Annotated in this window: 38 protein-coding genes; 22 read left to right on the forward strand and 16 right to left on the reverse strand. The window is 71.9% G+C overall.

The features are described 5' to 3' along the window. On the forward strand, positions 1 to 471 hold a 471-nt coding region (locus CCS38_RS22710; protein ID WP_223735159.1), incomplete at its 5' end, for a hypothetical protein. Positions 472 to 493: 22 nt separating this feature from the next. Here CCS38_RS22710 and CCS38_RS22715 read toward each other — a convergent pair. Then, entirely contained in the window at positions 494 to 1,414 is a 921-nt protein-coding gene (locus CCS38_RS22715; protein ID WP_223735160.1) for a dihydrodipicolinate synthase family protein, read from the reverse strand. A 166-nt stretch (positions 1,415 to 1,580) separates the two neighbouring features. Here CCS38_RS22715 and CCS38_RS22720 point away from each other — a divergent pair, with 166 nt between their 5' ends. The 3 genes from CCS38_RS22720 to CCS38_RS22730 all read left to right on the forward strand — a co-directional run bounded on the left by CCS38_RS22720 (position 1,581) and on the right by CCS38_RS22730 (position 5,379). Then, a complete protein-coding gene (locus CCS38_RS22720; RefSeq protein ID WP_223735161.1) occupies positions 1,581 to 3,122 on the forward strand; it encodes a UxaA family hydrolase in 1,542 nt (513 codons plus the stop codon). A 155-nt stretch (positions 3,123 to 3,277) separates the two neighbouring features. Further along, positions 3,278 to 4,774: an amino acid permease gene (locus CCS38_RS22725; RefSeq protein WP_223735162.1), complete on the forward strand. Its 1,497-nt coding sequence runs from the start codon at positions 3,278 to 3,280 to the stop codon at positions 4,772 to 4,774. 104 nt (positions 4,775 to 4,878) lie between these two features. Continuing rightward, positions 4,879 to 5,379 (forward strand): DinB family protein, encoded by a 501-nt coding sequence (locus CCS38_RS22730; protein WP_223735192.1) that lies wholly within the window; start codon positions 4,879 to 4,881, stop codon positions 5,377 to 5,379. 7 nt (positions 5,380 to 5,386) lie between these two features. Here the strand turns inward: CCS38_RS22730 and CCS38_RS22735 are convergent, their stop codons facing one another. The 4 genes from CCS38_RS22735 to CCS38_RS22750 form a co-directional block, all read right to left on the reverse strand. Further along, positions 5,387 to 6,445, reverse strand: coding sequence for an LLM class flavin-dependent oxidoreductase (locus CCS38_RS22735; RefSeq protein WP_223735163.1), 1,059 nt, complete (start codon positions 6,443 to 6,445; stop codon positions 5,387 to 5,389). Then, the gene (locus CCS38_RS22740) at positions 6,445 to 6,984 is read right to left on the reverse strand and encodes an SRPBCC family protein (protein WP_223735164.1); all 540 of its coding nucleotides are present in this window, start codon (positions 6,982 to 6,984) and stop codon (positions 6,445 to 6,447) included. Before CCS38_RS22740 ends, CCS38_RS22735 begins: the two co-directional genes overlap by 1 nt. A 107-nt stretch (positions 6,985 to 7,091) precedes the next feature. Next, entirely contained in the window at positions 7,092 to 7,589 is a 498-nt protein-coding gene (locus tag CCS38_RS22745; protein ID WP_223735165.1) for a winged helix-turn-helix transcriptional regulator, read from the reverse strand. A 51-nt stretch (positions 7,590 to 7,640) separates the two neighbouring features. Continuing rightward, a complete protein-coding gene (locus CCS38_RS22750) occupies positions 7,641 to 9,191 on the reverse strand; it encodes a long-chain-fatty-acid--CoA ligase (protein WP_223735166.1) in 1,551 nt (516 codons plus the stop codon). Positions 9,192 to 9,375: 184 nt separating this feature from the next. Here CCS38_RS22750 and CCS38_RS22755 point away from each other — a divergent pair, with 184 nt between their 5' ends. Next, a complete protein-coding gene (locus tag CCS38_RS22755) occupies positions 9,376 to 10,038 on the forward strand; it encodes a TetR/AcrR family transcriptional regulator (protein ID WP_223735167.1) in 663 nt (220 codons plus the stop codon). Positions 10,039 to 10,053: 15 nt separating this feature from the next. Then, a complete protein-coding gene (locus tag CCS38_RS22760; protein WP_223735168.1) occupies positions 10,054 to 10,788 on the forward strand; it encodes a Mut7-C RNAse domain-containing protein in 735 nt (244 codons plus the stop codon). Positions 10,789 to 10,839: 51 nt separating this feature from the next. Here the strand turns inward: CCS38_RS22760 and xylB are convergent, their stop codons facing one another. Continuing rightward, positions 10,840 to 12,318: a xylulokinase gene (gene xylB / locus CCS38_RS22765; protein WP_223735169.1), complete on the reverse strand. Its 1,479-nt coding sequence runs from the start codon at positions 12,316 to 12,318 to the stop codon at positions 10,840 to 10,842. A gap of 116 nt (positions 12,319 to 12,434) precedes the next feature. On the opposite strand from xylB, the gene xylA reads away from it, so the two are divergent. Continuing rightward, on the forward strand, positions 12,435 to 13,598 hold the full coding sequence (xylA, locus tag CCS38_RS22770) for a xylose isomerase (RefSeq protein WP_223735170.1): 1,164 nt from the start codon (positions 12,435 to 12,437) through the stop codon (positions 13,596 to 13,598). Between the two features lie 9 nt (positions 13,599 to 13,607). On the opposite strand, the gene CCS38_RS22775 is transcribed toward xylA, so the two are convergent. After that, positions 13,608 to 14,849: an ROK family transcriptional regulator gene (locus CCS38_RS22775; RefSeq protein WP_223735171.1), complete on the reverse strand. Its 1,242-nt coding sequence runs from the start codon at positions 14,847 to 14,849 to the stop codon at positions 13,608 to 13,610. An 81-nt stretch (positions 14,850 to 14,930) separates the two neighbouring features. On the opposite strand from CCS38_RS22775, the gene CCS38_RS22780 reads away from it, so the two are divergent. From CCS38_RS22780 to CCS38_RS22795, 4 genes are all read left to right on the forward strand, one after another. After that, entirely contained in the window at positions 14,931 to 15,434 is a 504-nt protein-coding gene (locus tag CCS38_RS22780; RefSeq protein WP_223735193.1) for a metallophosphoesterase family protein, read from the forward strand. A 63-nt stretch (positions 15,435 to 15,497) separates the two neighbouring features. Further along, positions 15,498 to 16,217 (forward strand): 2OG-Fe dioxygenase family protein, encoded by a 720-nt coding sequence (locus CCS38_RS22785; RefSeq protein WP_223735172.1) that lies wholly within the window; start codon positions 15,498 to 15,500, stop codon positions 16,215 to 16,217. Positions 16,218 to 16,289: 72 nt separating this feature from the next. Next, positions 16,290 to 16,484: a DUF2795 domain-containing protein gene (locus CCS38_RS22790; protein WP_223735173.1), complete on the forward strand. Its 195-nt coding sequence runs from the start codon at positions 16,290 to 16,292 to the stop codon at positions 16,482 to 16,484. A gap of 236 nt (positions 16,485 to 16,720) precedes the next feature. Next, entirely contained in the window at positions 16,721 to 18,487 is a 1,767-nt protein-coding gene (locus CCS38_RS22795; RefSeq protein ID WP_223735174.1) for a pectate lyase-like domain-containing protein, read from the forward strand. Positions 18,488 to 18,518: 31 nt separating this feature from the next. Here the strand turns inward: CCS38_RS22795 and CCS38_RS22800 are convergent, their stop codons facing one another. From CCS38_RS22800 to CCS38_RS22815, 4 genes are all read right to left on the reverse strand, one after another. After that, positions 18,519 to 18,746, reverse strand: a complete 228-nt coding sequence (locus CCS38_RS22800; protein ID WP_030251401.1) for a DUF6480 family protein — start codon at positions 18,744 to 18,746, stop codon at positions 18,519 to 18,521. Positions 18,747 to 18,826: 80 nt separating this feature from the next. Then, positions 18,827 to 19,054, reverse strand: coding sequence for a DUF5133 domain-containing protein (locus CCS38_RS22805; protein WP_223735175.1), 228 nt, complete (start codon positions 19,052 to 19,054; stop codon positions 18,827 to 18,829). Positions 19,055 to 19,207: 153 nt separating this feature from the next. Further along, a complete protein-coding gene (locus tag CCS38_RS22810; RefSeq protein ID WP_223735176.1) occupies positions 19,208 to 20,686 on the reverse strand; it encodes an FGGY-family carbohydrate kinase in 1,479 nt (492 codons plus the stop codon). Positions 20,687 to 20,733: 47 nt separating this feature from the next. Next, positions 20,734 to 22,242, reverse strand: coding sequence for an MFS transporter (locus CCS38_RS22815; protein ID WP_223735177.1), 1,509 nt, complete (start codon positions 22,240 to 22,242; stop codon positions 20,734 to 20,736). A gap of 355 nt (positions 22,243 to 22,597) precedes the next feature. Here CCS38_RS22815 and CCS38_RS22820 point away from each other — a divergent pair, with 355 nt between their 5' ends. Then, the gene (locus tag CCS38_RS22820; protein WP_223735194.1) at positions 22,598 to 23,359 is read left to right on the forward strand and encodes a GntR family transcriptional regulator; all 762 of its coding nucleotides are present in this window, start codon (positions 22,598 to 22,600) and stop codon (positions 23,357 to 23,359) included. Positions 23,360 to 23,477: 118 nt separating this feature from the next. Then, positions 23,478 to 24,653 carry an adenosine deaminase gene (locus CCS38_RS22825; RefSeq protein ID WP_223735178.1) on the forward strand — a complete coding sequence of 392 codons (1,176 nt, stop codon included), beginning with the start codon at positions 23,478 to 23,480 and terminating at the stop codon, positions 24,651 to 24,653. A gap of 135 nt (positions 24,654 to 24,788) precedes the next feature. Here CCS38_RS22825 and CCS38_RS22830 read toward each other — a convergent pair whose 3' ends face one another. Next, a complete protein-coding gene (locus CCS38_RS22830; protein WP_223735179.1) occupies positions 24,789 to 25,682 on the reverse strand; it encodes a D-alanyl-D-alanine carboxypeptidase family protein in 894 nt (297 codons plus the stop codon). A 230-nt stretch (positions 25,683 to 25,912) separates the two neighbouring features. Between CCS38_RS22830 and CCS38_RS22835 the strand changes: the two genes are divergently transcribed. From CCS38_RS22835 to CCS38_RS22845, 3 genes are all read left to right on the forward strand, one after another. After that, positions 25,913 to 26,131 (forward strand): hypothetical protein, encoded by a 219-nt coding sequence (locus CCS38_RS22835; RefSeq protein WP_223735180.1) that lies wholly within the window; start codon positions 25,913 to 25,915, stop codon positions 26,129 to 26,131. A gap of 109 nt (positions 26,132 to 26,240) precedes the next feature. After that, positions 26,241 to 26,597, forward strand: coding sequence for an effector-associated constant component EACC1 (locus CCS38_RS22840; RefSeq protein WP_223735181.1), 357 nt, complete (start codon positions 26,241 to 26,243; stop codon positions 26,595 to 26,597). Further along, a complete protein-coding gene (locus CCS38_RS22845; RefSeq protein WP_223735182.1) occupies positions 26,594 to 31,639 on the forward strand; it encodes a caspase family protein in 5,046 nt (1,681 codons plus the stop codon). The genes CCS38_RS22840 and CCS38_RS22845 overlap by 4 nt, the downstream gene beginning before the upstream one ends. 18 nt (positions 31,640 to 31,657) lie before the next feature. Here CCS38_RS22845 and CCS38_RS22850 read toward each other — a convergent pair whose 3' ends face one another. Then, positions 31,658 to 32,578 carry a LysR family transcriptional regulator gene (locus CCS38_RS22850; RefSeq protein ID WP_223735183.1) on the reverse strand — a complete coding sequence of 307 codons (921 nt, stop codon included), beginning with the start codon at positions 32,576 to 32,578 and terminating at the stop codon, positions 31,658 to 31,660. Between CCS38_RS22850 and CCS38_RS22855 the strand changes: the two genes are divergently transcribed. Then, positions 32,565 to 33,860, forward strand: coding sequence for an MFS transporter (locus CCS38_RS22855; RefSeq protein WP_223735184.1), 1,296 nt, complete (start codon positions 32,565 to 32,567; stop codon positions 33,858 to 33,860). The two genes, CCS38_RS22850 and CCS38_RS22855, sit on opposite strands and share 14 nt — an antisense overlap. Before the next feature lie 65 nt (positions 33,861 to 33,925). After that, a complete protein-coding gene (locus CCS38_RS22860; protein ID WP_223735185.1) occupies positions 33,926 to 35,350 on the forward strand; it encodes an MFS transporter in 1,425 nt (474 codons plus the stop codon). Positions 35,351 to 35,365: 15 nt separating this feature from the next. Here the strand turns inward: CCS38_RS22860 and CCS38_RS22865 are convergent, their stop codons facing one another. Continuing rightward, positions 35,366 to 36,688 carry a DUF2254 domain-containing protein gene (locus CCS38_RS22865; RefSeq protein ID WP_223735186.1) on the reverse strand — a complete coding sequence of 441 codons (1,323 nt, stop codon included), beginning with the start codon at positions 36,686 to 36,688 and terminating at the stop codon, positions 35,366 to 35,368. Between the two features lie 264 nt (positions 36,689 to 36,952). Between CCS38_RS22865 and CCS38_RS22870 the strand changes: the two genes are divergently transcribed. The 3 genes from CCS38_RS22870 to CCS38_RS22880 all read left to right on the forward strand — a co-directional run bounded on the left by CCS38_RS22870 (position 36,953) and on the right by CCS38_RS22880 (position 40,636). After that, on the forward strand, positions 36,953 to 38,872 hold the full coding sequence (locus CCS38_RS22870) for an alkyl/aryl-sulfatase (RefSeq protein ID WP_223735187.1): 1,920 nt from the start codon (positions 36,953 to 36,955) through the stop codon (positions 38,870 to 38,872). Positions 38,873 to 38,894: 22 nt separating this feature from the next. After that, complete coding sequence (locus tag CCS38_RS22875; RefSeq protein ID WP_223735188.1) at positions 38,895 to 40,100, forward strand: cation:proton antiporter; 1,206 nt, start codon at positions 38,895 to 38,897, stop codon at positions 40,098 to 40,100. 116 nt (positions 40,101 to 40,216) lie between these two features. Then, complete coding sequence (locus CCS38_RS22880) at positions 40,217 to 40,636, forward strand: DUF7144 family membrane protein (RefSeq protein WP_372457132.1); 420 nt, start codon at positions 40,217 to 40,219, stop codon at positions 40,634 to 40,636. 8 nt (positions 40,637 to 40,644) lie between these two features. Here CCS38_RS22880 and CCS38_RS22885 read toward each other — a convergent pair whose 3' ends face one another. Continuing rightward, entirely contained in the window at positions 40,645 to 41,058 is a 414-nt protein-coding gene (locus CCS38_RS22885; protein WP_223735189.1) for a hypothetical protein, read from the reverse strand. Between the two features lie 183 nt (positions 41,059 to 41,241). Here CCS38_RS22885 and CCS38_RS22890 point away from each other — a divergent pair, with 183 nt between their 5' ends. Next, the gene (locus CCS38_RS22890) at positions 41,242 to 41,502 is read left to right on the forward strand and encodes a hypothetical protein (RefSeq protein WP_223735190.1); all 261 of its coding nucleotides are present in this window, start codon (positions 41,242 to 41,244) and stop codon (positions 41,500 to 41,502) included. A gap of 205 nt (positions 41,503 to 41,707) precedes the next feature. On the opposite strand, the gene CCS38_RS22895 is transcribed toward CCS38_RS22890, so the two are convergent. Further along, positions 41,708 to 42,972, reverse strand: a 1,265-nt coding sequence (locus CCS38_RS22895) for a C39 family peptidase (RefSeq protein WP_223735191.1), incomplete at its 5' end; no start/stop codon positions are given.

A 42,972-nucleotide genomic window follows, 5' to 3' on the forward strand; every position in this document is an offset into this window, starting at 1 on the left:
CCCGCGTCCCGGCCCCGCCCCCGGCGCACGCGCCGGTTCGCCGTCCTGGCGGCCGCCGCCGCGCTGGCCGTCCTCGCGGTCCTGGTACCGGTGGCCGTGCACGACCGGGACAGCGGCCCGGCGGACGTCGTCACGGTGGCCCGCGAAGGGCTGATGATCCCGCACCCGTGGGGCACCGAGGTACCGGTGTCCCTGTCCGGGCTCACGCCCGGCCGGACGTACCGGATGATGACGGCCGATGCCGACGGGAACCGGGTGCCCGCCGGCAGCCTCACCGCGCCGGGTCCCGGCGCCCGTACCCGCATGATGACCGCGATGGCCCGGGACGCCATCAAGTCGCTGCTGGTGGAGGACCAGGACGGCCGGCTGGTCGCCGACCTCCCGGTACGGCCGCTGCGGTCCCCCGGTCCCAAGCCGGACGGGACCGCGCCCGACGACGGGACCGCGCCCGACGGGACCGCGTCCGGCTGAGTACGGGCTCCCGCGCGGACGCTCACCGCGCCCAGCGCAGCACCAACGGGTCCTGCCGGCGGGCCAGTTCGAGCAGCCCGTCGCGGGTCGCGGGCGGTACCGGGCCGAACGGGGCACGCGTGCGGTCCGAGGCGATGATGCCGCCCTCGGCCAGCAGGATCTTCTGCGCGCGCAGCCCGCACTGCCGGTTCTCGTAGTGGATCAGCGGCAGCAGCTCCTCCCAGTCCGCGACCGCGCCGGCCCGGTCCCCCGCGCGGTACTGCCGCACGATCCGGCCGAGCCGGTCGGGCACGGTCGAGCTGGACATCGTGCCGACCGCGCCGGCGTCCAGGTCCGGAATGAGCGTGACGGCCTCCTCGCCGTCGAACGGGCCCTCCAGCCGGTCGCCGACCGCGGCGATGAGCGTACGCAGCTTGTCGGCGGCGCCCGGCGTCTCGATCTTGGCGTACCGCAGCTGCGGCACCTCCTTGATCAGGTGGACGAGGACGCCGACGGGCAGCGGCGTGGTGGACATGGGGGCGTCCTGGACCATCAGCGGGAGGTCGGTGGCGGCGGCCACGGTGGTGAAGTAATCGGTCAGTGCCGCCTCGGGGACCGCCATCGTGGCGCCGAAGAACGGCGGCATCAGCATGATCATGTCGGCGCCCATCGCCTGCGCCTCGCGGCTGCGGCGGGCGGCGACGCGGGCGCTGTAGTGGCTGGTCGTCACGACCGTCGGGACGCGCCCCGCGGCGCGTTCGAGGACGGTACGGCACACCTGGTCGCGTTCCTCGTCCGTCAGCGAGAACTGCTCGGAGTAGTTGGCGAGGACGCACAACGCGTCGGCGCCGCCGTCGATGAGGTAGTCGACGACCCGGGCCAGCCCGGCGAGGTCCAGCTCCTCCTCGTCGTCGAAGACCGTCGGGACGACGGGGATCACACCGCTCAGGGGCGTCGTCAGCATGGGAGCCTCTCTGATCGCGTTCGAAATACCGAACGTTGTCCGACCTGCTGAGCGGGAGCGTAAAGCCGCCTTCTGAGCGGCGTCAATGAGCGGGTGGCCGGGCATACGTGAGAGCGCGTCAGAACAGTCGACCCTCCGGCCGCTCCCACCACGTATCGAGGTGCTCATGGTCCCGCCCGCAGCCGCCCGTGCCCTCCGCCTCCAGCCCCAGGACGACGTCGCGGTCGCGGCGGCCGACATCCCGGCGGGCACCGCCGTCGACGCGGGCGGCGAGACCGTACTGCTGCGGGACGGCGTGGCGCGCGGGCACAAGATCGCGCTGCGGGCCGTCCGCCGGGGCGCGCCCGTGCTGCGGTACGGCCAGATCATCGGCTTCGCGGCGGCGGACATCGCGCCCGGTGACCATGTCCACCTGCACAACCTGGAGTACCGGGAGTTCGAGCGCGCCTATGAGTTCTCCGTGGACGCCCGGCCGGTGAAGCTGCTCCCCGATTCCGAGCGCGCCACCTTCCAGGGGTACGTGCGCGCCGACGGCTCGGTCGGCACCCGGAACTATCTGGCCGTCCTCACCAGCGTCAACTGCTCGGCCACCGCCGCGAAACAAATCGCCGCGCGGCTGCGGTACTCCGGCGTCCTGGACGACTACGACCACATCGACGGCGTCGTGGCACTCACCCACGGCCAGGGCTGCGGGCTCGCCGCGGACGGCGAGGGCATCGAGGTACTGCGGCGCGTCATGCGCGGCTACCTGACGCATCCGAACTTCGCCGGCTTCCTGCTCCTCGGGCTGGGCTGCGAGGACAACCAGATCGCGGCGCTGACCGACGGGCTGCCGCTCCGCGCGGACCTGTCGGTCTCCGCGAGCACGATCCAGGAGCTCGGCGGTACGAAGAAGACCGTGGCGGCCGGCGTCGAGCGGCTGACCGCCATGCTGCCGGCCGCCGACCGGGCCCGCCGGACGACCGTGCCGGCGAGCGAGCTGACCCTGGGCACGAACTGCGGCGGCTCCGACTCGTATTCCGGCATCACCGCCAACCCCGCGCTCGGCAACGCGGTCGACCGGCTGGTCCGGCACGGCGGTACCGGCGTCGTCGGCGAGACCCCGGAGATCTACGGCACGGAGCATCTGCTCGTGCGCCGCGCCGCCACCAAGGAGGCCGGCGAGAAGCTGCTGGAGCGGATCGCGTGGTGGCGCGAGTACACCGCGAAGAACGGCGGGTCGATGGACAACAACCCCTCCCCCGGCAACAAGGCGGGCGGCCTCACCACCATCCTGGAGAAATCGCTCGGTGCGGTCGCCAAGGGCGGCACGACGGCCCTCGCCGATGTCGTCGACTACGCGGCGCCGGTCACGTCCAAGGGCTTTGTCTTCATGGACACCCCCGGCTACGACCCGGTCTCGGTGACCGGCATCGTCGCGGGCGGCGCGAACATGGTGTGCTTCACCACCGGACGCGGCTCGGCCTTCGGCTGCGCCCCCGTACCGAGCCTGAAACTCGCCACGAATACCCCGCTGTACGCGCACATGGCCGACGACATGGACATCAACACCGGCGGCATCATCGACGGCACCACCACCGTCGAGGAAACGGGGCAGGCAATTTTCGAACGCGTCCTCGCGGTCGCCTCGGGCGAGCCCACGAAGAGCGAATCGATGGAATACGGCGAGGAGGAATTCGTGCCGTGGCATATCGGCACGGTGATGTGAGTGCGGTGACCGGGGAAATACCGGCACGGACGAGATGTATCACGATGTGAGACACCGGAGCGTCGCGTTGCGGGGAGCTGCGCGGCTGTCCGACACTCCCTGGTCGGGAACACCACCCTTTGTTCCCGATCACCCTGAGAGTTCGGATAAAAACCGTGAGTCTGCTACGAAAGAAGCCCCTGGAACGCGCGCTGAAGGAGGCTCGTGGAGAAGGCGAACAACGCCTTCGCCGTGACCTTTCCGCGCTGGATCTCACGATCCTCGGGGTAGGTGTCATTCTCGGCACCGGAATCTTCGTACTGACCGGCACGGTGGCGCGGAACATGGCCGGCCCCGCCGTGGCGCTCTCCTTCGTCGTCGCCGCCGCGGTCTGCGCCTGCGCCGCCCTGTGTTACGCGGAATTCGCGTCCTCGGTGCCGGTCGCCGGGTCCGCGTACTCCTACTCCTACACCTCGCTCGGCGAGCTGCCCGCCTGGATCATCGGCTGGGCGCTGAGCCTGGAACTGACGCTGGCCACCTCGGTGGTCGCGGTCGGCTGGTCCGGCTATCTGAACTCGATGCTCAACGGGATCGGCGTGCATCTGCCGGCCGCGCTGAGCGGCGGTGACGGCTCGGTGATGAACCTGCCCGCCGCGCTGCTCATCCTCGTACTGACCGGCGTACTGATCGCGGGCGGCAAGCTGTCCAAGGGCGTCACGAACGTGCTCGTCGCGGTCAAGCTCGCCATCGTGCTGCTGGTGATCATCGCGGGCGCGTTCCTCATCGACACCGCGAACTACCAGCCCTTCGTGCCCGACGCCGAGCCCACCGGCAAGGTCGCCGGGCTCCAGGCCCCGCTGCTCCAGGTGCTCACCGGCATCACCCCGACCGCGTTCGGCGTGGCCGGCATCCTGAGCGCCGCCGCCATGGTCTTCTTCGCGTACATCGGCTTCGACATGGTCGCGACGACCGCCGAGGAGACCCGCAAGCCGCAGCGCGACCTGCCGATCGGCATCATCGCCTCGCTGATCATCGTCACCGTGCTGTACGTCGCGGTGTGCCTGGTGGTCACCGGCATGCAGCACTACTCGGAGCTGTCGGTGCAGGCGCCGCTCGCGGACGCCTTCACGGCCAAGGGGTACCCGGTCTTCGCCACGGTCATCAGCGTGGGCGCGGTGGTCGGCCTGACCGCCGTGAGCCTGATCTGCTTCCGCTCGCAGAGCCGGGTCGTCTTCGCGATGGCCCGCGACGGGCTGCTGCCGAAGGCGCTGTGCAAGGTCGACCCGAAGCACGGCACGCCGAAGATCAACCTGTGGGTGCTGGGCGTCATCATGGCGGGCCTGGCCGCGTTCCTGAAGTTCGACCTGCTCGCCGAGATGGTCAACATCGGCACGCTGTTCGCGTTCGCCGCGGTCTCCGCGAGCGTGCTGATCCTCCGGCGCACGGCCCCCGACCTGCCCCGCGCGTTCCGTACGCCCTGGGTGCCCGTCATCCCGCTGGTCTCGCTGCTCTGCTGCCTCTACCTGATGCTCAACCTCCAGGTCTTCACCTGGATCGGCTTCCTGGTCTGGCTCGCGGCCGGCCTCGCGCTGTACTTCGGTTACGGCCGGCGGCACAGCGTCCTGGGCAAGCGAGCCGAGGAAACCCCGGCGGTGAAGACCGAAGCGGGCTAACCTCGCCCCCCGGGCCGCCGGACGATCGCGGCCCGGGGAGGAGACCGCCAGTGACCAGCGAACAGTCGGCGACCGCCGAGCAGCCGGCAACCACCGAACCGATCATGGCCGACCGGGAGATGCCGCCGCTGCGGGGCGGGGAGCGGGAGACGCTCCGCGGCTTCCTCGACTTCCACCGCGCCACGTTCGCGAGGAAGTGCGCGGACCTGACCGACGAGGAGCTGCACCGCCGCTCCATGCCGCCGTCCACGCTGACCCTGCTCGGCCTGGTGCGGCACATGGCGGAGGTGGAGCGCACCTGGTTCCGCCGGATCATCAACGCCGAGGACGTGCCCTTCCTCTGGTCGCCCGAGCGGGACGTCCAGGCCGCGTTCGACGCGAGCGGCGCCACCCCGTCCGAGGCGTTCGCGGCCTGGGAGGCGGAGACCGGGCACGCCCGGCGCATCGAAGCGGCGGCGCCCTCGCTCGAGGTGACCGGCCACTCCCCGCTCTGGGGCGAGGTCTCGCTCCGCTTCGTCATGCTGCACGTCATCCACGAGTACGCCCGTCACAACGGCCACGCCGACTTCCTGCGCGAGGGCATCGACGGGTCGGTGGGCTTCTGACCGGGGGTCACCCGGCCTCGTCCGTCACCTCCCGTACGAGGTCCAGGGCGCGGCCGAGGGTGGCCAGCCGGGCGTCGAGGGTGTCGCCCGCGGGGTACAGCCGTACGGTGTCGACGCCCGCGGCCTGCCAGACCCGCAGCCGGGCGCGGACCATGTCCACCGTCCCGATGAGCGTCGTGGCGAGCACCATCTCGTCGGTGACCAGCCCGGCCGCGCCCTCCCGGTCGCCGGCCTGCCAGCGCTCCCGCACCTCGGCGGCGGCCTCGGCCCAGCCCTGGCGGCTGTAGGCGCGATGGTAGAAGTTCGTGCTCGCCGAGCCCATGCCGCCGAGGCTGAAGGCCAGCTCCTTCTTCCGCCCGGCCACCATCGTGCGCAGCGCGTCCTCGTCCTCGGCGAACGCCACCTCGGCGCCCTGGCAGATGTCGAACCCGGCGCGGGTGCGGCCCGCAGCGGCCAGCCCCGCGTCCAGATGGTCGAAGTACGCCTCCTTGGCCCCCTCGGGCACGAAGGACGTGCCCAGCCAGCCGTCCGCGATCTCGCCGGTCAGCCGGAGCATCTTCGGCGAGAGGGTGGCCAGGTATACGGGGATGTCGTGCTCGGCGCGCATCGAGAGCCGCATCGGCTTGCCCTCGCCGCCCGGCAGCGGGATCGTGAACTCCCGCCCGGAGTAAGCGATCTTCTCGCCCGACGTGGCCTGCCGCACGATCTCGACGGTCTCCCGCATGCGGGAGAGCGGCCGGGCGAACGGCACGCCGTGCAGCCCCTCGATCACCTGCGGCCCGGACGGGCCGAGCCCGAGCAGGAAGCGGCCCTCGGAAATCCGCGCCAGAGTGATCGCCGCACGGGCGATGGCCATCGGCGTCCGCGTGCCGAGCTGGATGATGCCCGAGCCGAGCAGCATGCGCTCGGTGCGCGCGGCGAGGTACCCCAGCGGGGACGGCGCCTCCGCGCCCCACGCCTCGGCCACCCAGCAGATGTCCAGGCCCAGCTTCTCGGCCTCGGTGACGTAATCCACCAGCTCCGGCCAGGGGCCGCCGGACGCCTCGATCGTCGTCGCGGTACGCATCAGGCGCCCGCCTTGCGGGGGTCGGGGTGTCCGGCCCGCTCGGCCCGTTCCTTGAGCGCGCCGAGCGTGGTGGTGATGTTCCGCTCGAACTCCCGCAGCCGTACGTGGACGATCTTCTGCTCCTTCTCCGGCATCCGCTCGATGGCGTACGAGAGCCCGGACCGGCCGGGGCCCAGCCGGACCCACTGCCGCAGCCGGGTGCCGCCGTCCTCGGGGGCGAGGGTGAACCGCCAGGTGGCGGAGGGGTGTTGGGGGTCCGCCACGGCCCAGGCGAAGGCGCGCGGCGGGTCGCATTCCACAACGTACGAGGTGGTCCGCCACTCTCCCAGTGCCTCATGGGCGCTGTGGCCCACGAAGCGGGCGCCGAGAGCCGGCCCCGACGCGCCGTCCACCCACTGTGCCGACCGCAGTTCGGCGCTCAGCTCCGGCATCAGCTCGACGTCGGACACCAGCTCCCACACACGTTCCGGCGGCGCGGCGATCAAGATGTCCACCTCGACCGTCGGCCCGTCCGCGTACCGCGCGCCCGTCCACTCCATGGCTGGCAAGCCTCCTCAGCTCTCCCCTTTGTCAGGGCTCTGACCTTCAAAGTTGCGTAGATAGACTCACCTGTCAAGAGGCAGCGCCGCCGATGCGGCGTGGTGGCTCAGTGCCCGAACCGCTCCCGTACGTCCGGCCGTTCGGCCAGCTTCGGCGGATAGCCGGGTCCCAGCCGGGCGTGGGTGTTCTCCGCCGTCATCGGCTCGCCGCAGTCGGCACAGACCACCTCGGCGTGACTCTCGTGCCCGCACACGTCGTGCCGGAAGACGATCGGCGGCCCCTGCTCACCGGCCAGCCAGCGGTCGCCCCACCGGTTCATGGCCAGCAGCACGGTGTAGAAGTCGCGCCCCTTCTCGGTGAGGACGTAGTCGTACCGCACGGGCTCGGTCTGGTACGGCCGCTTCTCCAGCAGACCCTCGTCCACCAGCCGGCGCAGCCGGTCCGTCAGGGTGTTGCGGGCGATCCCCAGCGACTCCTGGAACGCGTCGAACCGCCGGATCCCGTAGAACGCCTCGCGCAGCACGAGCGGCGTCCACCAGTCGCCCAGCAGGTCCATCGTGCGCGCGATCGAGCAGGGCCAGTGGGCAAAGGATGTCCGCCTCATGCGGCCAGGATACGGACGGTCCCGTAGACGGACCCAGCAGGCCGGCGCCGCTCAGACCGGCCGGTCCGTGAACCGCTTGCGCAGTTCGCGCTTGAGGACCTTGTGGCTGGGGCCGAGCGGGTAGGCGTCGACGAACTCGACGCGGCGCGGGTACTTGTACTTGGCCAGCCGCTCCTTGGACCAGTCGATGATCTCCTCGGCGGTGGGCGCCGCGTCCGTGTGCTTGTCGCGGATGAGCACGGCGCAGACCTCCTCGCCGTGGGTCGGGTGCGGCAGGCCGATGACCGCGGCCTCGGCGATGCCGGGGTGGTGCAGCAGCGCCTCCTCGACCTCGCGGGGGTAGACGTTGAAGCCGCCCCGGATGATCAGGTCCTTCTTGCGGTCGACGATGCGGAGGAACCCCTCGGCGTCCTTCGTACCGAGGTCGCCGGTGCGGAACCAGCCCTCCACCAGGGCCGCTTCGGTCTCCTCGGGGCGGCCGAGGTAGCCCGCGAAGACGTTGTGGCCGCGCACCACGACCTCGCCCAGCTCACCGGCGGGCAGCAGGTCGATGCGGTCGGCGGGCTCGGGCGCGGCGATCTCCACGTCCACGCCCCAGATCGCGTGGCCGACCGTGCCCGCGCGGGTGCCGAAGACCGGCTGGTTGACGGCCGCGGTCGGCGAGGTCTCGGAGAGCCCGTACCCCTCGTACACCTCGGTGGCGAAGACCTCGGTGAACTTCTCCAGCACCGGTACCGGGAGCGAGGCGCCGCCCGAGACGCACCGCCGCAGCGTGGGCAGTTCGGCGGCCGTGCCCGCGGCCTCCAGGAGCCGTACATACATCGTCGGGACGCCCTGGAAGGTGGTGACGCCCTCACGCACCATCAGGTCCAGCGCGGCAGCGGCGTCGAAGCGCGGCTGCAGGACGAGCGTCGCGCCGCGCCGCCAGGAGGAGTTCATGCTCGCCGTCTGCCCGAAGGTGTGGTACAGCGGCAGCGCGCCCAGGGTGATGTCGTCCGGCCGCACCTCGTGGGAGTCGAAGGCGTTGGTGGTGGCGTTCATGACCAGGCTGAGGTGGGTGAGCACGGCGCCCTTGGGGACGCCCGTGGTGCCGCTGGTGTAGAAGACCACGGCCGGGTCCTCGGCCTCGCGGGTGACGTACGTGGGCAGCGGCTCGACGGTCTCGGCGAGGTCCTCCAGGCGGCCGTCCGCGCCCGGCACCCGGACCTCGGGGCCGATGGTGACCATCCGGGCGTCCGTGGCGGCCGCGGCCTCGCCGCCGGTGGCCGCCTGGTCCGCGTGGCAGAGCAGCAGCTTCGCGCCGCTGTCCCGCAGCACGTGTGCCACCTCGCCCGCGGAGAGCAGCAGATGTACGGGGACCACGACGGCGCCCGCGGCGAGGATCGCGTAGTAGGCGCGCGGGAATTCGGCGGTGTTCGGCGCCATCAGGGCGACCTTGTCGCCGGGCCGTACGCCGAGCGCGCCCAGCGCCGCCGCCTGGGTCCTGGCCTGGTGCCACAGCTCCGCGAAGGTGATCCGCCGCTCGCCCTCGACGAGCGCGAGGTGGTCGGGGCGGCGCCGGGCGGCCTCGGCGAGGACGGTGGCCAGGGACAGGGTGGTCATGTGCGGATGCTCCTGTTCGCCGTGTACGACGCTGTGTACGACGCGCCCGCTACCCGAAAACTAGCGGTGCAAGTTTTTCGCACCTTACTCCGCTGTCATGCCGCTGAAAAGAGGTGCTCCGCGACCGTCCGGGCACCCGGCCGTGTAAGGTCCACGTCCCGCCGACCTGCCGAGGAGATGCGCCGTGGCCCGCCCGCGCCAACCACTGCTCAGCCGCGACCGCATCATGGAAGCGGCCCTGCGGCTCGTCGACGACGAGGGGCTCCAGGCCCTGTCCACCCGGCGGCTCGCGGCCGTCCTCGGCGTCACGGGCCCCTCGCTCTACAACCACTTCCGGACCATGGACGAGCTGGTCGACGCGCTCGTGGACCAGGTCGTCGGCCAGGTCGACCTGTCGATGTTCGGCCGCCTGGACTGGCGTACGGCGCTGCGCGACTGGGCCCGCTCCTACCGCGCGGCCCTCGCCGGCCACCCGAACCTCGTCCCGGCCCTGATGCGCCCCTCCGCCCACCGCCCGAACTCCCTGCGGCTGGCCGACGCGGTCTTCGGCGGCCTGGTCGCGGCCGGCTGGCCGCGCGCGCACGCCACGCACATCGGCGCCTCGATGCGGTACTTCATCACCGGCTCGGCCCTCGGCTCGTTCGCCGCCGGCTTCCCCACCGACGCGGAGCTCTACGCCGGTACGTACCCCCACCTCGACCAGGCCCATCTGCTGGCCCAGCACCAGCGGTCGGTCGACGAGGGCGCCTTCGAGACCGGCCTGCAGGCGCTGCTGGAGGGCCTGGAAGCCCAGTACGCGCGCGTCGTCGGCACGGCGGAAAACCCCCGGTCCGACGCCGCTCCGTAATGGCATGCTGTGGGGGTGAACGGTCCGGAGATCACCATCAGTTTCGCCCCCGAGCTGCGGGTTCTCGCCGCTGCCGGCCGGCGCGGCGGCCCCACCGCCTTCCGCACCGACGGGGCGTCCACGCTCGGCCACATCGTCGAATCGCTCGGCGTGCCGCTCACCGAGGTGGGCGCACTGCTGGTCGACGGCCGCGCGCAGCCGGTCTCGCACGTGCCCCGGAAGCCGGAGAGCGTCGAGGTGCGGCCGGTCGAGCGGCCGCAGCGGGTGCCGGGCGCGCCGCTGCGCTTCCTGCTCGACGTCCACCTCGGCACGCTCGCGCGGCGGCTGCGGCTGCTGGGCGTGGACGCGGCGTACGAGAGCGAGGACATCGGCGACCCGGAGCTGGCCTCCCGCTCCGCCGCGCAGCGCCGCGTGCTGCTCTCCCGGGACCGCGGACTGCTGCGCCGCCGTGAGCTGTGGGCCGGCGGCTTCGTCTACAGCGACCGGCCGGAGGAACAACTCCGGGACGTACTGGGCCGGTTCGCGCCCCGGCTGGCCCCGTGGACGCGCTGCACGGCATGCAACGGTGAGCTGAAGGACGCGGACAAGGAGTCGGTGCGTGAGCAGTTGGAGCACGGCACGCGGCGCACGTACGACGTGTTCGCGCAGTGCACCGCCTGCGGCCGGGTGTACTGGCGCGGGGCACACCACGCCCAGCTGCAGACGATCGTCGACGAGGCGGTACGGGAGTTCGGGGACGCGGTGGCCTGACGGGCCGGCGACGCCTTCAGGCCCGCCGGCCCGTGGCCGTGCCCGTCCGCCTCAGCTCAGCAGCGACGGCGTCGCCCGGTCCAGTACGGCTTCGATGCGGTCCCACGCCGCCCGGTCGCGCGGCAGGGCCGGCAGCGGTTCGCCCTCTCCCGTGCCCCAGCCGGCCGCGAGGCCCACGGGGTCGGCGCCGGTCGCCGCGCCCGCGGCCAGCGCGGCGGCGCCGAGCGCGACCAGTTCGGTGTGGTGCGGCACGATCACCGGGCGGCCGGAGAGCCGCCGTACGGTGTCCCGCCAGACCCGGCCCTGCGCGCCGCCGCCGGTCAGCCGCAGCGGACGGCTCCGTACCTCGGGTGCCGCGGGGTCCAGTCCGCAGGCGCGCAGCAGTTCGTCCAGGGCGCGCAGCACGGTGAAGGCGGCGCCTTCGTAGGCCGCGCCGAGGAGCCGGCGCGGGGTGGTGTCGTGCCGGATGCCGGTGAGCAGTCCGGAGGCGTGCGGCAGGTCGGGGGTGCGTTCGCCGTCGAGGTACGGGAGGAGGACCGCCGCGCCGCCCGGCTCGGCGTCCTCGCGGTCCAGCCCGAGCAGCGCGGCGACCTTGTCGACGGCGAGCGTGCAGTTCAGGGTGCAGCCGAGCGGGAGGTAGGTGCCGTCGGCCGCCGCGAACCCGGCGATACCGGGGGCGGCGGGCCGGGTGCGGCTGGCGGCGAAGACGGTGCCGGAGGTGCCGAGACTGACCACGGGGTGGTCGAGCAGGCCCGCGCCGCCGAGGCCGAGGCCGACCGCGGCGGCCATGTTGTCGCCGGTGCCCGCGGCGACGGCAATGCCGGCGGGCAGCCCGAGCGCGTCGGCGGCCGCCGGGGTCAGCGTCCCGACGCGGGTGGCGCCGGTCGGCGCGACCTCGGGCAGCAGCTTCGCGTCCATGCCGACGAGATCGAGGAGTTCCGGGTCGTAGGCGCCGGTCGCGGTGGCGTACCAGAGCGTGCCCGAGGCGTCGCCGGGGTCGGTCGCGGCCGTACCGGCGAGGCGCTCGGTGAGGAAGTCGTGCGGCAGCCGGACGGCGGCAGCGGCCTCGGCGGTGGCCGGTTCGTGCTCCCGCAGCCACTGCCACTTGGTGGCGGTCATGGAGGCGACCGGCTCCGACCCGGTACGGGCCAGCCAGGCGTCCGGGCCGCCGAGCGCGGCGGTCAGGGCCGCGGCCTGCGGCGCCGAGCGGGTGTCGTTCCACAGCAGCGCGGACCGCAGCGGCCGCCCTGCCGTGTCCAGGACGACGAGCCCGTGCTGCTGGCCCGCGACGGCAATGCCGGCCACGGCGGACGGCTCGGCGCCGGACTCCTTCAGCCCGGCGGCGACGGCCGCGCCGAGCGCGCTCCACCACGCCTCCGGGTCGCTCTCCCGGGCCCCGTCGCTCCCGGTCACGATGTGCGGGGCGCGCCCCTGCCCTTGTATGCGGCCGGTCTCGACGTCGACGACGACGGCCTTGGTGGCCTGGGTCGAGCTGTCCACCCCGATGACCAAGCGCTGCTGTCCGCGCACGCTTCCTCCCTCACACGATTTCCGGTCGGTCCGCCGTGGGGGCTTCCCCGCGACTGCGCCGCATACTAATTTGTTTTCTGCCTTTACTAATAGGTGCGACGCAAGAGAGGTGCCCCATGAGCTACACCCCCACCCCCGAGGACCGGTTCACCTTCGGCCTGTGGACCGTCGGCTGGACCGGCATCGACCCGTTCGGTGTGGCCACCCGGCCCGCGCTGGACCCGGTGGAGTCCGTCGAGCGGCTGGCGGAGCTCGGCGCGTACGGCATCACGTTCCACGACGACGACCTGATCCCCTTCGGGTCCACGGACGGCGAGCGCGACGCGATCATCAAGCGGTTCCGCGCCGCGCTGGACGCCACCGGCATGAAGGTCCCGATGGCGACCACCAACCTGTTCACCCAGCCGGTCTTCAAGGACGGCGGCTTCACCGCCAACGACCGCGACGTGCGCCGCTACGCGCTGCGCAAGACCATGCGCAACATCGACCTCGCGGCCGAGCTGGGCGCCGAGACGTACGTGGCGTGGGGCGGCCGGGAGGGCGCGGAGTCCGGCGGCGCCAAGGACGTCCGGCACGCGCTTGACCGCATGAAGGAAGCCTTCGACCTGCTCGCCGAGTACGTCACCGAGCAGGGTTACGGGCTGCGCTTCGCCATCGAGCCGAAGCCGAACGAGCCGCGCGGCGACATCCTGCTGCCCACCGTCGGCCACGCGCTGGCCTTCATCGAGCGGCTGGAGAAGCCGGAGCTGTTCGGCGTGAACCCGGAGGTCGGCCACGAGCAGATGGCCGGGCTGAACTTCCCGCACGGCATCGCGCAGGCCCTGTGGGCGGGCAAGCTCTTCCACCTCGACCTCAACGGCCAGAACGGCATCAAGTACGACCAGGACCTGCGCTTCGGCGCGGGCGACCTGCGGCAGGCGTTCTGGCTGGTGGACCTGCTGGAGACCGCCGGGTACGCCGGCCCGCGCCACTTCGACTTCAAGCCCGTGCGCACCGACGGCTACGACGGCGTGTGGGAGTCCGCGAAGAACTGCATGCGCAACTACCTGATCCTGCGCGAGCGGGCCGCCGCCTTCCGCGCCGACCCCGAGGTCCAGCAGGCGCTGCGCGACTCCCGCCTGGACGAGCTCGCGCAGCCCACCGCCGCCGACGGCCTCGCCGCGCTGCGGGCGGACCGCACCGCGTACGAGGAGTTCGACGTGAGCGCCGCCGCCGGCCGCTCGATGGCCTTCGAGCGCCTCGACCAGCTCGCGATGGAGCACCTGCTCGCGGTGCGCTGACGAGGCTCCTCAGCCCGGCCGGTCCTCCGTGTACGCCAGCGGGTCCGCCAGGACCTCCCGTACGACCTGGGCGGCGGCGCCCCGCGCGGCGTCGCCCGAGGAGGACGAGGCGCGCAGCCGCCCGCCGTCCGCGCTCCACAGGCCCGACACCACCCGCCGGGCCAGCTCCGCGTGGGCGGCGGGCGCCAGCCACGGCATCAGCAGCCGGTAACTGCCACCCAGCACCACGGCGTCCGGGTCGAAGAGGTTCACCGCGCCGGAGAGCACCAGCCCCAGCTGCCGCCCGGCCTGCTCGATCGCCGCCAGCGCGCGCGGCTCACCCTGCCGGGCCCGCCGCTCCAGTTCCGTCACGGCGGGCGCCCCGCCCTGCCCCGGCTCCAGCCCGGCGTTGCGCAGCAGGGCTGCCTGGCCCGCGTACTGCTCCAGGCAGCCGCGCGCCCCGCAGCGGCACTCGGGCCCGTCCGGGTCCACCACCACATGCCCGATCTCGCCCGCGAAGCCGTGCGCCCCGCGCAGCAGTTCGCCGTCCAGTACGAGCGCGCCGCCGACACCGGTCTCGCCCGTCAGGTACAGGAAGCTGCGCACCCGGTCCAGGCCGCCGAACCACAGCTCGGCGAGGGCCGCGCTGTTCGCCTCGTTGTCCGAGCCGACCGGCAGCGGGTGCCCGGCGGGCCGCAGCCGGGACAGCGCCCGGCCGAACATCTCCTCCACCGCCACGCCGTGCCAGCCGAGGTTCGGGGCCTGGCGGACGGTGCCGCCGGAGAGCAGGCCCGGCACCGCGAGCCGGACCCCCGCCGGGCGCAGCTCCTGCTCGGTGGCCGACTCCAGCGTGCGTGCGGCGATCCGGGCCGCCCGGTCCAGTACCTCCTCGGGGGAGGCGCCGCGGTTGTCGAGGTGGGTGGTCAGCCGGACCCGGTCGGTGCCCGCGAGGTCGACGACGCACACCGAGACGTAGTCGATGTTGATCTCCACGCCGAGTCCGGCCGGGCCCGTGCCCGAGACCTTCAGCACGGTGCCGGGACGGCCCGCCTGGCCGCTGAACGTCTTGCCCGACTCGACCAGGAACCCGCCCGCCAGCAACTGCTCGACCAGCGAGGACACCGCCGCCCTGGTCAGCCCCACCCGCGCGGCCACCGCGGCGCGGGTCACCTCGCCCTCGTCGTGCACCACCCGCAGCACCAGGCTGAGGTTGTGCCGCCGCACGGTCGACCTGTCCGCCTTGGCCACCGGCGGCACCTGAGTGTTCTTCATCGCCCGGTGAGCCTATGCGACCGTGCCCCGGAGGGGACCAGGTGTACCGTGACGAGCCCGTCCGCCCAGGGAGGCCGCCCGGTGCGTCTGCTGCTGACCGCCGACACCCATCTGCCCAAGCGCGCCAAGGTCCTGCCGGATCCGCTCCTCGCGGAGATCGAGCGCGCCGACGCCGTGCTGCACGCGGGCGACTGGGTGGACGCGGCCACGCTGGATCTGCTGGAGGCGCGGGCCCGCCGGGTGATCGGCGTGTACGGGAACAACGACGGGCCGGAGCTGCGGGCCCGGCTGCCGGAGGTGGCGCGCGCCGAGCTGGGCGGACTGCGCTTCGGCGTCGTGCACGAGACCGGCGCGGCGCAGGGCCGCGAGCGCCGGTGCGCCGAGCGCTACCCCGACCTCGACGTGCTGGTCTTCGGGCACAGCCACATCCCCTGGGACAGGGTCGCACCGGGCGGCCTGCGGCTGCTCAACCCCGGCTCCCCGACGGACCGCCGCCGCCAGCCGTACTGCACGTACATGACGGCGACGGCGGCGGACGGGCAGCTGAGCGAGGTACGGCTGCACCGGCTGCCTCCGCGCCGCTGAACGTCGGCTCCCTGCACGGGGCATCGACGTGCAGCCGCCGGAAGAGCCGCCCATCATGGCGGCATGGACCGTATGGACCACATCGAGGCCGCCCGTACCGCACTGACCGCCACCGGCGCCCACCTCATGCCCCCCGCCGCCGTACAGGCCGCGCTGCCGGGCGGGGCCGACGGCTGGGCGCGGTTCGCCGCGCACTGGGAAGACCTGTCACCGGACCCCTACGCGGCGTCCCGCGGCACCCGCAGGCTGCGCCGGTACGGCCATTTCACCATCGATCGGAAATCCGGTGAACGGACGCTGCAGCCCCATACGCCTTTCCTGCAGCCGGACCGCACCAATCATCTCTACGAAGCGCAGGACCGCCATTTCGACCCGCTGACCGACGCTTTTCTCGCCGACCCCGTCCTGCATGCGCTGCTGGAATTGCTGGGAAAGGCGGCGGACGCGCTGGCGAGGCCGGAGCGGTGGCGGGTCAAAGTGCATCCGTTCCGGGTGAGCGCCGCCGCCGACAGTGCGGGGCAGCCCACTCCCGAGGGCCGCCACCGGGACGGTGTGACGCTGGTGACCTCGCTGCTCATCGGCCGGGAGAACGCCACCGGCGGGCAGAGCACCGTGTACGCGACGGACGGCCGCGAGGTGCTGTCGGCGACGCTGCGGGAACCGGCGGCCCTGCTGCTCTCCGACGACCGCAGCACCTTGCACGAGGTCTCCCCCATTCGGCCGGTGGACGCCGGCCGGCCCGCCCGCCGCGATGTCCTCGTAGCCACGTATACAGCGGCCTGAATTCCTGCTCCATCGGGGCGAACAATGGCGTCTGCACGCCGCGGGAAGCAGGCCCCGGGGTACCCCCAGCGTATGGAGAAGAACGTGGACCCCATCGAAATGCAGAAGTGCCTCGGCGGCGTCAACTACCCGGCCTCCAAGGACGACATCGTCCGGCAGGCCGAGCAGCACGGCGCGAGCAAGGACATCATGGGCGCGCTGCAGAAGCTGCCCGAGTCCGACTACGACTCGCCCGCCGCGGTGAACCGGGAGGTGGGCAAGGAGTAGCAGCGCACCGCTCGCGCAGACGGAGCCGGCCGCCCCACAGCGGCCGGCTCCGTCGCGTGATCAGCCACGAACGGCACCGCCGCCAACCTACGAATACACAGCCGGCAAACTCCCCCGGTTGCACGCGAGTTGGTCCGTACCTCTTGACGGTATGTCCCTACGCACTGAACATTCGTCGGGCAAGAGAGCGCTCCCAGGAAACCCCACCGTTCAGTTCCTGAAGCAGGAGAGTCGCCATGCCCGCACGCCGCTCCGTCCTGGCCGCCATGGCCGCCGCGCTCCCCGCGGCCGGCCTCCCGGCCCTCACCACCACCGCCTCCGCCGCCCCGGCCACGCCCGCGGCACCCGCCGCCGACCTCCCCGGCGGCGGCGACCTCGGCCCGAACGTCCTCGTCTTCGACCCGTCCACGCCCGACATCCAGGGCAAGCTGGACGAGATCTTCCGGCAGCAGGAGCGCGCGCAGTTCGGCGCCGGCCGGTACGCGCTGCTCTTCAAGCCGGGCACGTACCACGGCCTCAATGCGCAGCTCGGCTTCTACACCTCCATCGCCGGCCTCGGCCTCTCCCCCGACGACACGTCCATCAACGGCGATGTGACCGTGGACGCGGGCTGGTTCGACGGCAACGCGACGCAGAACTTCTGGCGCTCGGCCGAGAACCTCGCCCTCACCCCCGTCAACGGCACCAACCGCTGGGCGGTCGCCCAGGCCGCGCCGTTCCGCCGGATGCACATACGCGGCGGGCTGAACCTCGCGCCCGACGGCTACGGCTGGGCCAGCGGCGGCTACATCGCCGACAGCCGCATCGACGGGACCGTAGGGCCGTACTCGCAACAGCAGTGGTACACCCGCGACAGCTCGGTGGGCGGCTGGACCAACGCGGTCTGGAACATGGTCTTCTCCGGCGTCGAGGGCGCCCCGGCGCAGAGCTTCCCCGACCCACCGTACACCACCCTGGACACCACCCCGGTCTCCCGCGAGAAGCCCTTCCTCTACCTGGACGGCGACGCGTACCGGGTCTTCCTCCCCGAGAAGCGCACGAACGCGCGCGGCACCACCTGGGGCAGCGGCACCCCGCGCGGCACGTCCCTGCCGCTGAGCCAGTTCTACGTGGTCAAGCCCGGGACCGGCGCGGCCACCATGAACCAGGCGCTGGACCAGGGCCTGAACCTGCTGCTCACGCCCGGGATCCACCACGTCGACCGGACCGTCGAGGTCAAGCGCGCCAACACGGTCGTCCTGGGCCTGGGCTACGCCACGCTCATCCCGGACAACGGCGTGACGGCCCTGAAGGTCGCCGACGTGGACGGCGTGCGGCTGGCCGGCTTCCTCATCGACGCCGGGCCGGCCAACTCCGCTACCCTGCTGGAGGTCGGCCCCGAGGGCGCATCGGCGGACCACGCCGCCAACCCGACCACCGTCCAGGACGTCTTCATCCGGATCGGCGGCGCGGGCGCCGGCAGGGCCACCACCAGCATGGTGATCAACAGCAACCACACGATCGTCGACCACACCTGGGTCTGGCGCGCCGACCACGGCGACGGCGTCGGCTGGGAGACCAACCGCGCCGACTACGGCGTCCGCGTCAACGGCGCCGACGTCCTCGCCACCGGCCTCTTCGTAGAACATTTCAACAAGTACGACGTGGAGTGGCGCGGCGAGCGCGGCCGCACGATCTTCTTCCAGAACGAGAAGGCGTACGACGCGCCGAACCAGGCCGCGATCCAGAACGGCAGCACCAAGGGCTTCGCCGCGTACAAGGTCGCCGACTCGGTCACCACGCACGAGGGCTGGGGCATGGGCAGCTACTGCTACTACAACGTGGACCCGACGATCCGCCAGGACCACGGCTTCGCGGCGCCGCGCACGCCCGGCGTGAAGTTCCACGACCTGCTCGTCGTCTCACTGAGCGGCCACGGCCAGTTCGAGCACGTCATCAACGACACGGGGGCCGCCACGTCGGGCAGCGACACCGTGCCGTCAACGGTGCTCTCCTACCCCTGAGCGAGCGGCCGCCCGGGCCGCATCGGGCACCTCACACCAGAAACGCGAAGGCGAAGAAGAAGACGACGCAGAGCAGGACCACGATGCCGATGGCGATCAGCGGACCCTTGCCCCAGCCCTTCGGCGGGTTGTAGGTCTCCTGCGGGCCGGCCCAGGGCGTGCTGCCCTCGGCGGGCGGTGTCTCGCCCGGCGGCACGCCGCCGCCGGGCTCCAGGCCCGGGGTACGCCGCGGGTCCGGGTCCGGATTCTGCTCGGTCATACGCCTCTCCTGTCCACGGCGCGGGGCACGCAACATCTACCACGGCCGTACCGCACCCGCGGGGCACCGCCCCGCCGGGGTCACGCGGTGAGCAGGGAGTCGTCCTCCATACGGGCGCCGGGCAGCCGGTGCCGGGCGGCGACCAGCGCGCTGTCCACATCGGCCGTGCCGGTGGAGATGCACAGCAGGTACGCGAGGTCGTCCATCCGCTGGCGCACCTCGTCGCTGCCGCGTTCCGCACTCAGCAGCTCCAGCGCCTCGTACTGGTCGATGAGATTGCGCAGCATCACGGAGTGGGCCATCAGCATGGCGGGCTCCTTCCCTCTGCGGAATCAGCCGTCCGCAGGCGTAGCGTTCACCACCCCCCGACTACCCGTCACCCGTGTCCCCATGCCCACGATTTCCCGTACGGCAACGGGCTGGTCAGCGGGCTGATCAGGGGGTCGCGTCAGCGCTTCCGGTCAGCGGTTCTGGTGCGCCGCGAGGGCGTGCACGACGTCCGCCGAGGCCGGGTAGAGGTCGCGGTACAGGCCGTACAGCTCCTCGTAGCGGGCGGCGGTCCCGGGCTGCGGTACGACGGTTTCCTGTACCGGGTTCCAGGCGTCGACCGAGGCGTCGCCGAGCAGCCGGGCGGCGAGCAGCGCGCCGCCGTAACTGGCGCCGATGGAGGTGGTGCGCACCTCCTGCGGCCTGCCCGTGACGTCGGAGACGACCTGGGTCCACAACCGCCCCTGGGTGCCGCCGCCGACCGCGACGACCCGCCGGATGTCGCCGCCGACGGCCTCGATGGCCTCGATGTTGTGCCGGACGCCGTACGCGGTGGCCTCCAGAGCGGCGCGGTAGAGGTCGCCGCGGGTGTGGGAGAGGGTGAGGCCGGCGATGACGCCGCGGGCCTGCGGGTCCATGACGGGGGTGCGTTCGCCCGCGAAGTACGGCAGCATCAGCAGCCCGTTGGCGCCGGGGCCGGACGCCTCCGCCTCCCGCAGCAGGTCGGCGTAGTCCGGTGCGCCGGTCAACTCGCGCAGCCAGGCCGTCACGGCGCCGGAGGTGGCCATGCCACCGGCGAGGTTGCGGGTGCCCGGCAGCGCACCGACCGTGCTCCACAGCGCGGGCGCGGTCAGCAGCCCGGGCACGGTGTGGATAAGGAACATCGTCGTGCCGTACATGAGCATCAGGTCGCCGACGGTGTGCGCGCCGACGCTCAATGCCTCGGCCCAGGCGTCGACCGTGCCGGTGATGACGGGGACGCCTGCGGGCAGTCCGGTCAGCCGGGCGGCCTCGGCGGTGACCGTACCGGCGGCCTCGCCGGACCAGCGCAGCGGCGGCAGTTCGAGGTCCGGGCAGATCAGTCCGGCCCACGGGGCGTACCAGGAGCGGGCGACGGTGTCGTACAGCGGGGTGGTCTGGCTCGCGGAGTGGTGGTCCAGGACATAGCTGCCGGTGAGCTTGCGGACCAGCCAGGAGCTGGGCATGTAGAGGCGGCGGGCGCGGGCGAAGAGCTCGGGCTCCTCGTCCGCGACCCAGGCGATCTTCGCGCCGGCCGCCTGGCTGCTGAGGCCCGAGCCGCAGCGGGCCCTGATCTCGTCGGCGCCGAGGCGGTGTTCGAGCCGGTCGATCTGCTCGGTGGCGCGGGTGTCGACGCCGTACAGGATCGCGGGGCGCAGCGGTACGTCGTCGGCGTCGGTGAGCAGGACGCACGGGCCCATGCCGCTGACGCCGACGGCGCGCACGTCCGCCTCGCCGTCCGCGGTCAGTTCGCGGACGAGCGAGACGAACTCCGTCCACCAGACGTCGGCGGCCATCTCGACGTGTCCGGGGGCCGGCCGGGCGACGGTGTGTGCGCGGACCGCCGAGCGCAGCAGTGTGCCGTCCAGTGCGACCAGGACGCCCTTGCTGCTGGAGGTGCCGATGTCGACACCGATGACTGCGGGGAGTGCCATGGGCACACATTCGCAGACCGCCCGGCGGGACCGCGTGGGGGGACGGATCACATATGGACGGCGGGCGCGCGCTCCGTACGGGCGGCACCGGCCTCCTCTCCCTCCGGTACCCGCCTGATGGCCAGGGCGCTTGCCATGGCGAGGGCCAGCAGGGCGAGGGCTGCGACGAAGGCGCCGGTGTAGGCGGCGGCGCCGGTGACCCCGTCGGTGCCGGCCGAGGTGATCAGGCCGGAGGCCAGGGCGGTGCCGAGGGAGGCGCCGACGCCGAAGCAGGCGCCGGTCAGACCGGTGAGGGCGCCCTGCTGGTCCTTGGGCGCGGAGACGACGGCGAGTCCGTTGAGCGCGGTGATGCTGATGCCGTTGTACGTCAGCCCCAGCACGGCGAGCGCGCCGAAGAGCACCCAGGGCTCGGACCTGAACGGCACGGCGACGGCGAAGGCGAGCAGCGAGCCGGCCGAGCCGATCAGCGCGACGCGGCGCCATCCGATGCGCGGCCCGAAGTACCCCGCGAGCGGTGCACCGATCACGCCGATCGCCGCGGCGGGCGTCGAGTACAGCAGCGCGGACCGGGTGGCGGAGAGCCCGTAACCGGCAAGCGGGTCCTGCGTGAAGAGCGGGATCGTCAGCGCGAGCGCGCCGAAGGCGCCCGCGAGGGTCAGCGTCACGGTCAGCAGCAGCGGCCAGGCCCGGCGCGAGGCGAGCAGCCGGATGTCGATGACGGGGGTGATGCGGGCGCGCGCGGCGCCCGTACCGGAGTCCGCGCCGTTACCGGCACCGCCCGCCGAGCGGGACCGCTGTACGAGGACGAACGCCGCCAGCGCGGCCAGTCCGCCCAGTACGCAGCCGAGCGTGGCCGGCGAGGTCCAGCCCCAGCCGGCGCCCTGCGCCAGGCCGATCAGGACCCCGGACAGGCCCAGCGCGAGGAGTCCCGCGCCCAGCCAGTCCATGGTGCCGGTGGCCTTCGGCGGCACGGCCGGTACGTACCGGGCCACCGCCAGGGTTCCCACCACCGACAGCACCAGGCCGCCGAGGAAGATCGCACGGAAGCCGACGGTGTCGGCGAGCTGACCGCCGACGATGGCGTCGATACCCGCGAAACCGCCGTTGACGGCGCTGATGATGCCGGCCGCGCGGCCGAAGGCGGCGGGCGAGAGCAGATCGTTGAGGGTCAGGAAGGAGAGCGAGAACATGGCGGCCGAGACGCCCTGGAGGATCCGCCCGGCGAGGTAGACGGAGATGTCGGGCGCCAGGGCGCAGGCGAGGTTGCCGATGATCAGCAGCACGCCGCACAGCAGCATCACGGGCTTGCGCCCGCGGTAGTCGCTGAGGCGCGCGAGGGTGACCTGCCCGACGGCGGCGAGCAGGAAGAACAGCGTCTGCGACAGGCCGACCAGGCTGCTGGAGGTGTCCAGCCGGCGGGCGATGTCGGGCAGCGCGGGGCTGAGCATGGTGGCGTTGATCTGGTAGCCGAGGACGGCCAGCACCAGTGCGGGCAGCAGCAGCCGCGGAGTGGCGGGCGGCGCTGGGCGCGTGCGCTCGCGGTACCTGAGGGACATGACGGCTCCTGGGGCAGAGGGGGCGGGGCTTACGTGCGGGCGCCGGACACGGGCGCGGCCGGATCACGGCGCGCTGCAGGGGGGCGCCCGTCATGCGATGGACCGGCATCGTCGACGCTCGTTCGGCGTCACTTGTCAGACAGGAACGCGTCGTGCGCTCTGGTCTACCCCGCGTTCCAGGGGGTGTCAAGAGTTCGCCTGGAGATCGCCACCGACGGCACCGCGGTTGCCGCCGCCCCTCTTCGCGCTGCGTACGGCCGCTCACCGCGGTGCGAAACTGGGGGCCGCGCGGCCTCGCGAGCGCGCGGGCCGCCACCCATGACGGGTGACGACGTCGGACCACGGCCCCAGGGAGATGAACATGGCCGGCAGACAACCCCCGCCGCCACGACGGCGGCCGGTCGTCGCGCTGTACGAGCGGATGGTCGAGGCCATACGGGACGGCACCTACCCCCCGGGCTCCACACTGCCGACCGAACCGCGGCTCGCCGCCGAGCTGGGGGTCAGCCGTCCCGCCCTGCGCGAGGCGCTGATCCTGCTGCAGGAGGACGGCGCGATCACCGTACGGCGCGGGGTGGGCCGCACGGTCAGCCCGCACCTCCCGCCGCGCGGCTTCGAGTACCTCAAGCCGGTGGAACAGCTGCTCAGCGAGGGCGGACAGGCGGTGACCACGGCACTGGCCCGCGCCTACGAGGAGCCGACCGACTTCTCCACCCAGCACCTGCTGCTGCCGGGCACCAGCCGGGTGCGCTTCTGGGAGAGCCTGATCGAAGTCGGCGGCCTGCCGGCCTGCCTCACCCAGGAGTGGGCGGCCCGGGACGAGACGCTGGCCGAGCTGCTGCCGGAGGCGGTGGAGGCGTTCGACGGGCCCGCCGCGAAGCACTCGTCCATGCTGCGGCTGCTGCTGGAGGCCGGGCGCGCGCTGCCGCTGACGGGCAGCAGCACGATCGTGGCCACCACGCTCGGCCGCCAGCGCGGCGAGCAGCTCGGCCGCCCCGCCGACTCCCCCGCCGTCCTGGTCATCCAGGTCGTACGGCTGGACCGCATCCCGCTGCTCGCGGCCAAGCACATGCTGCCGCCGGGCGCACCGGCCCTCCCGGTGTGGCAGGCCCGCTGACCGGCCGGGGCGGCGGGCGCACTCACGGGCCCGGGGACGGCAGCGCACCTGCCGCCCCGGGCCCCGCTCATGAGACGCGGTCGCCCGCACGCGGAAAGCCGTGTCATACTCCGACCCCATGACGCTGTCTGACAAGTACACCCACGCACTGCCCCACGTCCCCACGCACCCCCTCGACGAGGATCTGGTCCGCCGGGCTCCCAAGATCCTGCTGCACGACCACCTCGACGGCGGCCTGCGCCCGCAGACCGTCGTGGAACTGGCCGCGGAGGCCGGATACGACGCGCTGCCCACCACCGATCCCGCCGCACTGGGCGAGTGGTTCCGGGACGCCGCGGACTCCGGTTCGCTGGAGCGCTACCTGGAGACGTTCGCGCACACCTGCGCCGTGATGCAGACCGCGCCCGCGCTCTTCCGCATCGCCGCCGAGTGCGCCGAGGACCTGGCCGCCGACGGCGTGGTCTACGCCGAGGTCCGCTTCGCCCCCGAGCAGCACCTCAACGCCGGCCTCACGCTGGACGAGGTCGTTGACGCGGTCAACGCCGGCTTCCGCGAGGGCGAGCGCCGGGCCGCGGCCGCCGGCCGGTACATCCGCGTCGGCACGCTGCTGTGCGCCATGCGGCACGCCGACCGCGCGTTGGAGATCGCCGAGCTGGCCGTCGCCCACCGCGACCGCGGCGTGGCCGGCTTCGACATCGCGGGCGGCGAGATCGGCAACCCGGCGAGCCGTCACGCCGCGGCGTTCGACCACCTCCGCAGCGAGGGCGCCCGGGTGACCGTGCACGCCGGTGAAGCCGTCGGCATGGAGTCCATCCGGGAGGCCGTACTGCGCTGCGGCGCCCACCGCATCGGCCACGGCGTGCGCATCACGGACGACATCGAGATCGCCGCCGACGGCTCGGTCCGCCTCGGCCGTCTCGCCTCCTACGTACGCGACATGCGGATCGCCCTGGAGGTCTGCCCGACCTCCAACCTGCAGACCGGCGCCGCGACGAGCTACCCCGGGCACCCCATCGACCTGCTCCGCCGGCTCGGCTTCCGCGTCTGCCTCAACACGGACAACCGGCTGGTCAGCGGCACCACGATGACCCAGGAGTTCCAGCACCTGGCCACCGCGTTCGGCTACGGCCCGGCGGAGCTGGAGGAGTTCACCGTCAACGCGGCCAAGGCGGCCTTCCTGCCCTTCGACGAGCGTGCAGCGCTCATCAACGAGGTCATCCGCCCCGGCTACGCCCGGCTGCGCGCCCGTACCCTCGGCCACGTCCCGGTACGCGACGGCGCCGCCGCGGCCTGACGCGACGCCCGCCACAGCGACGCCCGCCACGGCGAAGCTCCGCACAGCGGCACCCCGCACAGCGCCGGGCCGGCGCCGGGGACTCCCCGACACCGGCCCGGCCGTGCCGCACGCGTACTGCACATGCAGTGCGTACTACTTCTTGAATCCGTAATCCATCAGCTTCTTCGCGTCCGCGGTGCGGTTGGCCACCGAGGAGGACGCGAGGACGGTGCCGATGACCGTCTTGCCGCTGCGGGTGGCGGCGAAGACCAGGCAGTACTTGGCCTCCGGGCCGGAGCCGGTCTTGACGCCGATGGTGCCCGAGTAACTGCCCAGCAGGTTGTTGGTGTTGGACCAGTTCATGTAGCGGTAGCCACCGCTCTTGGTCGTGACCTTCTGCTTGGTGGACTTCGTCTTCACGACCGTCCGGAACGTCGAGTACTTCATCGCGCTGCTGGCGATCTTGGTCAGATCGCGCGGCGTGGAGTAGTTCGCGCCCTTGCCGATGCCGTCGAACGAATCGAAGTGCGTGTTCTTCAGCCCGAGGCTCTGCGCCGTCGAGTTCATCTTGCCGATGAAGGACTTCACGCGCGCGGCCCGCGTGGAACCGCTGCCGAACTTGTCGGCCAGTGCGTACGCGGCGTCGCAGCCGGACGGCAGCATCAGCCCGTACAGCAGCTGACGGACCGTTACCTTGTCGCCGACGATCAGCCGGGCCGACGAGGCCCAGTTGTTGTCGACGATGTAGTCGCTGTACGCCTTCTGGATCGTGACCTTGGAATCCAGGTTGAGGTTCGGCTGTGCGAGCACCACCCGGGCGGTCATGATCTTCGTAGTGGACCCGGTGGAGAGCCGGGTGTCCGCGGCCTTGGTGAACAGGCTCTTCGCCGTGCCGTTGTTCATCACGAACCCGCCCTTGGCGGTGATCGTGGGCGTCTTGAGCGTGGCGGCCTGCGCCGGAGCGGCGAACGCTCCGGCCGCCAGGACGGCTCCCGTGGTCACGAGGACCGCGGACACGCGACGCATGCCGTTGATGCCGTTTTTCAAGTCGTGTACTCCATTACCCTGCCGTGCGGTCACATGAGAGTGCCGCTCACTCATGAGACGCACGAGCCGCAGCGATGGATGCACGTACCGGAGAGCCGTCACCCTTCGCACACGCGTCGGGGACCCGCCGTGGCTGATTGCGGGCGGTTGCCGGACGAGGCAGGCTGTGCGCCATGTCCTACGTGCGGCTTGAAGCCTGGATCGGGGGTGCATGGCTGGAGGTGAACTGCGTGAGCGTCACCGTCATGGACTCTGCACTGACCCTGTCCTTCGAACACCAGCGGAGCGAGTCCGGCTACCAGAGCCTCATCTGGGAGCCACTGGAGCGATTCCTGAAGGAGTACCGCGACGAACCGCTCGTCGTGGTACCGCAGGGCCACGACCTGCCGGTGATATTCGGCCCCGGCGCCGCCGGTCCCTTCCGCCTGGCGAAAATCAACGAGCACTGAGCCGCGGCCTCCGCGCATGCCACGAGGTGATCTCTTTTGGTTGAACTGGCGTTAAAGTAGGTCTCCTTGACGGTTGGTGCCCGTCAGGCACTGGTTCTCGGGGGGACACATGGACATCGTGGTGAGCATCGAGGGTGGTCGGGCGGATGAGCTCGGGAGCCTCGAACGCGCGGTGAAGAACAAGCTCAAGGCGCAGGGCGTCCGGACGGTGCGCACCGTCAGCGAGCCGGAGCGGGGCGCCCTCGGCGCCATCGAGGTGCTCCAGTTCATCGGGGAGAACGTCCTGCTCCCCGTCTTCCTCCAGGCCCTGTACGAGTACGCGTCGCAGCGGCTGGGGCAGCCGAAGCGCGCGGACCTCAAGGTCCACGCCATCCGGACCGACCTCCCCGACGGCACGCGCCGTACCGAGATCGTCTTTGAGGGGAAGGCGAAGGACGTAGCTGCGGCTCTCAAGGAACTGCAGTGAGCGCCACGCCGAACCCGGACGTGGAGCGGGTCGACCCGTCCCGCTCCACCGTCCTGCTGATCGGCGGGACCGAGTACCCGGGGACCCAGCTGGCACCCGTGCCCGCCGCCGAGACCAACCTGAACAAGCTCGCGGCGGCGTTCAAAAACCCTCTTCTGTGGGGCATCGGGCCGGCTGAGCTGCAGCAGCACCTGAACCTCACGCGGCAGCAAATGCTGACGACGATCGGCAAGACGTACCGGCTGTCCGAACCGGACGGCCTGTTCGTCCTCTACTTCGTGGGGCACGCGCAGCAGGACGACAGATCCGGCACGCTCTACCTCGCGCCGCACGACGCCGGAAGCCCGCTGGCCCCGCAGGACTCCATGGTGTCGGTCGCCGACATCTTCCGGGCGGTGGCCGACCAGGAAGACCTGCACGCCAGGCGCAAGCTGCTCATCCTCGACTGCTGTTTCTCCGGCGGTGCCATCAAGGCCACGCCGGCGGAGGCGTCGACGGTCGCCGGCGAGAACGGGTGGCACGTCATCACCGCGTGCGCGGAGGAGCAGTTCGCGCGCGCCGATTTCGACCGCGACACCACCTTCTTCACCGGGGCCCTGCTCGAATCTTTCAAGGGTGTCGAGGAGACGCGTCCCAGCCTCTCCGTGCAGTGGGTCTTCGAGGCCGTGAGCGACATCATCAGCCGCACGCCGGAAGTGGACAGCGCGAAGCTCCAGCCGCAGCACTCCCCGGCCGCCTGGGCGGACAAGCCCTGGCTGCGCAACCGGAAACACGTCAGACCGGCCACCACTTCGTACAGCTTTCCCCCGGCCGCGGCCCCCCAGCCGGCCGGCGTGCAGCAGGCGCGCCCGCACGGCTTCTCCCCCTGGCCGGTCGCCGATGCCCTCTTCACCGGGCGCGACACGGAACTGGCGGCGGCGCTCGGCCGTTTCCGGCAGCGCACGGTCCTCCCGGTCTACGGGCCGCGCTACGCCGGCAAGTCCGCGTTCGTCCGGCAGCTGCTGGCCGCTCCCGAGGTGAAGGAGTCCGAGCCGGCGGAACAGCCCTGGCTGCTGCTGGAACTGAAGATCATCAACGCCAGTGCCGAGTCCCCCGTCATGGAGGCCCTGGCCTCCGCGCTGGAGGTCGGGCTCCAGGACGTCGCCCAGCACGCCGAGGCCGACGGCGGCTCCCGCCGCGACCTGGTCATCGAGCGGCTCCGCGAGCACGCGCGCGGACGCACCCTGCTGCTCGTCGTCGACTGCGGGCGCCTCGGGTACGACTCCGATCGCATCAGCGCCGAGCTGGACGAGCTGCTCGCGCACCCGTACTTCCGGCACACGGCCAACATCGTCATCTCCCGCGTCGAACTCGACGAACCGGTCCACAGCGAGGAGCAGCTCGACCACCAGATCCCCGTCCTGCTGGAGGAGCTGCGGCAGCAGGAGGCCGCCGACCTCCTCACCACCCTCATGGCGCACGAACGCGTGACGGTGGACGGGGCGGATGTCCTGCGCTGCGTGCAGGACCCCCGGCTGCGCCTCCCCGGCGTACTGAACCAGAGCGCGATCGGCTACCTCCGCCGCAAGGACCGCGGTACGAGCACGCCCGAACCGGCGGACGTGGCCGCTGCCCTGGTCGAGGGCACCGCGCCCAGCATGATCAGGACTCTGTGGGAGCTCGGCTGCTGCCTCGCGGCCGGGCCCGAGGCGCCCGCCGGTCCGGAGCCGTTCGCGGTCCTCGCGGTCTGGGCCCTCGCCGACCAGCTGCCGCTGTCCCCGCAGGTCCTGGCGGACCCGGCCGTCGGCTTTCCGCGCGACACTCTGGACCGGCTGGTGGACGCGCGCGTCCTCTCCCGGACCGACGCGGGAGCGCTTCTGCTGGGGCAGGCCAGCGAACAGGCGCTGCGTAACTTGGTGTCCGCCGCGCTGAGCCGCGCCGAGGAGAACCGGTCCGGCCGGCCGCTCGTCAATCCCGCACTCCTCCAGACCCTTGTTCCCAAGGAGCTGGACCTCCCCGAGCTGGACCGGCGCCTGGCCGCTGCCGCGCTCCCGCTGTTCACGGCCGGTGCGCCGAAGGACGACGAGGCGGACGCCGCGTACCGGCTCCGGCTGCGCTCGGCGCTCGGCTGGATCGAGGACGAGGGCGACCGGCGGCTGCCGGCGCTGCACGAGGCCATCCGCCCGCTCGTCCTCGCGCCCTCCGGTGACGCCAGCTACCGCCCGACGTCGGACGCGCCCCTGGCGGCGCCCCCGGCCGAAGCGGAGGAGCAGGCCCCCGTCCGGCCCGAACCGCTTCCGGTGGAGCGGCCGGCGGAAGCCGAGGAGGGCGTCACCTCGCTGGCGGCGCTCTACCGGCTGTACCACGCCGTGGCGTCGCTGACCCTGGCCGCCCGTGCCGAGGGTCCGGCCGAGCGGGCGGGCGCGCGGTTCACCGCCGCCGCCGAGGAGGTCTCCGCCGCGCTCGCCGGCTGCGACGCCGAGCAGGTACCGCACACCCTGCTGCGCTCGGCGGACGCGTCGCTGGCGTTCACCGGCAACCGGCTCGGCCTGCGGGCGCGGCTGCTCGATGTCCGGCTGGCCGCGGTCGACGTACTGCTGCTCGGGGCGCACCGCCGCGGCCCCGGCCAGGCCGGGCGCATCACCCTGGCGGTGTCCTGGCTGCTCAACACGGCCGACGCGCTGATCGACGCGGACCGGCTGGACGAAGCCGGGGCGCTCGTCGACCAGGTCGGCGGCCTGGTGACGGATCTGCTCCCGCAGGACGACGCGCCCCGCAGCGTCTCCTCGCGGCTCCAGCTCACCAGCCGTATCGCCCGGGTGCGCGGCCGTCTCCTGTCCGACACCGGGGAGAGCCGCCGGGTACTGCTCGACGGCGCGCACAGCGTCGCCGCCGGGCTGCGGCTCGCCCGCGCGGAGGGCGAACCGCTGTCGCTGTGGACCTCGCGGCTGTTCGACGCGACGCTGCTGGTCATCCAGCAGAGCCGGACCGACGAGGAGCTGGCCGAGGTCCGGTCACTCGTCATGGACACCCTGGAGGAGTGCTGGGGCGAGCGGTCGTCGTGGCCGCCGGCCGTCTGCGTCCCCGCGGCGCGTTTCCTGCGGAAGCTGTACGTACGCTGCGTCGATGCGGCGCTGCGGCAGAACGGCGCCAAGGAAGCCGTGGACCTGCTGGAGCGGCTGCCGGAGGCCCGGCGCGCGGACGAGGCCCGGCGCGCGGAGGCCGATGGCGCGCCGCCCGCGGACGACAAGGAGGCCGCGAAGGTCCTCAGCGCCCTGGCGCAGGCGTACGGCTTCCACTCGTACACCCTCCGGGAGAACGACCGGATCGGCATGGCGCGCTCCCGTCTGGAGCGGGCGGCGGAGTGCGCCCACGCGGCGGTGGAGCTCGCCCCGACCACGTTCTCGTACTCGGTCTGGCTCCGGCAGGTGCTCGACATCCGGCGGATGACGCCGCGCACCGGCCCGGCCGGTGACGCCGCGTCGAAGCGCCGGCGGGCCTGCGTGAAGGAGGTCCGCGGCTGGCTGGCCCAGCAGGACAGCCACTCGCACGCCCATGCCGTGCTCGACATCACCTGTCTCGACTCCGACTGGGCGGAGGAGGGGAGTCTGCGGGGCGCCGCCCAGAAGCGGGTGCCCGGCGAGGACTTCCTCCGGCTCAAGGCCCGTCGGCAGCGGGTGCCCATCGACGCGCTGCACCGCGAGCGCCGGCAGAAGCTGAAGGCACACCTCCACCGGTACGGTCCCTCGATCGAACTGTGCGCCCTGGAGTCCCGGCTGGAGCGCGAGTACCGCCGCTGGACGGGCGTCCTGGACTTCAAGCAGGCCAAGCAGGACTGGAAGGAGGGGCTCGGCCCGCGCCCTCTGACCAAGGCCCCGCAGGTCGACAACGAGCCGCTGTTCGCGATCTACCGCGACGCCGCGACCCGCTGGCCCGGCGACGCCCGGCTGATCGCCGCCGAGGCCGCCCTCCACCGTTACGTGTGGAACTACGACAGGGCGGTCGAGCTGTACGAGTACCTCGCCCGGACCGCGCCGAACGGCGAGATCCGGCGCGGCGCGCACCTGTCCGCCGCCGAGGCGCTCCTCGCCGACCTGGAGTACGCGACCCGCGCCCACCGGCACGACTGGCACGACCGGCTGCTCGCCGCGCAGGACCATCTCGACGCCGTGTTCAGCCCCAATGTCCGCGGCGGGCTGGCCATGGTGCTGCGGGAGCGGGTCGCGCTCCGGCTGGGCCGGCCGGTGCGCTGGGACCCCGTCGACGAAGCCTTCGAGGCCGTCGTCGGCGGCGACTACGCGGGTACGGTCGGGCGCTTCCTGGACCGCCGCCGCTACGGCCGGGACCGGGACTCCGACCGGCTCGGCGCCCGGGTCCGCATCACCGTCAAGGACGGCGCGGTCTCCTCGGAACAGCAGCGTCTCAGCGAGCTGTTCGGCGGCCACGGCGATCTCGTCGAGCGCACCGCCCCGGCCGGCGGCCGGCAGAGTGCCGCGGTGCCCCGCCAGAACAGCGGGCAGGAGGGCCGGCCGCCGTCCGGTGCGGCGGCGGCGCTCGTCGGCGGCGAGGACCTGGGGCAGTTCGCCTCCGAGCTGCTCGGGGAGCTGCTGCTGACGGAGTTCACCAGCGTGAAGCTGCTGAGCGGGCTCGGGAAGCTCTACCTCCACCGGGCGGACGACCTGATCGCCGGCCATCAGGAGGCGCACGGCAGCGAACCGGAACCGGGCTCCGACACCGCGCGGGAGGCGGCCGGTCATGCCCGGCGGGCCTACGACTGCTTCGACGCCTGCCGCGTGCTGCAGGAAGCGCACGGCAACGAATCCATCGTGACGAAGTTCGAACGCGGGCGGGCCATCACGCTGGCCGCGAAGTACCTGCACGACCCGGACCCCATCTCGCGGCCGCTCCCCCACGAGCGGGACGCCCAGCTCCGCCAGGCGTTCTGGCTGCTGAATGCCGCCCGGGAGCACAGTGTCGGCGGCTTCAACAAGGTCTGCTCCTGGGCCGCGTCCGAGAACAACGAGGTACAGAATCGCCTCGGCCTGCGGAAACCCCAGGGCTGACGTCCGGAGCCGTAGGGGTCATCGGTGCCCGGCCGGGAGCAGCTCACCGGCGGTGGCCCGGAGGAGTTCGAGGGCCTGGGCGATGACCGGATGGCGGGCCGCGCCCTTGCGGGTGGCCGCGAGGATCCGCCGGGCGGGCGCGGGCTCGCCCGACAGCCGGATGCGGGTCACGGGCCACTCGGTGCTGATGCGGGCGAGGCGCGGCACGAGAATCACGCCGAAGCCCTGGGCGACCATCGCCTGCCCGGTGTCCCATTCATCGGCCTGGTGGGCCATGTCCGGTGTGAAGCCCGCCGCCATGCAGGACGTCACGACCAGCTGGTGGTAGGTGCTGCCCGGGGTGCCGAGGATCCACGGTTCGCGGGCCGCGTCCGCGAGGGTGACCCGTTTCCGGGCCGTCAGCGGGTGGTCGGCCTGCACGATCAGGTCCAGGGGATCGTCCAGGAGCGGCTGCTGGTCGAAGCGGTCGTCGTTCAGCGGGGGTGAGTCGGGGGTCACCACCACGAGGCCCAGATCGGCCTCCTCCGCCAGGAGCAGTTCGAAGCAGCGGGCCGGCTCGGCCTCCACCAGCCGGACCCCGAGCCGGGGATGGCGGTCGCGCAGCGTGGCCGCGGCGGGCGGCAAGAGGTATGTCGCGGCGGTGGAGAAGCCGCAGAGGGTGAAGGGGCCCGAGGGCTCCCCGGCCGTCGCCGCCAGCTCGCTGCGTGCCTGCTCCCACTGTGCTTGCAGGAGGGCGGTGTGCCGCAGCAGTGTGCGGGCCGCGGCGGTCAGCTGGATCCCCCGGCCGGCGGGCTCGATCAGTTTCACGCCGAGCTGCTCGGCGAGCTGGCGCAGCTGGTAGGAGACCGCGGACGGCGTGTAGCGCATGGCTTCCGCGGCAGCCGTCACACCGCCGTAGCGGTCGACCATCTGCAAGACCTTGAGCTTGGGATCGATCATGCAAATAGTTTGCACGGTCATCTCCAAATCCGTGCGATTGTGTCTACTGATCGTCGATGCCACGCTGTGCGGCGTGTTGTCCGCAAGTCCGATGACCGGGCTCTATGTCCTGGTCGTACTCACCTTCGGGGCCTACCTGCCCAGCTCGCTGTACCCCGGCTATCAGCACGCCTTCGGTGCCGACGATCTGACCATGACGCTGGTCTTTGCCGTCTTCGCGCTGGTCAGCGCGCCCGCGCTGCTGCTGCTCGGCCCGGTCTCGGACACGTTCGGGGCGCGGCCGGTCCTGCGTGCGGGCATCGTGCTGGCGGCGCTGGGCTCGGCCTGTTTCGCGCTCGCCCCGGGAGTGGAATGGCTGCTCGTCGGGCGCGTCGCGCAGGGGCTGGCGCTCGGGGCGACGACCGGCGCGGCCGCCGCGCTCGTCAGCGAGGCGACGGCGGGGGGCGGCCGCCATCGGGGTGCCGTGCTTTCCGGTATCGCCTTTGTGGCGGGCACCGCATTCGGCGCCGCGGTGGGCGGATTCCTCGGCCAGTACGCCCCGGCCCCGTACCTCATGCCCTTCGTCCTGCATGTCGTACTGCTGGCAATCGCCTGGTACTGGGTTTCCGTTCTCGCGCCGACCACGAATCCCGCGGCCGGGCGAATTCAGCGCCGGCGGCCGATGGCTCCGCGCTTTCCCCGCGGAATGCGGGCACTTTTCGCCACCGCCTCGGCAGTCGCTTTTCTCGCGTGGACAACGGCCGGCCTGTTTCTCGCGATCATTCCCGCGCTGCCGGCACGGTCCGGCCGCCACGATATGGCGGTCACCGGCTGCATTCTGGGCTCCGTACTGCTCTGTTCCGCCCTCACCCAGCCTCTGGTCGGCCGGCTCGGCCCGCGCCGCGCGCAGCTCGCCGGTCTCACGGGTCTCCTGGTGAGCCTTTCCCTCCTGTCGCTCACCGCGGGCAGGTCGACACCCCTCACCCTGGTCGCGGCCGTGGTGGCAGGTGCCGGACACGGGCTCGCCTACACGGGAGCGGCCGCCTCGGTCGATGCGCGAGCCCCCGGAGAGGAACGCGGCGCCATCACCAGCGCCCTCTATCTCTCCTTCTCCCTGGGCTCCGGACTCCCGGCCCTGGCCGTCGGGCTGCTGACCATTCCGCTCTCCCTCACCGCAGCGACCTCCCTGGTGACTTCGATCGCCGCCCTTCTCGTTCTGCTGACGAGCATCGCGGTCGCCGAAGTCGACAGGGCCACCCGCATCCCGTCGAACGGAAAGATTGTCTATATCAAGTTGAAGTAAACGTGCGACGAGCTGAAGTGCGCCCCGGCCGATACCGGCCGGGGCTAAAGTATGAAGGAGTTACCGTGCCGACGGCGCATGCCGATACCGAATCCGCGAACCGAAAGGCGCTCACGCCCGAAGAAATAACGGTCACCGACCCCAAAGTCACCGGACGGGCAATCGGCGCGGCGGCCATCGGCAACGTCACCGAATGGTTCGACTTCGGTGTCTTCGCCAATCTGACGCCGGTTCTCACCGCGGTGTTCTTCACCGGTGCGAGCGAGACGGTCGGCACGATCGGCACCCTCGGCCTGTTCGCCGTCGCCTTCCTGGTGCGCCCGCTCGGCGGCATGTTCTTCGGCCCGCTGGGCGACCGCATCGGACGCACCAAGGTGCTCTCCCTCACGGTCATCATGATGGCCATCGGCACCTTCATCATCGCCTTCATCCCCGGCTACGAGACCTGGGGCCCGGCCGCTCCCCTGCTGATGCTGCTCGCCCGCCTGGTCCAGGGCTTCTCCACCGGCGGTGAGTACGGCGGGGCGATGACCTTCATCGCCGAGTACGCGCCCGACAAGAAGCGCGGCTTCCTCGGCAGCTGGCTGGAGTTCGGCACGCTGACCGGCTATCTGCTCGGCGGCGTGGCGGGTCTGGTCATCCAGCTGCCCGGCGTGATGTCCCACGAGGACCTGCTCTCCTGGGGCTGGCGCATCCCGTTCCTGATCTCCGGGCCGATCGGCATCATCGGGCTCTACCTCCGCCTGAAGCTGGAGGACACCCCCGCCTTCCAGGCCGTCGTCGCGGAGTCCGAGGGCCGCGAGGGCAATCAGACCCTCAAGGAGATCCGCAAGATCTTCGTGAAGTACTGGCGTCCGATGCTGATCTGCATGGGCCTGGTGCTGGTCTTCAACGTGGTCAACTACATGCTCACCACGTACATGCTGGAGTACATCGGCAAGTTCGCCCCCGCGGTGAGCGCCACCTGGGCGCAGCTCCTGGAGATCGCCGTCCTGGCGCTGGGCATGCTGCTCATCACCTTCGTCGGCCGGCTCTCGGACCGCATCGGCCGCAAGCCGGTGATGTACTTCGGCTGCGCCATGCTGGTCACGCTCGGCGTGCCCTCGGTGCTGCTGATCCAGCAGAACACCCTGCTGTCCGTCTTCCTCGGCCTGGTCCTGATGTCGTTGATGCTGCTCTGCTTCAACAGCACCGTCCCCTCCACGCTGCCCGCGCTCTTCCCCACCGAGATCCGCTACGGCGGCCTCTCGATCGCGTTCAACATCTCCGTCTCGCTCTTCGGCGGCACCACCGCCTTCTTCAACGCCCTGCTGGTGGAGGGCACCGGAGACATCAACGTGCCCGGTTACTACCTCATGGCCGCCGGCGCGATCGGCGCCGTCGCCTGCTGGTTCGCGGCGGAATCCGCGGGCCGCCCCCTCCCCGGCTCCGCACCCGCAGTGGAATCGCAGGAGGAGGCCCGGCAACTGGCCCGAGCTGCCCAAGGCTGATGATCAGCCCTCGGCTCAGCGGCCGGCGATCTCGCCGGCCGCCCGGCCCGCTCCGGGGTCGTCCCGCCCCGGCCGCGTCGCCACGCGGTTCAGCAGTGGATCGGGCAGTGCGGTGGCGGCCAGCCGCTCCAGCGCCTGCTGCCGTTCGGCGACCGACGCCTTCCGGTCCTCGGCCGTGGCGATGTGCAGCCGGTGGAGCAGGGCGTGCAGACGCCGGACGACGAGCGGGTTGGCGGAGCCGTAGAGGAGCGTTTCGTCGAGGGCCAGGGAGACCAGGTCCGACCATTGCGGGGCCGGGTAGGAGATCCGCGGCCGGCCGGCCCCGTCGAGCAGCCAGGCGGGGCCGAGCGGGCGGTCCGACAGCCGCAGCAGCACGTCTTCGATCTGGTCCAGTGCCTGCGCCGCTGTGGTGGGGTCGTTGACGGCGGGCGACAGCGCCCTGACGGAGATGTCGGCCAGCAGGCGGACTCCGTAGGCCGCGTCCTGATCCACACTCCGGCTGGGGCCGTAGCGGACACACTTGGCGACACGCCGGGCCAGCCTCCGGTGCCGGTCGGTGACCGGACCCCGGACCCGCAGGCGGGCGACAGTCGTGTCCGACCTGATGAAGTCACCGACGGCGTACAGGAAGTGGACGTGGACATCGTGGCGGGCGGCGAGGCGGGTCAGGGCACGCTCGTCGACCGAGAAGAGGGTCGCGGGCCGGCCCCGGTACACGAGGGGGACCGTTTCGCGGCGGTGTGACGGTCCGGTGTCCTCGGGCGCGGCCGGCTGTGCGGCAGCGGGGTACAGCTGGTCGATGACGGTGCGCAGCCGGGCTCCGATGGCGCGTGCCAGCCCGCCGCCGGTGACCGCGTGGCGGAGCGAGGCCAGCAGCTGGAGGACGGCGACGGCGTCGATGAGGACCAGACCGACGGCGATCGTCACGCTGAGCCGGGGCACGTCGGGGCCCCGGATGTGGCTCAGCGCCACCAGCGCGTACAGGGCGGTGCCCACCAGCAGGCCGAACAGGACGAGGTAGCGGCTGAAGTGGCCGAGGGCGGCGACGAGCCGGGGCGACATCGCCTGGACGGTCTGGACGACGAGGGTGATGGCCGTGACGACGAAGCCGGCGAGCGTGATCATGCTGCCGGCGATGGCGGCGAGCGTCGCCTGTGCCGTGGAGGCGTCAAAGCGCAGCCCCGCGAGCGGCAGGTTCCGCTCCCAGCGCGGCAGCACCCAGCCCAGCAGCGCTCCGGCGGCGACCAGGAGCAGTGCAGCGCCGTGGCGGCGGACCCGCCGGGCACTGCGGGAACCGCTGCCGCCGTGTGGGAGACGCGTGCGGACGGCGTTGTTCATCTGCCCTCCTCGGTCCCCGGCCCCCTTCCCGGACGGGGGTTTCGAGCATGGACCGGCACCGGTCTCCGTGGCCAGCCGGTGAGGACCGCTCGCGTGAGATGACCGGTGAGGTGGTCGGTGGGGTGTCCGGCCGGTGTCGTACTTCCCTCGGACGGTGTACACCCGGTAGTCCGGAAGCAGCGCCCGAGTGAGAGTGGTACGGGCCGGACCCGGCTCGGCTGTCGCACCGCCGGCCTCCGCACTGCCGCCTTCGAGGGAGACGAGATGCTGCGGAACGACCAGACGTCGCGGAACACGGAGCCGAAGCCTGCGGAGCCGGTCATCGCACGGGCCAACCAGGCAGTCCGGGAGCGCTTCCCCTTCGACGACACGCAGGACCTCGAAGACGCGCGCCGCGGCTTCATGGGCACGGCGCGGGAGAGCGTGATCAGTGGCGCGGACGGGCGCGCGGTGTGGGATCTGGGTGCGTACGGCTTCCTCGACCAGGACTGCCCGGACACGGCCCACCCGAGCCTGTGGCGGCAGAGCCGGCTGGTCTCGGACCACGGGCTGTTCGAGGTGGTCGAGGGCATCTACCAGGTACGCGGCTTCGACCTGTCGAACATGACGCTGGTGGAGGGCGAGCGGGGCGTCTTCGTCATCGACCCGCTGATCTCGGCCGAGACCGCGGCCGCGGCCCTCGCCCTGTACCGGAGCCACCGGGGAGACCGGCCCGTCACCGGCGTCCTGTACACCCACAGCCACGCCGACCACTTCGGCGGCGTGAAGGGCGTCGTGAGTGCGGAGGAGGTCGCGGCCGGGCTTCCGGTGATCGCGCCCGAGGGGTTCCTCGCCCACGCCGTCAGCGAGAACGTCTACGCCGGTACCGCGATGGCCCGCCGCGCGGCCTACATGTACGGCGCCGCGCTGCCGAAGGGGCCGCGCGGGCAGATCGGCGCGGGGCTCGGCCAGACCACCTCCACCGGCTCGGTCGGCCTGATTCCGCCGACCCTGGACATCACCCGCACCGGGCAGACGGAGACCGTCGACGGCATCCGGATGGTCTTCCAGCTCACGCCCGGCACCGAGGCCCCGGCCGAGCTCAACATCCACTTCCCGGACCACGCGGCGCTGTGCATGGCGGAGAACGCCACCCACAACCTGCACAATCTGCTCACCCTGCGCGGCGCGGAGGTCCGCGACCCGCGCACCTGGGCCCGCTATCTCACCGAGGCCATCGAGCTCTTCGCCGACTCCTCCGACGTCGCCTTCGCCTCCCACCACTGGCCCGTCTGGGGCCGCGAACGCGCGCTGACGTTCCTGTCGGTCCAACGCGACCTGTACGCCTACCTCCACGACCAGACGGTGCGCATGCTCAACCAGGGGCTGACACCACTGGAGATCGCCGAACGGATCGAGATGCCCCCGGCCCTGGAACGGGCCTGGCACACCCACGGCTACTACGGCTCCGTCAGCCACAACACGAAGGCCGTCTACCAGCGGTACCTGGGCTGGTTCGACGGCAACCCGGCGCATCTGTGGGAGCATCCGCCGACCGAGGCGGCGCGCCGGTACGTGGAGTTCATGGGCGGCGCCGAGGAGGTGCTGCGCCGGGCCCACCGGTCGTACGAGGCGGGCGACTTCCGCTGGGTGGCCCAGGTCGTCAACCACGTGGTGTTCGCGGAGCCCGACAACGCGGCGGCACGCGCCCTGCAGGCCGACGCCCTGGAACAGCTCGGATACGGCAGCGAGAACGGCCCCTGGCGCAACTTCTACCTCACCGGCGCCCTGGAGCTGCGCGAGGGCCCGGTCGGCACGCCCACCGTCACCTCGTCCTCCGACTTCCTCGGCGCCCTCACCCTCGATCAGCTCTGCGACGCCCTCGCCATCCGCGTGGACGGGCCGCGCAGCTGGGACGCGGACATCACCGTGCGCTGGAACCTCAAGGACGGCCCGCCCCTCACGCTCCGGCTGCGCAACGGTGTCCTCACCCATGTCACCGGCCGCAGCCCGGCCGCGGCCGAGCCGGACGTCGACATCACCCTCGACGAGGCCGTCCTGCGCGCCGTGCTCCTCGGCGTCACCGGCCCCGACGAACTGACCGGGCGGGCGGACGTCCAGGTGGCCGGGGACCTGAACAAGGTGACCGAGCTGCTCGGCCATCTGGGCGCCCCGGACCCCGATTTCGCCATCGTCACCCCGTAGCGCGGCGGCGCGGCAGCGGCTCATGAAGCATCCGGAAACCCTCGTCCTCATCATGGCCGCCGCCGTGCTGGCCCCGCTCCTCGCCCACGGCGCGGCACGCCGGATCCGCGTGCCGCTGGTCATCTTCGAGATCGCGCTCGGCATCCTCATCGGCCCGGACGTCCTCGGCTGGGCCCACTCGGACCAGGTCATCGACACGCTCTCCGATCTCGGACTGGCGATGCTGATCTTCCTCGCCGGCTACGAGATCGATTTCGCCGCGGTCCGCGGCGACACCCTGCGCCGCGCCATGGGGGCCTGGCTGGTCTCCCTCGCCGCCGGCATCGGGCTCGCCCTCCTGGTCACCGGCGGGGAGGTGTTCCAGAGCTTCGTCATCGGCACCGCGCTGACCAGTACGGCCCTCGGCACGGTCCTGCCGATCCTGCGCGACCGCGGGGAGCTGCGGGGCCGCTTCGGCACCGTGATGTCGGCGTTCGGCGCGGTGGGCGAGTTCGGGCCGGTGGTCGCCGTGGCGCTGCTGCTCAGCGGGCGCCGGCCGGGCGAATCCGCGGCCCTGCTCGCGGCGTTCGGCGCGATCACGGCCGTCGCCGTCTTCTGGGCGCTGCGCCCGCGGCCGCCCTGGTTCTCCCGGCTGGTCGAGCGGACCCTGCACAGCAGCGGTCAGTTCGCCGTCCGGTTCGTCATGCTGCTGCTCGCCTGCATGCTGGGGCTCGCCGCGGTGTTCGGCCTCGACGTCCTGCTCGGCGCCTTCGCTGCCGGCGTCCTCACCCGTCTCGTGCTGCACGGCGCCGCCCCCGAGAGCAGCGCGGAGGTACTCGGCAAGGTCGAGGCCATGGGCTTCGGCTTCCTGGTACCGCTGTTCTACGTGGTCACCGGCATCGAGTTCGACCTGCACGCGCTGCTGAGCGACCTGGGTGCCCTGCTCCTGGTGCCGGTCTTCCTGCTGCTCTTCCTGCTCGTCCGCGGCGGACCGGTCCAGGCCCTCGCCCCCCGCGACCTCGGCCGCCGGGACCGGACCGCCCTGTCCCTGTTCGCCTCGACGTGCCTCCCGCTCGTCGTCGCGATCACCACCATCGGAGTGGACCAGAAGGTACTCGGCACGGACCGGGCCGCCGCGATGGTCGGCGCCGCAATGCTCTCCGTCCTCCTCCTGCCCCTGCTGGCCATGAAACTCCGCGGCCGGGCAGCGCCCGCGCCCCGGTCCCCGGAGGACACCGAGGCATGGTGACGCCCGCCCGCGGTGCGTCACCCGGACGGCACCGCCCCTGTGGTGCCCCGCGCACACGGCAGCGAGGGTCGAAGCACGCGGCGACGTGAACAGCCGTGCACAGAAAGGGGTACGACGTGACCGATCAGCCGTCTTCAGCGCACCGGTCCGGGCAGCCGGACAACCGCGCCTGGGTCATCACCGGTGTCACCTTCGCGGGCGTCCTGATGCTGGTCAACGGTGTGCTCTTCGTGCTCCAGGGCATCGCCGCGATCGCCGAGGACGGGGTGTACGTCCGTCTCGACGACTACCTCTACCGGATCAACCTCACCGGGTGGGGCTGGATCCTGCTCATCCTGGGCGTCGTCGCCGTCCTCGTCGGCTGCGGCATCCTGAACGGCGCGGTCTGGGCCCGTATGACCGGCATCATGCTGGCCGCGCTCAGTCTGGTGGCCCAGTTCCTGTTCCTGCCGTACGCCCCCGTCTGGTCCGTCATCGTGATGGCACTCGACGTCTTCGTCATCTGGGCGCTGGCGGTCCACCACCCCACCCGATGACCAGTCTCCTACGGGACCTTCACCGAGACCACAGGGGTGTTGGCGTCGCCGATTTCGACGCTGGCACCCGGGCTGGTGCAATGCGTCGAACCCTGGAACTTGCCCGACCAGTCCACCTTCTTTCCACCCGCCTCAGGTGTATAGAAGGTCGTCTTCGTGCCGTCCGTCTTGACCGTACGCGTCTCGCTCGACGTCGCGGCCGTCGCAGGAGACCCGCCGGCGGAATAGATCAACTGGCCCTTGCAGTGAACCTTGATGGTCGGCTCGCTGCCGGCGCACTCGACGCGGGTCTTGTAGATGACGCTCTTGGCCCCCTTGGACCAGTGCGGCCTGTCGGCCGACGCCTTGCATACGAACTTGCGCGCGTCAGCCGCATGGTGACTGACGGCCTCCGCGGGACCGGCGCTCAGCCCGCCGGCCATGACGAGGCTCGTAGCCGAAACGGCGATCGCCCTCAGTGAGTTACGCATACTTCCCCCTGCTTCGCATCGCGGTGGGCCAGGTCAGGGCCCCGCATGGATGATCGAAACGGAGATTAGTCAGAGGGCGGCAAACGATCAATAGCCTTTCCGTTCCCGGCAGGGCCGGGCCGTTACGATCGCCCCATGCACGTACGAGGAGTGGATCCGCGAGACACCACCTGGGAGCAGGACGCCGCCACCTACCGAGCGTACTTCTGGGACAGGTCGGCGAACACGTCGGACGACTACGAGGTGACCGGCGCCGACGTCGAGGAGGTCCTGGCCTGGGCGCGCGCCAAGGCGGAGGAGACGAACTCGGCCTACACGCTGTACGTGCGCGTCACCGACGAGGGCAAGCCCGGGCTGGTCCGCCTCAGCGGGGTGGCGGGCGACCCGTTCGCTTGAGCCCACACTGAAGTACTGACCGGCAGCAACAGACACTGCACCCGAATTACCGGTATCCGCCGACGCGGTACCGCGTCTGGGTGGGCGACCGTGACCCTGACGAATGGGGTGTCCATTCACGAGGTGATCCGATGGCTCGGGCACCGGTCAGTCAAGGTCACGGTCGACTGCTGCTACCTGCCGCTGGAGGTGGGTTCAGGTGCGGCTACGGGCAAATCCCCAACTCCCGCAGAACGCGGTGCTGAGTTGGTGTCGGCTTGGCCGGGAAGTAGAGGTAGCAGACGCCGCCGGTGCCGGATTTCACGGCGCCGCTGGCGTCCTTGCGCTTCGTGCGGAGCCAGATGTTCTCCCACTGGCGGCGGTTGTAGACGCGGCGGACGGCGACGTTGGTCGGGGAGTTCGGGTCGTTGGCGATGATGTCGCCGGACTGGGTGAAGCCGATGACCGTCATCAGGTGGCCCGCCGTGCCGTAGCCCGCGCCGTCCAGTTCCGAGGCGATGAAGGACTGGGAGGTGATGACGGGGATGCCGACGTGGATGAGCTTCTCGACGTCCGCGAGGGAGTGCAGGCGCGTCACGACGCCCTGGAGGTCGTGGTACGTCGCGGCGTAGGCGGCGTTGAAGGGCCAGTTGCCGCAGCCTTCGTACTGGTAGTCGAAGGTGAAGCGGGCCGCGTGGCAGACCTGGGGGTCGGCGTAGGCAGGGTTGACCCAGGCCAGGTCCTCGGGAGTGGGCTTGCGGCCCCAGGACTCGATGATCATCTGCGAGGAGGTGGGGCTGCACCACGCCTCTCCCCCGTTGTCGTACTCGGGGTACTGGCCCTTGTGGATCTCCTGGGAGTACCGCGGCACGGCCAGCTCACGGCCCCTGGCGATGCCCGGCTTGGAGGCCGGGACCGTGAAGCGGTCGGGGACGTCGGAGCCCATGGCGCCCACGCGCCACACCGTGGGGGTGAGGTCCGTACCGGGCTTGCGGTACAGGGTCAGGCGGAGCTCGTACGAGACGATGCGGAGGCCGGATGCCGGGCTGTCGAGGGAGAGCGTGTCGGTGTAGACCGTGCTCTTGTTGTCGGTCTGGCCGTCCACGGACGTACGGCGGATGTCCTGGTCGCCCGCGGCCCAGCGGCCCATGACGTACCACGGGGTACGGGTCTTGTCCGAGTACATGCCGCGCACCTCGACGGCGATCCAGGTGCCGGCCGGGGTGTGCGCGTTCCAGGACGCGATGATCTCCGTCGCGGGGACCTTCAGCTGGTGGACCGGGGAGGTCCAGGTCGCGTACTCCCAGGTGGAAGTCTTGTTCAGGTGCGGGTCGCGGTAGTCGATGGTGCCGATCGGGACCGCGATCTGTACGCCGGGGCGGGCGGCGGGCTCGATGCGGGTGCCGTGCCCCGACCCCGAGAGCCAGTCGGCCAGGGAGGTCCAGCCGCGGTAGTCCACGAGCCGGGCGGCGGCGGGGTGGGCTGCGGAGT

This window comes from Streptomyces purpurogeneiscleroticus, from assembly GCF_020024005.1.
GTDB lineage: Bacteria > Actinomycetota > Actinomycetes > Streptomycetales > Streptomycetaceae > Streptomyces > Streptomyces purpurogeneiscleroticus.

Excerpts from the sequence above, each read along its gene's own strand:
- CCS38_RS22865 (WP_223735186.1), bottom strand. The coding sequence starts at position 36,688 with ATGAACAACGCCGTCCGCACGCGTCTCCCACACGGCGGCAGCGGTTCC.
- CCS38_RS22885 (WP_223735189.1), bottom strand. The coding sequence starts at position 41,058 with ATGGCCGGCGGGCTGAGCGCCGGTCCCGCGGAGGCCGTCAGTCACCAT.
- CCS38_RS22795 (WP_223735174.1), top strand. The coding sequence starts at position 16,721 with ATGCCCGCACGCCGCTCCGTCCTGGCCGCCATGGCCGCCGCGCTCCCC.
- CCS38_RS22775 (WP_223735171.1), bottom strand. The coding sequence starts at position 14,849 with ATGAAGAACACTCAGGTGCCGCCGGTGGCCAAGGCGGACAGGTCGACC.
- CCS38_RS22730 (WP_223735192.1), top strand. The coding sequence starts at position 4,879 with ATGGCCGACCGGGAGATGCCGCCGCTGCGGGGCGGGGAGCGGGAGACG.
- CCS38_RS22810 (WP_223735176.1), bottom strand. The coding sequence starts at position 20,686 with ATGGCACTCCCCGCAGTCATCGGTGTCGACATCGGCACCTCCAGCAGC.
- CCS38_RS22735 (WP_223735163.1), bottom strand. The coding sequence starts at position 6,445 with ATGCGTACCGCGACGACGATCGAGGCGTCCGGCGGCCCCTGGCCGGAG.
- CCS38_RS22750 (WP_223735166.1), bottom strand. The coding sequence starts at position 9,191 with ATGACCACCCTGTCCCTGGCCACCGTCCTCGCCGAGGCCGCCCGGCGC.
- CCS38_RS22815 (WP_223735177.1), bottom strand. The coding sequence starts at position 22,242 with ATGTCCCTCAGGTACCGCGAGCGCACGCGCCCAGCGCCGCCCGCCACT.
- CCS38_RS22740 (WP_223735164.1), bottom strand. The coding sequence starts at position 6,984 with ATGGAGTGGACGGGCGCGCGGTACGCGGACGGGCCGACGGTCGAGGTG.
- CCS38_RS22745 (WP_223735165.1), bottom strand. The coding sequence starts at position 7,589 with ATGAGGCGGACATCCTTTGCCCACTGGCCCTGCTCGATCGCGCGCACG.
- CCS38_RS22890 (WP_223735190.1), top strand. The coding sequence starts at position 41,242 with ATGCACGTACGAGGAGTGGATCCGCGAGACACCACCTGGGAGCAGGAC.
- CCS38_RS22820 (WP_223735194.1), top strand. The coding sequence starts at position 22,598 with ATGAACATGGCCGGCAGACAACCCCCGCCGCCACGACGGCGGCCGGTC.
- xylA (WP_223735170.1), top strand. The coding sequence starts at position 12,435 with ATGAGCTACACCCCCACCCCCGAGGACCGGTTCACCTTCGGCCTGTGG.
- CCS38_RS22720 (WP_223735161.1), top strand. The coding sequence starts at position 1,581 with ATGGTCCCGCCCGCAGCCGCCCGTGCCCTCCGCCTCCAGCCCCAGGAC.
- CCS38_RS22825 (WP_223735178.1), top strand. The coding sequence starts at position 23,478 with ATGACGCTGTCTGACAAGTACACCCACGCACTGCCCCACGTCCCCACG.
- CCS38_RS22790 (WP_223735173.1), top strand. The coding sequence starts at position 16,290 with ATGGAGAAGAACGTGGACCCCATCGAAATGCAGAAGTGCCTCGGCGGC.
- CCS38_RS22805 (WP_223735175.1), bottom strand. The coding sequence starts at position 19,054 with ATGCTGATGGCCCACTCCGTGATGCTGCGCAATCTCATCGACCAGTAC.
- CCS38_RS22715 (WP_223735160.1), bottom strand. The coding sequence starts at position 1,414 with ATGCTGACGACGCCCCTGAGCGGTGTGATCCCCGTCGTCCCGACGGTC.
- CCS38_RS22785 (WP_223735172.1), top strand. The coding sequence starts at position 15,498 with ATGGACCGTATGGACCACATCGAGGCCGCCCGTACCGCACTGACCGCC.
- CCS38_RS22800 (WP_030251401.1), bottom strand. The coding sequence starts at position 18,746 with ATGACCGAGCAGAATCCGGACCCGGACCCGCGGCGTACCCCGGGCCTG.
- CCS38_RS22850 (WP_223735183.1), bottom strand. The coding sequence starts at position 32,578 with ATGATCGATCCCAAGCTCAAGGTCTTGCAGATGGTCGACCGCTACGGC.
- CCS38_RS22870 (WP_223735187.1), top strand. The coding sequence starts at position 36,953 with ATGCTGCGGAACGACCAGACGTCGCGGAACACGGAGCCGAAGCCTGCG.
- CCS38_RS22840 (WP_223735181.1), top strand. The coding sequence starts at position 26,241 with ATGGACATCGTGGTGAGCATCGAGGGTGGTCGGGCGGATGAGCTCGGG.
- CCS38_RS22875 (WP_223735188.1), top strand. The coding sequence starts at position 38,895 with ATGAAGCATCCGGAAACCCTCGTCCTCATCATGGCCGCCGCCGTGCTG.